Genomic DNA, 57402 nt, shown 5'->3' on the forward strand with positions numbered 1-57402 from the left:
AAGGGCGTGGTGAGGTTTTATGCGTGATTACGGAAAGGTGAATTCATCCTTCTGGACCAGCGAAAGCATACGCTCGCTTTCCGATGATGGCCGGATGCTCTCGTTATATCTGTTAACCAGTCCCCACGCCAATATGACCGGCTGTTTCCGTCTCCCCGACGGGTACGTTTGTGAGGATTTGCAATGGGATAAAAATAGGGTATCAGAAGGGTTTGAAGAATTATCCCGTAATGGTTTTGCCATACGGGATAAAGCTACCCGATGGGTGTTAATTCCCGGTTATCTGGAATGGAATGGTTTTGAAAACCCGAATGTAGCCATTGCAGCGTTGAAATTATTCCGTGATGTACCGGATAAAATAGCCATTAAGTCACTGTTAGCTGATGGTATGAGGCAGGCTATATCAAGGTTTGAACCGGGTAAATTAAACGGTTTCGAAAGGGTTCTTGAAGGGTTTCAAACTGTCGTTGGGACTCCAGAGCCAGAGCCAGAGCCAGAGCCAGAACCAGAACCAATCTCTCCTGGTTCATCGCCGAAAAAAAACGATGAACCAGGCGGGAGTTATCCGGCGGAGTTTGAACTGGTCTGGCAGGAATATCCGAAGCGGGCAGGCGCCAATCCGAAAAAATCTGCATTCAAAGCCTGGAATGCCCGACGACGGGAGGGCGTCCTCCCCGGCGACATGCTCGACGGTGTCCGGCGCTACGTGGCGTATCTCGGTAGTACGCACAAGGCTGGTTCTGAATTCGTGCAACAGGCAGCGACATTTTTCGGGCCGGACAGGCATTTTGAAAATCACTGGGATATTCCTGTGAGGGGAGACAGCGGTATGCCTGGTATCCCGGTTTCGCCGCCGGATAAAACCATTCCACCGGGTTTCAGGGGGTGACAGACCATGAAAAATATCGCAGATAGCGGAATTCTGGCCAGAATCAGGAAACTGGCGCCACAGTCTTCCGAACGCGCAGCACCGTTCCGGACGCCGGAGGAGTGGCGGGAATGGCAACTCGCCGAAGGGCGCAGGAGTTGCGAAGAAATTGATCGTCAGAATCGTCAGGCGAGGGCAGAAAAAATCTTCGGTCGGGCCGGGATTCAACGGCTGCATCGCGGATGCTCGTTCGCAAATTACCGGATACAGAACGACGGCCAGCGCCATGCACTCAGTCAGGCTAAATCCATTGCTGGTGAACTGGATACTGGCTGCACGAACTTCGTGTTCAGCGGGAATCCCGGTACCGGAAAAAATCATCTGGCCGCTGCCATTGGCAATCGTCTGATGAATGCCGGACGTAGTGTGATTGTTATCACCGTCGCCGATGTGATGAGTGCGCTTCATGCCAGCTACGATGACGGGAAATCCGGTGAGAAATTCCTGCGGGAATTGTGCGGGGTTGATCTGCTGATCCTCGATGAGGTTGGCGTGCAACGTGAGACCAGAAACGAACAGGTAACGCTGAACCAGATTATCGATCGCCGGACGGCATCCCTGCGCAGCGTCGGAATGCTGACAAACCTTAACCATGAAGCACTGTCGAAGCTGGCTGGTCAGCGTGTAATGGACAGAATGACCATGAATGGCGGGCGGTGGGTGAATTTTGACTGGGGGAGCTGGCGCCCGAACGTCAGCTATCTCAGGGCGGTGAAATAATTTTCCGGAGGGTTTTCATGAGCAGAAATTACACACCGGCGCAGAAAGCTGAAATACAGAAGCGCCTGACGGAACTGGTGCGAACACATGGTCGGATGACGTTTGGAGAGCTGCGGAAGATAACGGGGTTAACTATTTTTACAGCCCGTCACTACCTGGAAAAGGCGGAAAGTTGTGGGGATCTGTATCAGGCCGGGAGAAGCGGTATTTTTCCTTCGGAACAGGCTTTCCTGCTTTGGAAGCAGAAACGTGAAGATGCCAGGATTACCCGCTTTCTGAAAACACCGGAGGGTGTGGTGCGTTCCTACGACCGGACCAGAAACGTTATCTGTACGGAGTGCCGGAACAGCGTGACGATGCAAAGGGTACTGGCATTTTATCGGGGAAATTACCGGGAGGCGAAATCTGAATGAAAATCGAATACCAGGAAGGATGTGCTGAGTCCCGTCTGAAACTACGTGTGAATAATGAACAGACTAAATGGAATATGTCCTAAATTTGATTGAAAGCGTTGCATTAAAAATACTAGATCATTCAGGATGTTTAAGTATTAGTTAGGTGTGGATGATAGTGAGATGGTGTGGGGTATGTTTTCAAAAAAATAATAATTACTGTGTTCTTAACTTTAATAATATAAAAGGAAATAAAATATGCCATTAAGTTTTCCAAATGTATATTTAAATACCCATATGAGAATAGAGACATTACCCTCGGATATTCTCGACAGTATACGTAATGCAGCCAGACCTCCTGATGGCGCGACTGGGCCGACTGAAATACAGGTGCAACTACGTGATGCATTATACCTGGTACGTCATAGCCCCGACGAAGGAGCATTTGAGGTGGTTCCATGGCGTGAGCCGGGGCAGGTTTATAGTGATATTCGCAGGAGTTATCCAGAAAGGTTTAGCAATGCAGAAAGGTTGGCACGCCAATTAAATCGTACATGGAATATGCCTGCACCGCCTGCATCTTTAACTTTTTCTGAATCCCAGAACGCCAGATACCATTTTAATACTCAACCTGCCAACATAAGAGATTTATTACCTGTTAGGATTAATTTCTGTAGTTTTCAGGTTGAAGCAGGAAGTTTTGCATGTTCTGAAGAACATTTAACTTGTCCGATAACGCTGGATATTCCAACAAACGGTGTTTTTGTTAAAGTATCATCACAGTCAGATATTTGTTGCTTATTTGACAAAGAGGCATTCCTCAACCTGGTGTGTCAGGGATTAGAGCATCCTTTGAGTCGGGAGCCTATCTGTATGGGTATGATAGTTAGAAAAAGTGAATGTTTTTTTAATACCGAGCGTGATAAATTTACCTTAAAGTAGTGTCTGATTAAATATTATCAGATGAATATGAACTTTGTACGGACAGACGGAGGCCGCTGTCTTCACGGCTTACGAATTTGAGGGGTAAGAGACCCGGCGGGGAGAAATCCCCGCCGCCTCTGATGTGTCAGGTATCCTCAATGCACCCACATTCAACCCGCTCCGGCGGGTTTTTAATGTCCGGGAAATGAGCATGTCAAAAAATATCCATATTTATTAATAATGATAATTAGTAGTCTCCTATATATTCATGGTGAGAATGAAGGTGCTTTAAAAATGCTCAAGTTCGTTATCTATGGAGACACCGTGAAAAAATTAAATAAAACATTCACTTGTAAATATGCTGTTATTCGCCGTGATGACATGACAGTAATTGCTGAAATGGATTTTTTTCCTGACTGCAACAGGTCATTGATGTATCGGGATGGCCGCTATGTCCGGTTTCTGCCGTTGTTGCAAAATGACATCATGGGGAGCGATAGCCTGATTAATGAGCTGACTATCAGAGCCGGTTATCATGAATAATCATCCTTTGTTATACTCGTCTGTGGGCTGAACTCCCAATCTACTGCGCCACCGGAGAGAACGATGGCGCATTTACAACTGGTCAAGCAAACCTCATCAGGGCTTCTGCTCCCGGCGACGCCGGAGAGTGGGGATTTCCTGCGCTCAGTAAAAATCGGTGAGTGGATACACGCCGATTTTAAGCGTGTCCGCAACTACGCCTTTCATAAACGATTTTTTAAACTCCTTCAGCTTGGTTTCGACTACTGGACGCCAACGGGTGGCACGGTCACATCGCGGGAACAGAAACTTATCTCCGGGTTCGTTAATTTTCTTTGCGACTCCGCAGGCCAGGAATATACCCCGGCCCTTAACGAGGCGGCGGAACAGTACCTCCATAACGTAGCTACCCTGCGAACCGGGGACGTCGCCCTTCTTAAATCTTTTGATGCCTTCCGGGAATGGGTAACCGTTCAGGCCGGGTTTTATACCGGGCATTTTTATCCGGATGGCAGCCGCGGGCGCCGGGCGAAATCCATAGCGTTCGCCAGTATGGACGAAACCGAGTTTCAACAGGTCTATAAAGCTGTGCTGAACGTCCTGTGGAACTGGATTCTGTTTCGTAAATTTTCCTCTCTGGAAGAAGTTGAAAATGTGGCCGCGCATCTGCTGGAGTTCGCATGAAAATGACATGGTTTCAGCATCCGGTGTGTACCACCGAAGAGGCGGATGAGCTGGCGGCGGGATACCGGCGCCGTGCCGCGCTGGTTGAGCGTTACGGTGAGGCGGCGGTGCTGGCACTCGAGAACAATAACACCCCGCACCGCTGGACGGTCGAGGAGCTGAAGGAAGTCAGGCTCGCGGCTCTGGCGGATCTGCGTGCGCTAAAAAAGCTGGAGGCCGCATGAAACCAGAACTGATCGAGATACTCCGCATGCGCTGGTTGCGTCTCCGAATTTATCGATACCGGGGATCTTTTCCTGTGGCATACCGCATTCTTCGTAATTACGTCCGCATTGAAGCAAAACGGGAGCATCGAAATGAATCTTGAGTCCTTACCGAAATATTTTTCACCTAAATCCATGATGCCCGGCGCAGTACCATGCGGAATAACGTCTGATACGCTGACTATTACTGACGTAATGGCATCCCTCGGGCTACTTACTGCAAAAGCCGCAGTGGGTATTGAATTGTATCTTGCAAAAGCTGGGGTTTTATCTTCTGAAAATATCATCGCCTATATCAGGCTATTAGCAGAGCAGCGTGCAGAACGGCATGGGGCATTACGGAAAATGGAAGAGGGTAAGCGTTCAAAATTTCTCGACACTATGGCGCGTTATGTATTTCGCGATTATTCCCTCAGCGCGGCCAGCCTGGTGACGTGCAGTAGCTGTCATGGTGCTAAATTAATTGATGCTGAGGTTTTCACGAACAAGGTTACCTATCCGGATGGTAAGCCACCAAAATGGGTAAAAGATACGAAAGGTATTTCTCCGTCCGACTGGGAGGTGTGGAAATCAGTTCGTGAGCAGGTGCGCGTAGTGTGTAAGGCGTGTGATGGCAAAGGCCATGTGAAAAATGAATGTCGTTGCCGGGGACGCGGAGAAATTCTCGATAAGAAAAAATCTGAGTTGCAGGGCGTGCCGGTTTATAAAAAATGCCCAAGATGCAAGGGAAGAGGCTACCCACGTCTCAAAGATACCGAGATTTTTAAAGCACTAGGAGTAACGGAAATGGTATGGCGGTACAACTATAAACTGTTTTTCGATCGGCTGGTGGAGCATTGCCATATTGAGGAATCGTATGCAGAAAAGGTTCTGGGAAACGTGACTCGATGACCAAAATAATTTAGCTATTGCAAACTTAACGGAAAATGGCTAACCTGATTCCAACGATGGGTTATTATGCCTGTGACGTTACAAGAATTAAGAACCTCGCCTCGGCGGGGTTTTCTTTTATGGATTCCCGACGCCAATAAGACAAAGTGCGGGGAGTGATGCGGAGTCTACATGTTCCAGCCGACCGCAAAGCTCACACAGGCAGGACCACAATCTGATACCGCGATAGCTTTTGCTGATCGCGCCGGAGCGGTAACCGGCAACAATTTAAGCCTCGGTGATTGCCGGGGCTTTTCTGTTTGTGCCGTCCGGAATAATCCCTCTGAGTTTTGTCGTTGATCCACCGGGCGGCCTTCCTACTTCACACTGCGCCATCCGAGCTATCGGAGGTGAGGCTTATGAAAATGCACAACGATCCCCATTCAATGGACTCACAATCTATTTTTGCTGGCTCACAATTACTGCCAATGGAAAAAACTTCTCATTTGGCTCTGAGCGTCGGATTTCGCTCTCACTTAGCGTGAGTCCACGTCCGATTTCAGTTGCAGTTATTGTGAGCCAAAATTTGCGCTGATTGCGAGTCTGACTTTTTTCGATTGTGAGTCGTTACAGATAGCCGCCGGGCCAGACACCACAACGGTACCAGGTGGCGTTATGTGCTAGAAACCGAAATTCTTGAACATCTCATTACTACTCATATCGTTGGCTGGCGCACGATTCATCGACTCCATCTGCTTGATCAACCCTATGCTAGCACCAACAGGCCCCCCGACGCTGAAACCGACGCTGCTGGAGCGGGTTTTGCTGGTGCTACTGCTGTGGGTTTGACTACGGGTGTTACAGTTGCTTTGGTGTGTCCGTGTGAGACCATTTTCGCTGAGCTGGCTATCTTCACTTTGGGTGCAGTTTCCCTGTGACTGGCTGTGACTGTCTCCTGTGGTGTGGTTGCGGCTATCCGTGTGCCACTCGCTATAGCCTCCCGCCGGCGCAATGATTCCGACCGATGTACCGTGGGTGGCATAGGGAGGCATGACCATGCCACTACAGCCACCGAGCAGTAACGCGGTGCCGACGATAAAAATGAACTTACCCAGAGCGGTGTTTTTCATTAGTTCCTACCTATTTCTTCTCGTTGGTTATTTCTATGCCCTGCCTTGGCAGGGCTCGCTATTATTCATTCTTCAACTGTGAGATCAAGTTATTTTAATTAAATCGGTATTATTCTTAATTGTGTTCTTTATGAATAAATATCCTCCGGCTATGCCGGAGGATATTTATTATTTCCCCTCATAACTGAGAGGCCCCACACAACCAGAGGGGGATGAATGTCCGAATCGATTTCTGGTACTGGGTTAGCAGGTGGCATCCTGACAGGAGCCAGTGTTTATGGACTGCTGACCTGTATTAGCTCAGACCTGAACTGGTTACTGTGTTGTAGCATCGTGGGATTTTGCATTTTTTGATGAGTGTCAATTACTAAATTCGTAGGCGATTCTTGGTGGTGATGTGTGACCCATCTCTTTTAAAATGATATTGGTATACTCGACTACCGGGCCTCTTGGATTACTGTCTTCTTTGTCCTGAAGGTGAGTCAACGCGTGTACAACTTCATGAATAAATGAGCGTGTTGTATCAAATGGTTGTGGGCCATCATTACTTTCATAACACTCTGGTATTGAATCATCGTCTGTATCATCCAGGTTGAGGGCAATCACTTTTCTGCCTTCTGAACTCTCCAGGTCTTCATCAGTTACGGTAGTACCAAAGTTTTCTCCGGCTCCCAGCAACCAGCGTTGTTCTACATCATGCAATTCCTGGTCGTAGGCATAATTCATCAGTCTGCGGAATGTCCCGCTTTGAGTGTATGCATCTTCAAGTATGCGTGATAGCACCTCACGGCATTCATCATAGGTATCATCATCAATTTCGATATCAGGGTCCATTCCTCCTGGTCCAGAGATAAGGTATTCAGCAAGACACATTGGTTCCAGCCTGGCTTTATCATCGGTAGCAAGACCATCATGTTGGAGGCGTAATTGCGAAGGATTATCTTGGTGTTCTGGAAGGTCTGGAAATACCTTGCTGTCATGAGGATGGGATAATCCATATGTTGACATCATATTATTGATAAATATTGGTTTAATTCCTGCTGGCATGATGAGTTACACATCCTTTTTATTACATGGAATTAACATTCTATAAATAGCATGTTTTTGTCAAACAGAATTCACTCAGCACGCAATCAATTAAGCTAAAAGCTAAATTTGCAGTATTTGTGCCTCACCTCCATTAAAATTGTACTCTGCGTGATTTTACTTTCAGATTCTGCAACCACAGGCAATCCTGTTTTACAAGATATTAAACCCTGCAACCCAACCATTTCACTCACTCTAGTTACCATCCGAAATCATCGGAGGTGAGGCTTATGAAAATGAATGACAAGACTCCTGAATTCTGGGCTGCGGTTTTGACCGGACTCAAAAATGCGTGGCCCCAGATACTTGGGGCGTTAATGGCCGGACTCATTGCCTACGGCCGACTGATATACGACGGCGCCACCCGTAAAAATAAATGGCTTGAGGGCGTCCTGTGTGGCGCTCTTTCCTTATGTGTCACCAGTGCGCTTGATGTGGTAGGCCTGCCGGTTTCCATTTCGCCTTTCGTTGGCGGAATTATTGGCTTTGTCGGTGTGGACAAGCTGCGCGAAATCGCAATTAGCGCACTCAAAAAACGTGCAGGGGTTAATGATGAGAATCAGTGAAAAAGGCATTACCCTAATCAAAGAGTTTGAAGGTTGTAGCCTGACAGCTTATCCGGACTCGGGAACGGGGGGAGATCCCTGGACGATTGGTTATGGCTGGACCCACTCTGTTGACGGTAAGCCAGTTAAGCCCGGAATGATGATTGACGAGGCTACTGCCGAGCGCTTGCTTAAAACTGGTTTAGTCGGTTATGAAAATGATGTGTCCAAACTGGTTAAGGTCAAGTTGACACAAGGCCAGTTTGATGCGCTGGTGTCGTTCGCGTACAACCTCGGCGCCCGGACATTATCCTCATCAACTCTGCTGCGGAAGCTAAACGCTGGTGATTACGCCGGCGCCGCTGATGAGTTCCTGCGCTGGAATAAGGCTGGTGGCAAAGTACTGAACGGGCTTACCCGTCGGCGTGAGGCGGAGCGTGCTCTGTTCCTGTCATGATGTTCAACTGGAAAACGATGTTTGTTGGCCTGTTGCTCGTCTCGCTAATTGTTGCCGGTCGGCTGGCAAATCACTACCGCAATAACGCTATCACTTACAAGTACCAGCGTGATACTGCTACTCACAACCTGAAGCTGGCGAACGAGACAATTACCGATATGACGAAGCGCCAGCGTGACGTTGCCGCCCTCGATGCAAAATACACAAAGGAACTAGCTGATGCACAAAACAGGAATACTGATTTGCAGCGCCGCCTTGCTGCTGGTAGCCGGGTGCGTGTCGAAGGACGCTGTACAGTGCCAACCACAACCACAACCAAAACCGCCAGTACCCGCCGCGTGGGCAATGCTGCCACCGTCGAACTCTCTCCAGTTGCTGGACAAAACGTTCTCGATATCCGCGCCGGAATCATCAGCGATCAGGAAAAACTGAAGTATTTGCAGGAGTACATCCGGACGCAGTGCAAATAAAAAATTCCCGCAGGAGGGAAAAGGAGCTTACCTGCGGGGGAGTTTCAGAAATGCATAAACATGACAATGTCTCTGGGTCTGCGTACTACCACATCGCGTTTTTATCGTACTGATATAAGCCAGTTTTCGTACACCTCAAAAACGTAACCAGACGCTAAAAACTGGTACACCTCATGAAATAACCCAGTGGCTGAAAAGTTTGGTGTTGGAACGAATCCCCTGACCAGGCTGGCATTTATTTTATCTGAATATTGACGCTGTATTTTTTCGCTTTGTTTTTACGGGCTTCATTACGTGTCTGAAGTACTCTCAGTTCGTATTTTCCGGACGCCGGTAGCGTGTACTGGCCATTGCCATCCAGTTCAGATGAATATCTGGACAGGTCAACGGAATCGCTAATTCCTGGCCCGAACAGGTAGGTATCTGCGCCTTCATTCGAAATACTTACATGTACTTTCTGCCCCTTTCTGGCCTGGAAGTTATATGTATCGTAATCGTATCCCTTTATTACGCCGGAATAGCGGGCGCTATTTTGTCCTTTATCGAATTCGACATTCACGTTTTTACCAGTTGCAAAGCCAGCTGAGGTTAGCAGTGCAAAAAGAAAAACAGTTTTAGCGATACTCTTGAATTTCATATGTAAGACCCTCAGTCAGCGTTAAAATGATTAATTGTTATATTGTAACAATAACTGTTCGGTTTTTTCCAGGGTCCTTTCCGGGAACTCTGCCTGTTACGGGGCGGCAGCGTCGCAGGATTTCACTCCTTATGAAAATTTTCAGGGAAAAGCCAGATCCGTTCTTCTTATCGTTTATTTCCTGTTTTTAAAGGTTTTTTTAGAAAAAAGAAAGGATCTGCTGGATAACGTTTTTAGTTAAAAACGAAGGTCGCAGATCCTTTCCTGTTTCCGGGAGACTTTTCCATGAACGTGAATAAAAAAAAACTGGCTGAAATTTTTGGTTGTGACGTCAGAACTGTCACAGCCTGGCAAAGCCAGGGGCTGCCACTTGTTTCCGGAGGAGGAAAAGGTAACGAAGCAGTGTTCGACACCGCGGCAGCGATTTCATGGTACGCGGAGCGTGATGCGTCTATTGAAAATGAAAAGCTGCGTAAAGAGGTTGATGATTTACGTGCCGCTGCGGAATCAGATCTTAATCCCGGCACCATCGACTATGAGCGCTACCGCCTGACAAAAGCCCAGGCGGATGCGCAGGAACTTAAAAATGCTGAGCGCGAAGGGCTGGTTCTTGAGACCGAATTGTTCACCTACATCCTGCAACGGGTGGCTCAGGAAATAGCAGGGATACTGTCAAGGGTACCGCTGGTATTACAGCGCAAATATCCTGATCTGTGCCAGTCGCACATCGATGTGGTCAGAACGGAAATCGCCAGGGCGTCAGGCAGGGCCGCCACGATAGCGGATGTGGAGAAGTGGACCGATGATTTCCGGAGAGCGCAGGGCGAATAATGCCAACAGAGCCATAACTAACGGGCTGATAGCGCTTCATATTCCCGTACCGCTTACCACCGTGCAGTGGGCTGATGAGTATTACTATCTGCCAAAAGAGTCCTCCTACACCCCCGGCAAATGGGAAACGCTGCCGTTTCAGGTAGCGATAATGAACGCGATGGGGTATGAACTGATCCGCGTTGTAAACCTCATTAAGTCTGCCCGCGTGGGCTATACCAAAATGTTGCTGGGGGTGGAAGGCTATTTCATAGAGCACAAGTCGCGCAACAGCCTGCTGTTCCAGCCGACCGACTCATCCGCTGAGGATTTTATGAAATCCCACTTGGAGCCGACTATCAGGGATGTTCCTGTATTGCTGGAGCTGGCCCCCTGGTTCGGGCGTAAACATCGTGATAACACGCTTACCCTGAAACGCTTTTCTTCCGGTGTCGGGTTTTGGTGCCTCGGCGGTGCAGCAGCCAAAAACTACCGTGAAAAATCGGTGGATGTGGTTTGCTATGACGAATTGTCATCTTTTGAGCCGGATGTCGAGAAAGAAGGTTCGCCGACGCTGCTGGGGGATAAACGTATTGAAGGTTCTGTCTGGCCTAAATCCATTCGGGGCTCCACACCAAAAGTCAAAGGGTCATGCCAGATTGAAAAGGCGGCAAATGAATCGGCGCATTTTATGCGTTTTCATGTACCGTGTCCGCACTGTGGCGAAGAACAGTACCTTAAATTCGGTGATGGCAGTACGCCGTTCGGTCTGAAATGGGAGAAAAGCAAGCCGGAGACGGTGTATTACCTTTGTGAACATAATGGATGCGTGATCCGTCAATCGGAACTTGATCAGAAAGCAGGCCGCTGGATTTGCGATAACACAGGCATGTGGACACGCGATGGACTGGCTTATTTCAGCGCGTCCGGTGAGGAGGTTCCGCCGCCACGATCCATTACCTTTCATATCTGGACGGCTTACAGTCCCTTTACCACCTGGATACAGATTATTTATGACTGGCTGGATGCGCTGAAAGATCCAAATGGTGTGAAAACCTTTATAAACACCACTTTGGGCGAGCCTTATGAAGAGGCGGTGGCCGAAAAACTCAGCCATGAGCTTTTGCTGGAAAAAGTGATTCATTATGCGGCGCCGGTTCCGGAGCGGGTGGTGTATCTGACCGCTGGTATCGACTCCCAGCGTAACCGTTATGAAATGTATGTCTGGGGCTGGGCGCAGGGCGAAGAGGCTTTCCTTATTGATAAGCAAATTATCATGGGACGGCATGATGATGAAGATACCCTGCAGCGTGTGGATGCCGTCATTAATAAAAAATATCGTCATGCTGACGGGACGGATATTTCCATTTCCCGTATCTGCTGGGATATCGGCGGTATCGATGCAGAAATCGTCTATAAACGCTCAAAAAAACACGGCATTTTCCGCGTGCTGCCTGTCAAAGGGGCCTCCGTTTACGGAAAACCCGTTATTACCATGCCTAAAAAACGCAACCAGAGCGGGGTATTCCTGTGCGAAATCGGTACTGATACTGCCAAAGAAATGCTTTACGCCAGAATGGGGGCGGTTGCTGCGCCTGCCGACGAAGCCACGCCTTATGCGATCCGCTTTCCGGATAATCCGGATGTTTTTACGGAGGTGGAAGCGAAGCAACTGGTAGCCGAAGAGCTGGTGGAGAAACTGGTTAACGGAAAATTCCGGCTGTTATGGGATGCCAAAGGACGTCGTAACGAAGCGCTGGATTGTCTTGTCTATGCCAGTGCAGCGTTACGGGTGTCTGTGCAGCGCTGGCAACTGGATCTGGAGGCGCTGGCGACATCAAGGAAAAGCGAAGAGCAGGATACCCCGACACTTGAACAACTGGCCGCAATGCTGGCAGGAGGAGTTAATGGCAACAATCACTGAGCTACAGGAAGCCCGCGTCGCGCTGCATGACCTGATGACGGGAAAACGGGTGGCGACGGTTCAGAAAGACGGGCGACGGGTTGAATTTACCACGACATCGGTGGGGGAGCTGAAAAAATATGTCGCGGAACTTGAGGCGTCACTGTGCAATGGTCGCCGCCGGGCACCTGTGGGGGTGAGACTGTGAAGCGCACCCCGGTTCTGGTGGATGTTCACGGCACGCCGCTGCGGGAAAGTCTGGGATACACCGGCGGGGGGATCGGTTTCGGCGGACAGATGGCTGACTGGATGCCCCCGGCGGAAAGCGTGGATGCCGCGCTGCTGCCTTCGTTGCGCCTCGGCAATGCGCGGGCTGATGATCTGGTCCGTAATAATGGTATTGCAGCAAATGCGGTGGCGCTGCACAAGGATCATATTGTCGGACACCTGTTTCTTATCAGCTATCGTCCAAACTGGCGCTATCTTGGTATGCGTGAGAGCGCAGCGAAGAGTTTTGTGGATGAGGTTGAAGCTGCATGGACAGAATATTGCGATGGTATTTTTGGCGAAATGGATGCCGAGGGGAAGCGTACTTTTACAGAGTTCATCCGTGAAGGCGTGGGCGTTCACGCCTTTAATGGTGAAATTTTTCTCCAGCCTGTCTGGGACGCTGAAACCACGCAGGTTTTCCGTACCCGATTCAAGGCTGTCAGTCCGAAACGGGTGGACACACCGGGGTATGCCCGCGGAAACCGCCAGCTTCGCGCAGGAGTGGAAACGGACCGGAATGGAAAAGCCCTCGCCTATCATGTCTGTGATGATGACTGGCCGGTGGCTGGTGGGGAACGCTGGACCCGTATTCCTCGTTTTCTGCCGTCCGGACGACCCGCGATGTTACATATTTTCGAGCCGGTTGAGGACGGACAGACGCGCGGTGCCAATCAGTTTTACAGTGTGATGGAGCGGCTGAAGATGCTTGATACCCTGCAGGCAACGCAGCTTCAGTCCGCGATTGTCAAAGCCATGTACGCCGCCACGATCGAAAGCGAACTCGATTCCGAGAAAGCCTTTGAATACATCACGGCGGCAGATAACAAAGATACGCCCCTTGTTAACATGCTCGCAAATTATGCCCGCTATTACAGTACCAACAGTATCAAACTGGGAGGTGTAAAAATTCCCCACCTGTACCCGGGTGATGAGCTGAATCTGCAGACTGCGCAGGATTCCGATAATGGCTTTTCGGCGCTGGAGCAGGCGCTGCTCCGGTATATTGCCGCCGGGCTGGGGGTCTCTTATGAGCAGCTTTCGCGTGATTATTCTCAGGTCAGCTATTCCAGCGCCCGCGCATCTGCCAATGAGTCCTGGCGCTATTTCCTGGGGCGGCGCCGGTTCATTGCCGGACGGCTGGCGACACAAATGTTTTCCTGCTGGCTGGAGGAGGCGCTGATACGGGGAGTTATCCGGGCACCCCGGGCCAGGTTTTCCTTCTGGGAGGCCCGATCCAGCTGGAGCCGATCGGAGTGGATTGGTGCCGGACGTATGGCGATTGACGGACTCAAGGAGGTTCAGGAAGCCGTGATGCGTATTGAGGCCGGGCTGAGTACCTATGAAAAAGAACTCGCCATTATGGGCGAGGATTACCAGGAGATATTCCGCCAGCAGGTCAGGGAATCCGAAGAACGGCGGACAGCCGGACTTTCGCGTCCGGTATGGATCACCGATACCTATCAACAACAGATCGCGGCGAGCCGTCAGACGGAGGAGGAAAAGCGTGCAACGTAATCTCCCGCACATCATCAGCCAGGCAACCAGTGCTCCGTTGCTGCTTGAACCCGCCTATGCGCGGGTTTTCTTTTGCGCGCTGGGCAGGGAGTCAGGCATTAACAGCCTGCACATTCCCGGTAATAACGAAAGTCTGGATCAGTCGGATATGGCACTGGTCACAGGCGATTTTATGGCGACCGGAAAGCCGCAGGCACGTTTTTATCAGGTAGTGAACGGTATTGCGGTATTACCCGTGACCGGAACACTGGTTCATAAACTCGGCGGAATGCGTCCCTTTTCAGGGATGACCGGCTATGACGGTATCACTGCCCGGCTACAACAGGCGGTTTCAGATCCGGAGGTAAAAGGCATTCTGCTGGATATTGACAGCCCCGGCGGTCAGGCTGCCGGGGCGTTTGACTGTGCTGACATGATTTACCGGATGCGCGAACAGAAACCTGTCTGGGCACTGGCAAATGAAACAGCCTGTTCGGCGGCCATGTTGCTGGCGGCAGCCTGTTCGCACCGCCTTGTGACCCAGACGTCCAGAATGGGATCAATTGGTGTGGTGATGGCGCATACCAGTTACGCCGAAAAACTGAAACAGGAAGGGATCGATATCACCCTTATCTATTCTGGCGCACACAAGGCTGATCTGACGCCCAGCCAGAAATTACCGGAAAGCGTCCATGCCGACTACCAGCAGCGAATGGACGAGGCCAGAAAGATGTTTGCAGAAAAAGTGGCCCGGTACACGGGGTTGTCTGTCGATGCGGTAATGGCGACGGAGGCGGCAGTGTATGACGGGCAGGCCATTATCACTACCGGACTGGCAGATGGAATGGTGAATGCTGCTGACGCCATCGGCGTGATGGCAGAAGCTATCAACAGTAACAAGACAGGAGGCACTATGCCTGAATTAAGTGCAGCTGACGCTGTCACGCAGGAAAACCAGCGCGTAATGGGAATTCTGGTTTGCCCGGAGGCCAGGGGGCATGAGGCACTGGCACAGATGCTGGCCGGGCAGCCGGGAATGAGCGTTGCTCAGGCGAAGTCTATTCTGGCTGCCGCCGCGCCGGCGGATACGACCAGCACCGCTGACCGTATGCTTGCCCTGGAAGAAGCTGGTGGTCGGGAAACACTCGCACAGACACTGGCGGCCATGCCGGAGATGACGGTGGAACAGGCCAGAACCATTCTGGCAGCATCGCCGATCGCTGCGGCAACGTCACTTTATGATGCCGTGATGGCGCTTGATGAGGCGAAAGGCCGTGAAGAGTTGGCGGAAAAACTGGCTGTCATGCCTGGTATGACCACAGATCAGGCCCGTGACCTGCTGGCTGCCGCGCCGGACAAATCCGGTAATGCGGGGCTGAGCATGAACAACGCATTTGATGCTTTCATGCAGTCTCATTCCCCGGACCCCGTATCCGGCGGCAAAGGCCACAGTAATGATACCGAAACGACGTTGTTGATGAGTATTCCCGGTACTTCAGCCACCTGATAAGGAGACAGTATGTCATTTACCACCACTATTGAGAAACGTGCGGATAACCGCATTTTCGCCGGTAACGATCCGGCACATACCGCAACGGGAGTCAGCGGGATAACGGCGGCCACACCGATGCTGACGCCCCTGATGCTGGATGATACCACCGGGAAACTGGTGGCCTGGGACGGGCAGAAGGCCGGAACGGCGGTCGGGGTTCTGGCCCTTGAGCTGGACGGGTCGGAAAACCTGCTGACGTACTGGAAGAGCGGCACCTTTGCCACAGAATCACTGGCATGGCCGAAGAGTGTGGATGCCATTAAGCAGGCAAATGCATTCGCCGGAAGCGCCGTCAGTCACGCCGCTTTACCGTAATAAGAAGGCCGCGAAGCGGCCTTTATCGTATTTAACGTCCGGAGGACACCATTTATGGGATTGTTTACCACCCGCCAGTTGCTGGGTTATACCGAGCAGAAAGTTAAATTTAATCCACTCTTCCTGAGCCTGTTTTTTCGCCGTACTGTGACATTTCCTACCCAGGAAGTCATGCTGGACAAAATTACCGGAAAAACACCGATTGCCGCTTATGTATCTCCGGTGGTTGGAGGGAAGGTTCTGCGTAACCGCGGCGGGGAAACGCGCGTACTGCGTCCGGGGTATGTCAAACCGAAGCATGAAGTTAACTATGCGCAGGTTGTTGAGCGTCTGCCGGGTGAAGACCCGGCCAGGCTTAACGATCCGGCCTACCGTCGTCTGCGCATTCTGACCGATAACCTGAAGCAGGAAGAGAAGGCCATCGTCCAGGTGGAGGAGATGCAGGCCGTCAGTGCGGTGCTGAACGGGAAATACACCATGCAGGGCGAGCAGTTTGACACCGTGGAGGTGGATTTTGGTCGCTCCGCCGGGAATAACATTATTCAGGCCACAGGTAAAAAATGGTCAGAGCAGGACAGGGAAACCTTTGACCCGACTTATGATCTGGATATGTACTGCGACCAGGCATCCGGTCTGATCAATATTGCCGTGATGGACGGGAAAGTCTGGCGTCTGCTGAACGGTTTTAAGCTGTTCCGTGAAAAACTGGATACACGCCGCGGTTCAAATTCTCAGCTGGAAACGGCGGTGAAGGACCTTGGGGCTGTGGTGTCGTTCAAGGGGTATTACGGAGATTTGGCCATTGTGGTGGCTAAAACATCCTATGTTGCTGATAACGGGACCGAAAAGCGTTACCTGCCTGAAGGGACTCTGGTTCTGGGAAATACGGCGGCAGAAGGTATCCGCTGCTATGGTGCCATTCAGGATTCACAGGCGCTCGCGGAGGGTATTGTTGCCGCCACCCGTTATCCCAAACACTGGCTGACGGTGGGGGACCCGGCGAATGAATATACCATGACGCAGTCTGCGCCGCTGATGGTCCTGCCGGACCCGGATGAGTTTGTCATTGTCACTGTCGGTTAAGCATCCCAAAAGGCCTGATTCAGGCCTTTATTGTTACAAATTGCGGGAGGATCTTTTATGGCAACAAAAGAAGAGAATATACAGCGTCTGCGGGAGCTTGCGACGCGGCTTGGTCGTGATCCGGATGTGTCCGGGAGCGCCGCTGAACTCAGCCAGCGTGTCATGGAATGGGAAGAGGAAGCGGAGGCGGAGCATTTGCCTGCTGTGGAAAATGACAGTGATGAATCCATAGTGCCGCCCGGGATCGGGCAAAGATCCGAACGGGTACTTATCAGGGCGCTTCGTACACTACACATCTGCGCCATCGATCCGGACAGTAACCGGGAACTGGATATGGTTATGGCGGGAAACCCGGCGCGTATTTCGCAACACGATGTGGACGAGCTGATTGCTGCAGGACTTATTATTGAACTGTAAGGGTGGCGATATGTCGCAGTCCGAAAACCTGTTTGATACCGCGATTTCTCAGGCTGATGATGCCATCCTCCGGGTGATGGGAACGGTAGCAACAATAACCTCCGGCGTTCTGGCTGGGGCCACGCTTACGGGCGTATTTGACGATCCTGAAAGTGTGTCGTATGCCGCCGGAGGTGTCCGGATTGAGGGGGACAAGCCTACATTTTTTGTCAAAACATCCCTGACAGTCCATCTGAAGCGCCCGGACACACTAACCATTCTCGGTGACACCTTCTGGGTGGATCGCATCACTCCGGCTGGTGGAGACAGCAGTATTATTCTGCTGGGCAGGGGGGAGCCGCCGACGGATAACCGGCGCAGGACGGGAGGAATGTTTGACTGCTCCCCGCCCTGAAGGACGGGGATTCCCACTTCAACGAGCCGAACCTAAGCCGCTTTGAGCGATTCAGGATTTACAGGCTCTCCGTGGGCTAACACTGCCAGCCCGGCAGCTTTGATATTACGTGCCGCGTTAACGTCCCTGTCGTGGTCAGTTCCGCACTCAGGGCACTGCCATTTACGAACATCAAGAGGCATTTTTTTCATGGTGAAACCGCAACAGCTACAGCGTTTTGAGGACGGGAAAAACTGGTCAATGGCGACTACTGACCGCCCGGCCCATTCGCCTTTGTACTGGAGCTGGCGCACAAGTTCGCCCCAGCTCGCGTCTGCTATCGCTTTGGATAGCGACGGGTTGCGGAGCATGTTCTTCACTTTCAGGGATTCGACGCAAACAACTTGGTTATCGTTAATCAGTTTGCGGGATGCCTTGTGCAGGGCATCCAGTCGGCAATCAGCAATTTTCGCGTGGAGTCGGGCCACCTTTAAGCGGGCTTTGGCGCGGTTCTTTGAGCCTTTGGCCTTTTTGCTTAACCGGCGCTGGAGTAGTGCCAGGCGAGCCGCGTATTTAGCGGTATGGCGGGGATTGCCGGACCTGAATCCGGTATCGGTGACGAACAAATCTTTTAAACCAACATCAATGCCGACCATTGAAGAGGTGATCGGCAGTGATGCGGATTCAAATTCGCAAAGGCACGAAACAAAGTACCGCCCTGCGGCATCTTTGGAAATGGTGACGGTAGACGGCACGGACGGCAGCGGACGACTCCAGCGCACGTCTAAGGGGATTTTGTTCTTTGCCATGTACAGCTTGCCGTCGCGGTATTTAAACGCGCTCGCAGTGAACTCAGCCGCCTGCTTGTGCCGTTTGCTTTTGAAAGCCGGATATGCAGCCCGTCCGGCGAAGAAGTTAGCAAAGGCGGTTTGTTGGTGGCGCAAAGACTGCTGGAGGGGAACGCAGGAAACGTCGTTAAGCCAGGCAAATTCCGGCTCCTTTTTCAGCGCCGTAAGGCGAGCGTTGGCCTGTAGGTAACCGATCTTTTCCTTTCGCTCGTAGTACGCATCGGTACGCCAGCGGAGGATGGAGTTGTAGACGAAACGCACACAACCGAACGTCTGAGCTAAAAGCTCAGCCTGCTCAGTCGTGGGGTAAAACCGGTATTTATATGCGCGTTTCATAGCCTCACATATTAAAGAGGAAAATGTGATTATGCAAAAGACAGTTAGCCGGAAAACCGCCTCCTTTCCTCCCCGGCCAGAAGGCCGGGGTTTCCCGGAGGCATTCTGATGAAAGGGCTTGAAAATGCGATCCGGAATCTGAACAGCCTTGACCGACAGATGGTTCCCCGGGCCAGTATCTGGGCTGTGAATCGCGTGGCGCAGAAAGCTGTTTCAGTGGCAACCCGTAAGGTGGCGCGGGAGACTGTCGCCGGAGATAACCAGGTAAGAGGACTTCCGCTGAAGCTGGTTCGCCAGAGGGTGAGGTTATTTAAAGCCGGTACAGACGGTAAACGCTCTGCCCGGATACGGATTAACCGGGGAAACCTTCCCGCCATAAAGTTGGGCGCTGCACAGGTCAGGATGAGCAAACGGAGGGGCAAACTGCTGTATCGTGGAAGTGTGCTGAAAATCGGGCCATATCTGTTCCGGGATGCCTTTATTCAGCAACTGGCTAACGGACGCTGGCATGTTATGCGACGCGTTAACGGGAAAAACCGTTATCCAATTGATGTAGTGAAAATTCCTCTTTCCGGACCATTGACTCAGGCATTCGAAAGCGCCACACAAAGTTTGATTGACGAGGAAATACCGAAGCAATTGGGGTATGCCCTGAAACAACAACTGAGGCTTTATCTTTCACGATGAGCAAACACACATTAATCCGCCGGGCCGTTCTGGAAAAGCTGGAATCCGTGACTGGCGCACCTGTCACTCTTTTTGATGGACTTCCTGCTTTCGTAGAACAGGAAGATTTACCCGCAATAGCTGTCTGGCTGACAGACGCACAGTATACAGGCCTTATGACCGATGAGGATGACTGGCAGGCTACTCTCCATACGGCAGTTTTTCTGAGGGCTCAGGCTCCTGATACAGAGCTTGATATCTGGATGGAAGAAAAAATCTTTCCTGCGCTGGAAGAGGTTAGTGGTCTGGAGCGCCTTATCGATACCATGACCCCGCTGGGTTATGACTACCAGCGTGACAGCGAAATGGCAACGTGGGGGATGGCAGAAATTACTTACCGGATCACCTATACCAACTGAGGAGGATATGATGGGAACACCAAACCCACTGGTAAAAACGAAAGGCGCCGGAACCACATTCTGGCTGTATACCGGCAGCGGCGATGCGTTTAAAAATCCACTGGCTGATGATGACTGGCTGCGACTGGCAGGTATTAAGGATCTGCAGCCCGGAGAAATGAGTGCAGATGCGGAAGACGATGACTATCTTGATGATGAAAATGCCGACTGGAAAAGCACTACGCAGGGGCAGAAAAGCGTCGGTGACACCACGGCCACGCTGGCCTGGAAACCCGGTGAGACCGGACAGAAAAAACTGGTTGAGCTGTTTGACACCGGCGAAGTTCGCGCCTTCCGTATCAGGTATCCTAACGGGACGGTTGATGTGTTCCGCGGCTGGCTGAGTTCACTGGGTAAAACCGTGACGTCCAAAGAGGTGATGACACGCAGCGTAAAAATCACCGGCGTCGGGCGTCCTTCTCTTGCGGAGGAGGATACACCTGACGTAGTCAGCGTATCCGGCGTGACCGTTGCGCCGGCCAGTGCCACGGTGGCTGCCGGAGCCACCACCACGCTGACATTTACGGTAAAACCTGATAACGCGTCAGATAAAACGCTGCAGGTTGCGACCGCCGATCCGCTGATCGCCACCGTCACGCTGAAGGATAATGTGGCCACGGTTAAAGGCGTGAAGGCGGGCAGCGTGAATATTGTTGGCATCAGCAGTGACGGCAGTCTTGTCGCGGTGGCAGCAGTGACAGTGACGGCGTCATAACCCTCTCTTATCAGTCCGCCCCGGTTCCGGGGCTTCTATGGAAAATCATCATGTTTCTCAATACAGACACCTTTAACTACGGTGGGCATTCCATCGTGCTCAGTGAGCTTTCTGCCCTGCAACGTGTGGATTATCTGAAGTTTATTCAGCAGCGGACGGCAGACTATGACGCACAGCCTGAAACCCTGACGGAAGCAGAGCGTCAGACAGAATTTATGCAGATGGGGGTGGATATTAATGCATGGCTGGTATCCCGCTCCCTGTGTGAAAGCAAAAAAGAGGAGGAGGCCCGCGCCCTGTATGAGTCCGTCAGACTGGAATGGTCTTATGAGGCGCTGGGACGTGGCGCTGATATGGTTCTGTCCCTGAGTGGTATGCGTCTTCCGGCATCGCAGGAAGACGACAGCGGGAGTGAAAAGGACACGACCACGCCGGAAAAGTCCTGAACCGGGAGCTGGCGTTTGTGATGCGGCTCGCGCGTGAGTTCCGGCGACCAGACTGGCGGCAGATGCTGGCGGAAATGAGTGCGACAGAGCTGGGTGAGTGGGCGGAGCATTTCGGGAAGAACAGCTTCAGTGACATGTTGCTGGATGCGGAGTTTGCAACGCTGAAATCGCTGATTTCCGGACTGGTTACAGGCACGCATCACGATGCAGAAATGTTCAGCCTGATCACTGATCCTGAGTCGTTGCACGAAAAAACGGATGATGAACTGATGATCCTGGGCGAAGGTATTACCGGAGGTGTCCGCTATGGACCAGATAGCGAACCTGGTCATTGATTTAAGTATCGACAGCGCAGAGTTCCGAAACGAAGTTCCGCGCATTAAAAAATTGCTGAACGATGCGGCTGGTGACTCAGAACGTTCAGCGGCCCGGATGCAGCGTTTTCTGGATAAGCAGACGGAGGCGACGCGCCGGACGTCCGCCAGTCTGGAGCAAGTGACTGCCAGCAGTACCGCGTACAGTTCCGCTGTGGAGAAAAGCGCAGCGGCCAGTACGCGTCTGGCGGCGGATGTGGATCAGACGCGACAGCGGGTGGAGGCACTGGGAAGGAAACTGCGTGAGGAACAGGCGCAGTCAGCGGCTGTGGCGGCAGCACAGGACAGGACAAGTGCTGCTTTTTACCGCCAGATTGACAGTGTAAAACAGTTAAGCGGTGGTCTGCAGGAGCTGCAGCGTATCCAGGCGCAGGTACGACAGGCGAAAGGACGCGGAGATATCTCACAGGGCGATTATCTGGCGCTGGTGTCTGAAACCGCCAGGAAGACCCGTGAGCTTACCGATGCCGAAGCGCTGGCCACGCAGAAAAAAGCACAGTTTATACGCCGCCTGAAAGAGCAGACGACGGTACAGGGCCTCTCCCGTACCGAGCTGCTGCGGGTGAAGGCGGCTGAACTGGGTGTCAGTAGCGCCGCAGATATTTATATCCGTAAACTGGAGCGTACCGGAACTGCCACCCATACGCTAGGACTGAAAAGCGCTGCTGCCCGTCGTGAACTGGGCGTGCTGGCTGGTGAGCTGGCCCGTGGGAATTTCGGGGCACTGCGGGGAAGTGGTATTACGCTCGCTAACCGCGCCGGGTGGATCGAGCAACTGATGTCTCCGAAGGGCATGATGCTCGGCGGGCTGGCTGGCGGCGTGGCTGCTGCTGTTTACGGGCTGGGCAAGGCCTACTATGAAGGCGCTAAGGAAAGCGAGACGTTCAATAAACAGCTTATTCTGACCGGGAGTTATGCCGGAAAAACCACAGGCCAGCTTAATGCGATGGCGAAGTCGCTCGCCGGAAATGGCGTCACGCAGCACGACGCTGCAGGCGTGCTGGCACAGGTGGTCGGTAGCGGAGCGTTTACCGGGCAGGCAGTGGCAATGGTATCCCGTACCGCGACCAGAATGCAGGAAAACGTTGGACAATCAGTGGATGAAACCATCCGCCAGTTTAAACGCCTGCGGGATGATCCGGTGAATGCGGCGAAAGAACTGGACAGGACACTGCATTTTCTGACCTCCACCCAGCTTGAACAAATCAGGGTACTGGGCGAGCAGGGAAGAGTGGCTGATGCCGCGAAAATTGCCATGTCCGCGTATTCGGAAGAAATGAATAAGCGGATGGGAGACGTACACGACAATCTGGGCTGGATTGAAAGAGCATGGAATGCTGTCGGTGATGCGGCGAAGTGGGCATGGGATCGGATGCTGGATATCGGGCGGGAAGATACGCTCGATGAAAAGATCGCGACACTGCAGGAAAAAATCGCGCGCGGCAGAAAAACGCCCTGGACGGTGTCTTCCTCCCAGACTGAATACGATCAGCAGCAGCTGAACGAACTTAAGGAACAGAAACGCCAGAAGGACCTGCTGGATGCGAAGGCGCAGGCAGAGCGTAATTATCAGGAAACGCAGAAACGTCGGAACGAGCAGAATGCCGCGCTGAACCGGGATAATGAAACTGAATCCCTGCGGCACCAACGGGAGGTGGCGCGCATTACCGCCATGCAGTATGCCGATGCTGCTGTACGCAATGCCGCACTGGAGCGCGAAAATGAACGTCATAAAAAGGCGTTGTCACAACAGGCGAAAAAGCCAAAGACTTACCACAACGACGAGGCCAGGCGACTGCTTTTGCAGTACAGCCAGCAACAGGCGCAGACTGAAGGGCAGCTTGCCGCCGCGAAGCTTTCCACGACCGAAAAAATGACGGAAGCGCATAAGCAGCTTTTGTCATTTCAGCAGCGCATCGCTGATTTGTCCGGTAAAAAACTGACGGCGGATGAACAAAGCGTACTGGCACATAAGGATGAAATCGCGCTTGCGCTACAGAAGCTGGATATCTCACAACAGGATTTGCAACACCAGAATGCCCTTAATGAACTGAAGAAAAAGACGCTCACATTGACCAGCCAGCTCGCTGACGAAGAATCCCGCGTCAGGCAACAGCACGCAATGGCGCTGGCCACAATGGGTATGGGCGATCAGCAACGTGGCCGATACGAAGAGCGTCTGAAAATTCAGCAGCACTACCAGGAACAACTGGAGCAGCTTAAACGCGACAGCAAGGCAAAAGGGACATACGGTTCTGACGAATATCGTCAGGCGGAGCAGGCGCTGAAGGGCAGTCTCGATCGCCGGCTGGCTGAGTGGGCGGATTACAATGCGAAAGTTGACGCTGCGCAGGGAGACTGGACGCTGGGGGCGTCGTGGGCGCTGGATAACTTTCTGGCGCAGGGCGGCAATGTGGCAGGCATGACGGAGAACGTTTTCACAAACGCATTTAACGGCATGGCGGACAGTATCGCGAATTTTGCCGTGACCGGAAAGGGCAGTTTCCGGAGCCTGACGGTCTCCATCCTGGCTGACCTTGCAAAAATGGAGGCACGTATTGCGGCTTCTAAACTGTTGGGTTCAGTGCTGGCAATGTTCGGCTTTGGCACATCGGCAGGCGGCAGTACACCATCAGGGGCATACAGTTCTGCGGCGCTGTCGGTTATTCCGAATGCGGACGGCGGCGTGTACCGTTCGGCAGGACTCAGCCAGTACAGCGGCAGCATTGTTAATCGCCCGACATTTTTTGCTTTTGCCAAAGGTGCCGGGGTGATGGGCGAGGCAGGACCGGAGGCAATATTACCACTTCGTCGTGGTGCTGACGGTAAGCTGGGTGTCGTGGCAGCCGGTTCAGGAGGGATGGCGATGTTTGCGCCTGAGTACAACATTGAAATCCACAACGACGCCGGCAACGGACAGATTGGTCCGCAGGCATTACAGGCCGTATATAACATTGGAAAAAAAGCCGCCATTGATTTCTGGCAACAGCAGTCGCGTGACGGGGGTATTGCTGGAGGAGGGCGATAACAATGGAAACATTTAACTGGAAGATCCGCCCTGATATGACAGTGGAATCAGAACCAAAAGTCACCTCCATAAAACTGGGTGACGGGTATGAACAACGGCGTCCAGCCGGGCTGAACAACCATCTGGCGAAGTATAACGTAACGGTCCGGATTCGTAAGGGAGAACATCAGAATCTTGAGGCATTTTTATCCCGCCACGGTGGAGTGAAATCCTTTCTCTGGACACCGCCTTATACCTGGACACAAATTCGGGTGATTTGCCGCAAATGGTCGATTAGCGTTGGCTCTCTTTGGGTGACTGTGACCACGACTTTTGAACAGGTTGTTATCTGAGGAGGAGTGATGCAGGACATTTCGCAGGATACGCTGAACGAAGCCGCTAAACTGGCGCAGTCCGCCAGGATCACTTTGTGGGAAATCGATCTGACACAGTCTGGCGGTGATCGTTATTTTTTTTGTAACGAGGCGAATGAAAAGGGGGAGGCGGTTACCTGGCAGGGACAGAAATATGATGTTTATCCTGTAGAGGGTAGCGGATTTGAAATGAACGGCAAAGGCGCAGCTGCGCGCCCGTCACTGAAGGTATCCAATCTTTACGGTATGGTGACCGGAATGGTGGAGGATTTGCATAGCCTGGTTGGAGCGACGGTCATCCGCAGGATAGTGTATGCCCGGTTTCTCGATGCCGTTAATTTTCAAAGCGGCAACCAGGAGGCCGACCCGGAGCAGGAGTCTGTAAGCCGCTGGGTGATCGAGCAGTGCAGTGATCTGACGGCGGTAAGTGCGACATTTGTCCTGGCAACACCGACTGAAACAGACGGATGTGTCTTCCCCGGGAGGATTATGCTGGCCAATACCTGTACATGGATATACCGCTCTGACGAATGCGGCTATACGGGACCAGCTGTCGCGGATGAATTTGATAACCCTACCGCCGATCCGGCAAAAGATGCCTGCAGCCGCTGCGCCCGGGGATGCGCCCTGCGTAACAATACCGGAAACTTTGGCGGTTTCCTCTCCATTAATAAACTTTCACAGTAAATCTTCATGAAAGAACAGGATATTCTGGCGCACGCCCGACGGTGTGCGCCTGCGGAGTCGTGTGGCTTCGTGGTGAGAACACAGGCGGGAGAACGGTATCTCCCCTGTGTGAATATTTCTGCCGCGCCGGAGGATTATTTCCGTATGGCGCCGGAGGACTGGCTGAGGGCTGAAACGCAGGGGGATATTGTGGCGCTGGTTCACAGCCATCCTGGCGGCCAGCCGTATCTGAGCGATGTGGACCGCAGGCTGCAGGTTCAAAGCGACCTGCCGTGGTGGCTGGTATGCGCCGACCAGGTACATAAATTCCGCTGTGTGCCACACCTGACCGGACGACAGTTTAAACATGGGGTTTTTGACTGTTACACGCTGTTCCGTGATGCCTATCATCTGGCGGGGATTGATATGCCGGATTTTCACCGGGACGACGACTGGTGGCGGCATGGTGACAATCTCTATCTGGATAATCTGGAGACGACGGGATTTTACCGTGTCAGCGCAGCCAGTGCGCAGCCCGGCGACGTGCTGATTTGCTGCTTTGGCTCCTCCGTTCCGAACCACGCAGCGATTTACTGCGGCGACGGAGAGCTGCTGCACCATATTCCTGAACAACTGAGTAAACGTGAGAGGTATACCGACAAATGGCAACGACGCACGCACTCCATCTGGCGACACCGGGCATGGCGCGAATTTGCCTTTACGGGGATCTGCAACGATTTTGCCGCCGCGTCAGCCTGCAGGTAGCCAGTGGTGCTGAAGCTGTCCGGGCACTGGCGGTACAGTTGCCCGGTCTCCGGCAGAAACTGAACGACGGCTGGTATCAGGTACGCATAGCCGGAGACGATGTTACGGCTGATACCCTGACAACCAGCCTGCATGACCCGCTGCCGCCTGGCGCGGTGATTCATATTGTGCCGCGTCTGGCCGGGGCCAAATCTGGCGGGGTGTTTCAGGCGGTGCTTGGTGCGGCGCTGATTGCCGTTGCCTGGTGGAACCCGGCAGGCTGGCTGGGAGCGGCGGCGGTATCCGGCATGTATATGACCGGGGCGTCGATGATTCTGGGCGGTATGGCGCAGATGCTGGCACCAAAACCCAAAATGTCCGAAATGAGGCAGACCGATAACGGCAGGCAGAACACGTATTTCTCGTCGCTGGATAATATGGTTGCCAACGGTAACATGTTGCCGGTGCTGTACGGCGAGATGCAGGTGGGGTCACGCGTGATTTCCCAGGAAGTCAGTACCGCTGATGAAGGAGATGGTGGTCAGGTTGTGGTGATTGGCCGCTGACAACAGAACAGATTCAGACAGAACCGCCTCCGGGCGGTTTTGTCGTTTTACGGGGTAATAAATGGGAAAGGGCGGCGGAAAAGGGCATACGCCCCGCGAGGCACCGGATAACCTTAAATCCACGCAGCTGCTGAGCGTCATCGATGCCATCAGCGAGGGACCGATAGAAGGCCCGGTGAACGGTCTGCACAGTGTTCTGGTAAACCAGACGCCGGTGGTGGACCGCGACGGTAACACGAATATCCACGGCGTGAAGGTGGTATACCGCGTCGGTGAGCAGGAACAGACCCCGCTGGAGGGATTTGAATCGTCCGGCGCCGAGACGGTGCTTGGTGTACAGGTCAAATACGACAATCCGGTGACCAGAACCATCACGGCTGCAAATATTGACCGCCTGCGTTTTACGTTCGGCGTGCAGTCACTGGTGGAGGCCAACAGCAAGGGCGACCGCAATCCGACATCGGTCAGGCTGCAAATCCATCTTGAGCGCTATGGTCAGTGGGTGGTGGAAAAAGAGATTACGATTACCGGGAAAACAACCACACAGTATCTGGCCTCGGTGATAGTGGATAATCTCCCTCCCCGGCCATTTGGTATCCGGATGGTACGAGTGACGGCAGACAGTACCACTGACCAGTTACAGAACAACACGGTCTGGTCGTCGTATACCGAGATTATTGATGTCCGGCAGCGCTATCCCAACACCGCCGTAATTGGCCTGCAGGTGGAGTCTGAGCAGTTCGGCAGCCAGCAGGTGACGCGAAATTACCATTTTTTCGGGCGGATTATTCATGTGCCGTCGAATTACGATCCGGTAGCGCGAACCTACAGCGGCATCTGGGACGGCACGTTCAAGCCTGCATACAGCAATAATCCGGCGTGGTGTCTCTGGGATGTGCTGACACATCCCCGTTATGGCATGGGACAGCGAATCGGCGCGGCGGACGTGGACAGGTGGGCGCTGTATGCAATAGGCCAGTACTGCGACCAGATGGTCCCTGACGGATTCGGCGGGACAGAGCCGCGTATGACCTTTAATGCGTATCTGGCACAGCAGCGTAAGGCGTGGGATGTGCTGACCGACTTCTGCTCCGCCATGCGTTGTATGCCGGTGTGGAACGGGCAGATGATGACCTTCGTGCAGGACAGGCCCTCGGATACAGTCTGGACCTATACCCGCAGCAATGTGGTAATGCCGGATGAGGGCACACCGTTCCGTTACAGCTTCAGTGCGCGGAAGGACCGCCATAATGCGGTAGAGGTGAACTGGATCGACCCTGATAATGGCTGGCAGACATCCACGGAACTGGTGGAAGACACGGTCGCCATCAGTCACTACGGACGCAATCTGGTAAAAATGGATGCGTTTGGCTGTACCAGTCGCGGGCAGGCGCACCGCGCCGGGCTGTGGCTGATAAAAACGGAGCTGCTGGAAACCCAGACGGTTGATTTTAGTGTGGGTGCGGAGGGGCTGCGCCACGTTCCCGGTGATGTGATTGAGGTTTGCGACGAGGATTATGCCGGCATCAGCCTGGGCGGGCGGATTCTGTCCGTTGACCGCGCCCGCCGCATTCTGACCCTTGACAGGGAGATTACCCTGCCGTCGTCCGGCACCACGCTGATAAGCCTGATGGATGGCGAAGGCTTGCCGGTCAGCGTGGACGTGCAGTCTGTTACCGACGGTGTGCAGGTTCAGGTCAGCCGGATACCGGACGGCGTGGCGGAATACAGCGTCTGGGGGCTGAAACTGCCGTCGCTGCGCCAGCGTCTCTTCCGGTGTGTGGCTGTCCGGGAAAACGACGACGGAACGTATGCCATCACCGCCGTACAGCATGTGCCGGAAAAAGAGTCCATCGTGGACAACGGGGCATCATTCGATCCGCAACCCGGAACGATTCACGGCACCGTTCCCCCGGCGATACAGCATCTGACCACAGAAATTCTGGCGGAGGAGGGACAGTATCAGGTACTGGCGCGCTGGGACACACCGCGAGTCGTTAAGGGCGCCTCGTTTTCTTTGCGCCTGAACGTGGCGGCGGAAGATGGCAGTGACCGGCTGGTAAGCAGCGCAGGAACGCCGGATACGCAGTACCGGTTCCGGGGGCTGACGCCGGGGCGCTACACCCTGTCCGTCAGGGCGGTGAACAGCCAGGGACAACAGGGAGACCCGGCCAGCACACAGTTCAGCATCTCCGCGCCGGCGGCACCATCATTTATCGAACTCACCCCTGGCTATTTCCAGATTACAGCCACACCGCGTCAGGCGGTATACGACCCGACGGTGCAGTATGAGTTCTGGTTTTCAGACGCGCAGATTACGGATATCCATCAGGTGGAAAACGCCGCACGATATCTGGGAAAGGCGCTGTACTGGATAGCGGCCAGTGTGAATATCAGGCCCGGCAGGGATTACTATTTTTATATCCGGGCGGTAAATCAGGTCGGTAAATCCGCATTCGTGGAGGCGACCGGGCAGGCCAGCAACGATGCCGCAGGCTATCTGGATTTTTTCAAAGGGCAGATAACTGAAAGTCACCTGGGTAAGGAACTGCTGGAGAAGGTGGAACTGACGGAGGATAACGCCAGCAAACTGCAGCAGTTTTCGAAGGAGTGGCAGGATGCTAACGATAAATGGAACGCCATGTGGGGCATCAAAATAGAGCAGACCAAAGACGGCAAATATTATGTGGCCGGACTTGGACTGAGCATGGAAGACATGCCTGACGGGAAGATAAGCCAGTTCCTGGTGGCGGCGGATCGCATTGCTTATATTAACCCGGCAAACGGAAACGAGACGCCCGGATTCGTCATGCAGGGCGACCAGATAATCATGAATGAGGCGTTCCTGAAATATCTGAGCGCGCCGACCATTACCAGTGGCGGGAATCCTCCGGCATTTTCCCTGACGCCGGATGGAAAGCTGACTGCGAAAAATGCGGATATCAGCGGGCATATCAACGCTGTATCTGGCTCGTTTACGGGAGAAATCAATGCCACCTCCGGTAAGTTTTCTGGCGTGATAGAAGCGAGAGAGTTTGTCGGTGATATCTGCGGCTCAAAAGTCATGCAGGGCGTGAGCATCAGGGCGACGAACGACGAACGCAGCACCTCAACACGGTATACCGACAGCGCCACCTATCAGATAGGGAAAACCATCACGGTGATGGCTAACTGTGAGCGTAACGGTGGCTCCGGTGCCATCACCGTCACGATAAATATTAACGGACAGGTGAAAACGGCGGAGGTTATGCCGTATACCGCAGGGATTCCGGCCATGTATCAGACCGTTGTCTTTTCGGTCTACACCACTTCACCTGTCGTGGATATCAGCGTCTCTCTGAGGGTCCGTGGGCAGTACACCACTGAAGCTTCTGTCTGGCCGCTGGTGATGGTTTCCCGTTCTGGGAGCAACTTCACAAACTGACCGGATTTCCGGTCCCTTTCGTTTAACAAGGAACAGATATGACTATGTCGCGCGTAATTTCTCTGGCGGCAGGGCTTTCCCTGTCCGTTTTATTTTCCACTGCTGCCGTTGCCGATAACGGAAGAGGAAGCGGCAACAGCAATATTGAAAACCAGACCCGGATTTATACCGGCACCGACCGTGGGCAGAAACAGCACCGTGAGGCAAAGGGAAAAACAATCACGCGGAGCGTCCAGTGTTCTCTGCCGGCATATTTACGTGACCCGGATAATCAGTGCTGAGATGTGAATAAATCTGAAGCCTGCCTGCGGGCGGGTTTTTTTATGGAGGTAATATGCCAGTACTTATTTCCGGCGTACTGAAAGATGGTACGGGAACGCCGATACAGAACTGCACCATTCAGCTGAAAGCCAGCCGGACCAGTACGACGGTGGTCGTGAATACGGTGGCATCGGAAAATCCGGATGACGCCGGGCGCTACAGCATGGATGTGGAGCAGGGGCAGTACACTGTCACGCTCCTGGTGGAAGGATATCCCCCGTCACATGCCGGAGTTATTACGGTCTACGATGATTCAAAGCCGGGCACCCTGAATGATTTTCTGGGGGCCATGACGGAAGACGACGTCCGCCCGGAGGCGCTGCGGCGTTTTGAGGCGATGGTGGAAGAAGTTGCCCGCCAGGCATCGGAGGCATCGCGGAATGCCACTGTCGCAGGGCAGGCATCTGAACAGGCGCAGACATCAGCAGGTCAGGCGGCGGAAAGCGCCACGGCAGCAGTGAATGCAGCCGGAGCGGCAGAAGCATCAGCCACACAGGCAGCCTCATCCGCAGCGTCTGCGGAGAGCAGCGCAGGTACGGCGACCACAAAAGCTGGGGAGGCATCAGCTAGCGCGGCGTCGGCTGACACAGCCAGAACGGCGGCAGCCGCATCGGCAGCCGCAGCGAAAACATCTGAAGCGAATGCAGATGTCTCCCGTACTGCCGCCGGCGATTCAGCTGCTGCCGCAGCCGCCAGCGCGACGGCGGCGCAGACATCAGCAGCGCGCGCCGGAGCATCCGAAACCGCCGCGAAGACGTCAGAAACGCAGGCGGCTTCCAGTGCCGGTGATGCAGGTGCGTCAGTCACTGCGGCGGCAGCGTCGGAAAAGGCGGCAGCCGCATCGGCAGCCGCAGCGAAAACATCTGAGACAAACGCAGCAACGTCAGCAAGTACAGCAGCGGCCAGCGCAACAGCCGCCTCGTCATCAGCATCGGAGGCATCCACCCACGCCGCCGCATCTGATACCAGCGCATCACTGGCGGCGCAAAGCAGTACTGCTGCCGGAGCAGCAGCCACCAGAGCAGAAGATGCCGCAAAACGGGCAGAAGACATTGCGGACGTGATTTCCCTGGAAGATGCCAGCCTGACGAAAAAAGGTATCGTTAAGTTAAGCAGCGCCACGGACAGTGACAGCGAAGCGCTGGCAGCCACGCCAAAGGCGGTCAAAGCTGTCATGATTGAGGCACAGACCAAAGCGCCGCTGGACAGTCCGGCACTGACCGGTACGCCAACGGCACCAACGCCGGAAACCACAGCTGCAGGTATTGAAATTGCCACAGCAGCGTTTGTTGCGGCGAAAGTGGCACAGTTGGTTGGTTCTGCGCCGGAAGCGCTGGACACCCTGCAGGAACTGGCTGACGCGTTGGGAAACGATCCGAACTTTGCCACCACAGTACTGAATAAACTGGCGGGCAAGCAGCCGCTGGACGAAACCCTGACGGCGTTGTCAGGAAAAAGCGTTGACGGTCTTATCGAATACGTTGGTTTAAGAGAAACCATAAGTCGTGCCACTGGCGCCATGCAAAAAGACCAGAACTTGAATGATGTGCCAGATAAAGCGCTGGCCCGTCAGTCCCTCCAACTTGGCAACAGCGCTACACTCAACGTCGGCACTACGCTAGGCACTGTAGCCGCTGGTGACGACATCCGTATTTCCTCCGCCAAAAGAGCTATAGACGACACCCAGACCGGTCTTGCTGAACAGCCTGTTATGTGGATAAGCTCCGCCGATGATTTGAGTAACCTGCCATCTGGCGCACGCCGGTTTGCCAGCAATAAAGCTCCGGCAACAATATTGCCGGTAAACGATTATGTTTTCCTGGAAGTGATTGCCAAGCGCGATTGTGCAAACGGTTGTGTCGTTCAGATAACAGACTCAGCCGGTAATACCTGGACTGGCATACGCTATGACGCAACCAATGGTTCCAGTTTTACCTGGCGCCCCCTGATGTCGTGTCCGCCCGGCGTTCCCCTTCCGTGGCCGTCTGACACCATCCCTGCCGGTTACGCCCTGATGCAGGGGCAAACATTTGATAAATCTGCTTACCCGTTATTGGCTGTAGCGTATCCGTCCGGCATTATCCCTGACATGCGAGGCTGGACAATAAAGGGTAAGCCCATCAGTGGACGTGCTGTACTGTCGCAAGAAATGGACGGCAACAAATCGCACTCGCACACCGCGCGGGCGCAGGATACTGACTTAGGGACAAAATCTACCTCATCCTTTGATTACGGCACGAAATCGACCAATACCACGGGCAATCATACTCACCAGTTCGGCGGTTATATCAATTCATACTGGGGAGATTCCAATCACACCTCATTTCAGCCTGGAGGTGGTGCATGGACACAGGCCGCTGGCGACCATGCGCATACAGTTTATATCGGAGGACACGAGCACACCATGTATATCGGTCCACACGGTCACGTCGTTATTGTGGACGCAGACGGTAATGCGGAAACCACGGTTAAAAATATTGCATTTAACTACATAGTGAGGCTGGCATAATGACTTTTAAAATGAGCGAACAGGCGCAGACAATTAAAATTTTCAATCTGCGTTCAGATACTAACGAATTTATTGGTGCAGGTGATGCGTATATTCCGCCGCACACAGGACTACCGGCAAACTGTACTGATATCGCCCCTCCTGATATTCCCGCCAGTCATATTGCTATATTTGACGCTGAAACCCAGACATGGAGTTTGCATGAGGATCACCGCGGCGAGATGGTTTACGACACAACAACCGGCAATCAGGTTTATATCTCCGCTCCTGGTCCGTTGCCCGAAAATGTCACATCAGTTTCACCAGGTGGTGAATACCAGAAATGGGATAGTAAGGCTAAGGTCTGGGTAAAAGACGAAGCGGCTGAAAAAGCAGCGCAGCTTCGTCAGGCGGAAGAAACCAAAAACAGGCTCCTGCAAATAGCATCTGAAAAAATCGCGCCGTTACAGGATGCTGTTGATCTTGATATCGCAACAGATGATGAGAAAGCGCAGCTCGACGAATGGAAAAAATACAGGATACTGGTTAACCGGGTGGATACCACAAATCCTGACTGGCCGGAAGTGCCTGTAAACCAGTAATATGACGTTGTGAAAAAACAGGCTGGCATTAATAAAATACACCAGCCTGAAGTAATATTCAGTTCAGGAGGAACTGATGAAGCATAATAACCAGATATACCATCAGTACTGATATGGTTGTTACAGCCTTCTGTAAAAAATTAACAACCACAAATCTGACACCACTCTGGTGGTTTTTCTATATCTGGTGGCCAGTTGTCACACCAGGGGGGACGAATAAATGGGGCGGGTATTGGCGGCAGTCCACTGGAGGCGGATTTTGTATTATCTGGTGGGGGTTTTGTATCACTGGCGGCCATCGCCGATGCCGAAAAGGCTGTAGCCGACAACACCAGAAGCAATGGGAAAAATATACGATGTCTCATAATATCACCCGTGAATATTCAGACTATCCTTACTGTTGACTTCCTTCATTTCCAGCATAGTTCACGCTTCATCGTCATTGAATAAACAATTAAGTTTGTTGAGCGAAAATTTACTTAAAGAAAAAATAATAAGCATCGATATTTTTCTTTTTTGCAGGTTTTCAACGCATGCCCGAATAAACGTGCGCAGATGGTGAAAAATCTGGTTGGCCATAAAAAGGTTTAAAGATAAATGCAAGTGCTTATCTGTTGCGATATCAATTAAATTAATCTTGTTTTTTTATTCATACCCTTGCCAAACAGATATGTAGCAAGAAAATATGATACTAAGTAAAGTTGGCATGTAGTCTAGAGTTAGGGGTAGTATATATTCTTAACTCCAATAGGACTGCTCTATATATAAATATATTAATTGCATATTTTATTTTTAAAGTCAACGATTTCTATGAATCACACGTTAAATATCACACTCCATTTTTAGGCTTATATTTATCCCAACCAACTAATGAAAAAACATCTTCGTGTGAAATAGCCTCACCATTAAGAAAAAATTTAACATTTTGTTTTACCAGATCATCATGTCGATTCCGATATACCCATCTTAGCTCATGTGCTGTAATAGAATTACCATGCTTTCCTGTTTTATTTGCGATATCACTTATAGCATCAACTAAATTGTCAATGACAAAAATAACTGACCGTTCCCTTAATCGTGTTTGGAATTCAAGACCGGCTTTACTTGTTTTTATCCAGCACTCCTCATTGGATAAGTCTGAATATTTATCTTCGGTAATATTGTATTTTTTATGTTGAGATAAAAATTCTCTAAAAAAAGTCCCTCTCTGAACATCATTCAATCTTTCTGCTATCTTCTCATCTTTATTAAACACGGCTCTATTCTTCCTGTCCCAGACCGCATCTGTTAATGTATTTTGAATAATAATATCTTTTTTTGAAAAATAATATAACGAATTAACTAAAGTATTTACTCGATCTCTTGCCTTACATAAACCATAAACCACATCTCCAGGCTGAAAACTTAACGCATCTCCTGCAGGTTTGTTACTAAAGGTAATATCACTCCTGGTAAGAAATTCAGGATTAAGCTTAACATAACCATCGGTACTAATATCTATATGTGCAGGCAGATTGCAGGTTGGTATTTCCCATACAATAGGGGTCCTTGAGGATAAATTGATAGACTTTAAATTAACAGGAAGCTTAACTGGAAGTTTAATATTATCACAAAAGTTGATACTTAATTTTTTTAGCTTATCAGGCAAAATATCATCTATAACAGTACCGGGAACTGTTTGTATAAGTTCAATACTTAGTTCTTTTAACCCCTCAGGTAACATTTTCATTAATGGCAAGAAAGGGCAATTTTGTAAGTCTAATTTATCTAATTTATATGGTAACTCAGCACATAATATTTCAGGGAAATTTTGCAATGACAAAGAAGATAGATGCGGAGGAAGGGGAGGCAAAAATTTACCATAGCACGCAGTAAAACTCTTTAATCCATAAGGTAATGCGGGGAAAGTATAATTTTCTTCATATGCCTGCATATCTATAGATAGTGACTCTAAGCTATCTGGGAAATATGAAATTTTAATGGTCTGATTTCCAGATATAGTTAAACTTTTTAACCCATCAGGAAGATTTGGAATAGACTCCAGTGTATAGCATGAAGATAAATTCAACTCGGATAAATTATCAGGAAATACCGGAATAGAGGTAACATGATGAGCAGTAATTGATAAGCTCCCGGTATGATTTGCTTCTATTATTTTGTCGTAAATACTATTACGCTCCTCCTTCTCAATATCTGGGGATTCTATTCTCCATTTATTTAATAACTCAAGGTTTGATGTCGCCTCGTTACTTGTATATGCATATTGCAATATGGCTGGTTGGAATCCTATTTTCATGCGCTTTTTCAATCTATATGTCAATACCAAGCTATCATTATTACATTTATTTTCATTCAGGCAAGATTTAGAACCTAGCCTAATACCGATCGTTTAAGAAGCTGTTAGCCGATTCAGCAACATGGAGAATTTGAAGACAATCCGGTGGGATGGATTACCGCAGTCACGTTGTCTGCAAGAACGTGACTGCGGTAGGCCGGCTGCTGTTTAGTCAGGACTGACTGTAACCGTGTTTATAGGTTTATAGATCGTATAGACCTCTATTGTGATGTAACGTCGTATGTTGATCAGCAGATCGTATGCTGACGATTTCAGAAGTACATAATTAAGTACATTTTTATATGTCACTTTTTTTAATTCTATTTAATTCAGTTAGTTGAGTTTTTGTTTTCGTAATCGTTATTAAATAATAATCACAGGAACAATGGGCGCAGGCCGGGCGCCTGATTGGGGCGGGAGTACCGCGACAGCAGGTAGCGATTATTTATGATGTTGGCGTTTCGACGTTGTACAGAAAATTTCCGGCGAGTAACATGCCTTTGATGCCATTCATGGGAAAATAACACTCCTTTAATCAGCCATAAGAGTTAATTATATAAACTTAAATGGATTTGTTAATTGAATTTCATCAAGATTAACTCTATATAAAAGATTTATTGTCTTTGTTATGGCGTCTATATATTCTGCGCTATTCATTATAGCAGTGTATTTATCGTATGCTTCGAAGCAATGATTTTCATTGATATATTCACTGCTATTGTTTTTATAAATTTCATATGACTCTTCCTTTTTGAAAATGCGCGCATCCAGCCAAGGGTCAAGTATATATTCCGATATTCCTTTTGAATCAGTAAAAGTCAAAAAAACGACCACATGATTCCCTCCTGACGCGCTATTATACATAAGGGATGTGCTTATTCTGGCATCAAATACATTATTTTTCGAAAATCCTATTCCGGTTAGTCTTTGTGGTATATATTTTGCAATAATCGCACCTAAAATTAGCGACATATCAGCACAGTTCCCTGTGTTATATTTTATTGAATCAATGGAAGAATATATTAGACTCAGAGATATTGGGTTTTCTGGTCTTTCAGCCATAGCTCTGTCAAAAGAGTTTGCTTTTATAGTTTGCAGAAATTTCTTGTGATGTTCTCTTTGTAAATTAAGAGCGTCGTATTTTTCCTGCGTATCAATTTTAAGCCTGTCAATTTGCATAGCATCATAACTGTCCGATTTCTTTATTATTGTTCTGACAAAAACGGTACATTCTGAAGCAGCATTAATAATACAGGAGGATAAATCAACTGAAGTACTCTGTTGGTTGTTACAGGCGCTCACTCCAGTTGTGTCGAATTTTTCTGTAGCTACATGTCCAACATTTATAATCAATTACATTTCCCTGTATTCAAAATTAAGCGATATTCTTATGTCACGACAACCTAACAGGGACTGACTACAAAGATCTTTAAAGAAACGTTCATTATTGTATCTATTGATGAACTCCCTTCAGATTTAGAGGTTGTGCCCATGGTCGAAAAGCTCCTCTACGCTCATATACTTAACTTATCGGGAACATGGTAGGTTAGGATGTGAAAACACAGGGACAGTTACTGTCACTGCGAAGGCAGCAATAAGGAGGCCTATCCTGTACGAACTGTGGAAAACTATATCTTGTTCACGATCACCTGCATCGTTGACGATGCGCGATCCTGGAGGTTTGACGACTGCCCGGTATGATCGGTGCCGCAGCCACGTCGTATGCAGGAACGGCCTGCGGCAAACTGGCGATCGTTCGATAGTGCGAATATTGAATGGTTGCCAGTCGCGGCGGATTCTACTGGTTAAGAATGGCTAATCAATGTGTTTAATCTGAAACCAGGCATCTGTTCAACTTTTCGTGATCGCTTTTGTTGGCATCACTATTCAAGCAGTTTGCCTGCATCGGCTTCACCCTCACTTCGGCATCAGGGAAAATCTGGTGCACCTGCTTCGTCAGTTCGGCCAGAATGATCTCGCTGGCCCCTTCGAGTCCTTCAACATTACGCTTGTCATAAACCAGTTCTACGAACATACGTGTTTCGCTAATAACTGTTTGTATATACAGTATTTTTGCTTTGGCGGTTTTGTCTGTCAAGGCATGAACCACTTGTTTTTAAATTTTGGGGAACATACTGCGGGCGTGTTTGTTATCGATTTTCCCTGCAGGGCTGATGGGGTCTGGCGTTGACTAAAATTATGTGTGGGGCATGGATGGGGCAAAAGTGGTCTGTGAAGTTCGTTAAAGTTCGTTAATCAAGCTTCATCTCGATCTCGCTCATCCCTTGTTTAAAGCGCTCCTGGACGATCTTTATCGATTTTAAAAACTATGAGTACATATTATAAAAATGTAGCAAATAGGCCGTTTGTGCCTGAAAAGATGAACATTCTGCGTAGCGCGATTTGCGCAACAGGAATAGACTGGAGTCGACACTCTACACAAAGATGCGAAAGGTTTTTTATGACACAACAGCCACAAGCCAAATACCGCCATGACTATCGCGCGCCGGATTACCAGATTACTGATATTGACTTGACCTTTGACCTCGATGCCGAAAAAACCGTGGTCACCGCAATAAGCCAGGCTGTTCGTCATGGCGCGCCTGATGCGCCTCTTCGCCTTGATGGGGAAGATTTAACGCTGGTATCTATCCACGTCAACGATGCGCAGTGGACAGCATATAAGGAAGAAGAGGGCGCGCTTATCATCAGCGACCTGCCAGAGCGTTTTACGTTACGCATTGTCAACGAGATAAGTCCGGCGGCGAATACGGCGCTGGAAGGATTGTACCAGTCCGGCGATGCGCTCTGTACCCAGTGTGAAGCGGAGGGCTTCCGCCATATTACCTGGTATCTTGACCGCCCGGACGTACTGGCGCGATTTACCACCAAAATTATTGCGGATAAAAGCAAATATCCGTTCCTGCTTTCCAATGGCAACCGTGTTGCGCAGGGTGAACTGGAGAATGGCCGTCACTGGGTTCAGTGGCAAGATCCGTTCCCGAAACCGTGTTATCTGTTTGCGCTGGTGGCCGGTGATTTTGACGTGCTGCGCGATACCTTTACCACCCGCTCCGGGCGTGAAGTCGCATTAGAACTGTACGTTGACCGTGGCAATCTGGATCGCGCGCCGTGGGCAATGACTTCGCTGAAAAATTCCATGAAATGGGATGAAACGCGTTTTGGGCTCGAATATGACCTCGACATCTATATGATTGTCGCGGTGGATTTCTTTAATATGGGCGCGATGGAGAATAAAGGTCTCAATATCTTTAACTCCAAATACGTGCTGGCGCGAACCGATACCGCGACGGATAAAGATTATCTCGATATTGAGCGCGTGATAGGTCATGAGTATTTCCACAACTGGACCGGCAACCGCGTCACCTGCCGCGACTGGTTCCAGTTGAGCCTGAAAGAGGGGCTAACCGTGTTCCGCGATCAGGAGTTTAGCTCTGATTTGGGGTCACGCGCGGTGAACCGCATCAGTAACGTGCGTACCATGCGCGGTTTACAATTCGCGGAAGACGCCAGCCCGATGGCGCATCCTATCCGCCCGGATAAAGTAATCGAAATGAATAACTTCTACACCCTCACCGTTTATGAAAAGGGTGCGGAAGTCATTCGCATGATCCACACGTTGCTGGGTGAGGAAAATTTCCAGAAGGGGATGCAGCTTTATTTTGAGCGCCATGACGGCAGCGCCGCGACGTGTGATGACTTCGTACAGGCGATGGAAGATGCTTCTAATGTCGATTTGTCCCATTTCCGCCGCTGGTACAGTCAGTCCGGCACGCCGATTGTAACGGTAAAAGATGATTATAATCCGGAAACCGAGCAGTACACGTTGACCATCAGCCAGCGCACTCCGGCGACGGCGGATCAGGCGGAGAAGCAGCCGCTGCATATTCCATTCGCCATCGAACTGTACGATAACGAAGGCAACGTCATTCCGTTGCAAAAAGGCGGTCACCCGGTCAACGCCGTGCTGAACGTCACGCAGGCGGAGCAGACATTTACCTTCGATAATGTTTACTTCCAGCCTGTTCCGGCCTTGCTGTGCGAGTTTTCAGCGCCGGTGAAACTGGAATATAAATGGAGCGATCAGCAGTTGACGTTCCTGATGCGCCATGCGCGCAATGATTTCTCCCGTTGGGATGCGGCGCAAAGTCTGCTGGCCACATACATTAAACTGAATGTGGCGCGTCATCAGCAGGGGCAACCGCTATCGCTTCCGGTGCATGTCGCTGATGCGTTCCGCGCAGTACTGTTGGATGAGAAAATCGATCCGGCGTTGGCCGCAGAAATTTTAACGCTGCCTTCGGCCAATGAAATTGCGGAGCTGTTTGAGGTCATTGACCCGATCGCCATTGCGCAAGTTCGTGAAGCGCTAACGCGTACGCTGGCGGCAGAACTGGCGGATGAGTTCTTAGCTATCTATAACGCCAATCATCTGGATGAGTATCGTGTTGATCACGGCGATATCGGTAAGCGCACGCTGCGCAATGCTTGCCTGCGCTTCCTGGCGTTCGGCGAGACGGAGCTGGCTAATACGCTGGTCAGCAAACAGTATCGCGACGCCAATAATATGACCGATGCGCTGGCGGCCCTGTCTGCTGCGGTGGCGGCGCAGTTGCCGTGCCGCGATACGCTGATGCAGGAGTATGACGATAAGTGGCATCAGGACGGCCTGGTGATGGATAAATGGTTTATCCTGCAATCCACAAGCCCGGCGGAAAATGTACTGGAAACCGTACGCGGCCTGCTCAAACACCGTTCTTTCAGTATGAGCAACCCGAACCGCATCCGTTCATTAATTGGCGCGTTTGCTGGCAGCAACCCGGCGGCGTTCCATGCGCAAGACGGTAGCGGATACCAGTTCCTGGTCGAAATGCTGACCGATCTGAATAGCCGTAACCCGCAGGTAGCATCTCGCCTCATTGAACCGCTGATTCGTCTGAAACGTTATGATGATAAGCGTCAGGAGAAAATGCGCGCGGCGCTGGAGCAGTTAAAAGGGCTGGAGAATCTTTCCGGCGATCTGTACGAGAAGATAACTAAAGCGTTAGCCTGACAGTATCCGTTATAAAGAGGTAAGACATGCCCGGTAAGCGTTAGCGCTGCCGGGCATTTTTTTGCCGGACGATGACGCTCGCTGGCGAAACGTGAAGTGAGAATGAAGGAAAACGATTGCTATTTATTGCCGTAGGTCAATTCCCTTTTGCTTTGTTATCGCCCATAATACGCCCCCGGTTTGCACACCGGGAATCCAGGAGAGTTCATGTACTATCCCTTCGTTCGTAAAGCCCTTTTCCAGCTCGATCCAGAGCGCGCTCATGAATTTACATTTCAACAATTACGCCGCATTACAGGTACGCCGCTGGAAGCGCTGGTGCGCCAGAAAGTACCGACAAAGCCGGTTACCTGCATGGGACTTACCTTTAAAAATCCACTGGGGCTGGCTGCCGGTCTGGATAAAGACGGGGAGTGCATCGACGCGTTAGGCGCGATGGGGTTTGGCTCCCTGGAAATCGGCACCGTGACGCCGCGCCCACAGCCGGGTAACGATAAGCCGCGTCTTTTTCGTCTGGTGGATGCTGAAGGTCTGATCAATCGGATGGGCTTTAATAATCTGGGCGTCGATAACCTGGTCGAGAATGTTAAAAAAGCCCATTTTGATGGTATTCTGGGAATTAACATCGGTAAAAATAAAGATACGCCTGTCGAAAATGGCAAAGATGACTACCTGATTTGTATGGAAAAAGTCTATGCTTATGCGGGTTATATCGCCATTAATATTTCTTCGCCGAATACGCCAGGGCTACGTACGCTCCAGTATGGCGATGCGCTGGACGATCTGTTAACTGCCATTAAAAATAAGCAAAACGATCTTCAGGCGATCCACCATAAATATGTGCCGGTGGCAGTAAAGATCGCGCCGGATCTTTGTGAAGAGGAATTGATCCAGGTTGCCGATAGCCTGCTTCGTCATAATATTGATGGGGTGATTGCGACAAATACCACCCTCGATCGTTCTCTGGTACAAGGAATGAAAAATTGCCAGCAAACGGGGGGATTAAGTGGCCGGCCATTACAATTAAAAAGCACAGAAATTATTCGCCGTTTATCCCAGGAGTTAAAAGGACAATTGCCTATTATCGGCGTCGGCGGCATTGACTCAGTTATCGCCGCGCGCGAGAAGATAGAGGCAGGAGCTACGCTGGTACAAATTTATTCCGGCTTTATTTTTAAAGGTCCGCCATTGATTAAAGAAATCGTAACGCACATCTAAACTTTACCCTTTATCAGACAACCAGGGCTTTATTTCCGGCGCTGGTTGTTTTATATTTCTCCACTGTTGCTTATTTAGACATTTTAGGCTTTTATTATTGGGGTAATAAACGAAGCGGCAAAAGGACAATGCTGTTACGAGTTGCTTAAAAGCGGGAGAGAGGTAATGCGAATTAAACCTGACGATAACTGGCGCTGGTATTATGATGAAGAGCACGATCGTATGATGCTCGATCTCGCCAATGGTATGCTTTTTCGCTCGCGCTTCTCTCGTAAAATGCTTACGCCGGACGCGTTTTGCCCGACCGGTTTTTGTGTGGATGACGCTGCGCTCTATTTTTCCTTTGAAGAAAAATGCCGGGATTTCGAATTAACCAAAGAGCAACGCGCGGAGTTGGTATTGAATGCGCTGGTGGCGATTCGCTATCTCAAACCGCAGATGCCAAAAAGCTGGCATTTTGTAGCGCATGGCGAAATGTGGACCCCGGGAACGGGCGATGCCGCAAGCGTCTGGTTAAGCGATACGGCGGAACAGGTTAATTTGCTGGTCGTTGAGCCGGGAGAAAATGCCGCGTTGTGTCTGCTGGCCCAGCCGGGCGTGGTGATAGCAGGCCGAACCATGCAGCTTGGCGATGCGATTAAAATTATGAACGACAGGCTGAAACCGCAGGTTCACTGTCACAGTTTCAGCCTTGAACAAGCGGTTTAATTCTCCAGTCGTAACGCGGTCTTAGGCACGCAGCTACAGCTCAGAATCGTACCATCGTCACCCATAGCCGATTTTTTCAGCGGACTTACTTCGCCTTCCAGCAAACGTATCCGGCAGCAACCACAGATACCAGCCCGGCAAGAATACGGAATACGAATTCCCTGATTCTCCAACTGTTCCAGTAGCACCTGTTGATTATTCCCGCAGAAGGTTTGCCCCTGCCAGTCGATGGTTACACTCCCGTCCGGATGTTTCTCTGGCGTAACGCTGTCGTCGAGCGTTGTGGCGCCATAAGCTTTTGCCGGCGCTGTCGCCAGTATCTCCACCTCATCGCCGACGCGAATGACGCCGCTATTGCGGGCAATCAAATTCTGACCGAAATCCACATCGCCATTGTCCTGGGCGGTACGAAAAGCTTGCAGTGTCGCCAGCGGTTCGCCGGAAGGATGTTTTTGCCCCTTTTCAGGGCTGACGGTCGTAAAAATACAGCGGCTACAGGGCTTCACGACGTCAAAAATCACATCGCCAATGCGAAGCACTTTCCAGCTATCTTCCTCCCAGGCCGTTACGCCGGAAACCACTAAGTTTGGGCGAAATTGTTCCATTTGTACGCCTGCCGGACAGCGCTGTTGCAGATCGCGCAGCGAGGCTTCGTTGGTCAATAAATACGGGTAGCCATCGGCAAATCCCAGCGGCACCGCGTTATGCCGTTTAACCCGGCGCGTCAACTGCGGCCCAACCCAGCGCAACTGGACATCGCGGGAGAAAAAGCCGCTCAACCATTGATTAATCGCCGTCGGGGCGACGCGAGCGGTAAAATGGTTTCCCCAGACCTCGGTCGGCGCATCCTGCGGGGTGAAATCCGTAAAGCGAACCAGCGCGCTACTGCCGTCTGGCGCGGTCAAATGGAGGCCGTCGTGTAAGGGAGAAGGGGTAAAACGTACCATTTGTGGAAACTGGCGGGCGGTAATAAATGTGCCGTCAGGCTCGGTCACCATGAAGATGCGATCAAAAGCCAGGCCGCTGATATCTGCCAGCGCATGAGTCAGGCCAATGCCGCGCATGGATTTGACCGGATGAATAAAGAGCCGTGATAACGTCGCCACCGTACAGTCCCTCAAATGAAAATAAGCCTTCAACTTTATGACATGGGCGTGAGATTAGCTATAATGCGCAACAATTTTCTTAGCGTAAAAGTGACAATATGAATTCTCTGTTTGCCAGTACGGCCCGCGGGCTGGAAGAGCTGTTAAAAACTGAACTGGAAAAACTGGGCGCCGTAGGGTGTCAGGTTGTTCAGGGTGGGGTCCATTTTCAGGGCGACACGCGGCTTATTTACCAGAGCCTGATGTGGAGCCGCCTGGCCTCGCGTATTATCCTGCCGATGGGTGAGTGCAAGGTCTACAGCGATCTCGATCTTTACCTCGGCGTTCAGGCGATAAACTGGACAGAGATTTTTAATCCTGGCGCGACGTTTGCGGTGCATTTCAGCGGCCTGAACGACACCATCCGTAATAGTCAGTATGGCGCGATGAAAGTTAAAGACGCGATTGTCGATGCGTTTACGCGGAAAAATCTTCCGCGTCCAAATGTGGACCGTGAATCGCCGGACCTCCGTATTAACGTCTGGCTGAATAAAGAAACTGCCAGCATTGCGCTGGATCTCAGTGGTGATGGCCTGCACCTGCGCGGTTATCGCGATCGCACCGGGCTGGCGCCAATTAAAGAGACGCTGGCGGCAGCGATTGTTATGCGTTCCGGCTGGCAGCCAGGTACGCCGCTGCTCGACCCTATGTGTGGTTCGGGGACACTGTTGATTGAGGCCGCGATGTGGGCGACCGATCGCGCGCCGGGACTGCACCGTGGTCACTGGGGATTTAGCGGCTGGGCGCAGCATGACGAGACTATCTGGCAGGAAGTGAAAGCTGAAGCGCAGACCCGGGCGCGTAAGGGGCTGGCGGAGTATTCCTCTCATTTCTACGGTTCCGACAGCGATGCGCGCGTCATTGAGCGGGCGCGCAGCAACGCCCGTCGCGCCGGTATCGGCGAGCTTATCACCTTTGAAGTGAAAGATGTGGCGCAACTGAGTAATCCATTGCCGAAAGGCCCGTATGGTACGGTGATCAGTAACCCGCCTTACGGCGAACGTCTGGACAGCGAACCGGCGCTGATTGCGTTGCACAGCCTGCTGGGCCGTACCATGAAAAATCAGTTTGGCGGCTGGAACCTGTCGCTGTTCAGCGCTTCGCCCGATTTGCTGGGCAGCCTGCAATTACGTGCCGACAAACAGTTTAAAGCCAAGAATGGCCCGCTGGACTGCGTGCAGAAAAACTATCATATTGCGGAAACCACGGCGGACAGTAAGCCGGCGACGGTGGCGGAAGATTACGCTAATCGCCTGCGTAAAAATCTTAAAAAGCTGGAGAAATGGGCGCGCCAGGAAGGGATTGAATGCTATCGCTTGTATGATGCCGACCTGCCGGAATATAACGTGGCGGTAGACCGTTACGGCGACTGGGCGGTGATTCAGGAATATGCGCCGCCGAAAACGGTGGATGCGCAAAAAGCGCGGCAGCGTCTGTTCGATATTATTGCGGCAACCTTGTCAGTGCTCGGTATTCCGCCGAATAAACTGGTGTTAAAAACCCGTGAACGGCAAAAAGGAAAAAACCAGTATCAGAAAATGAGCGAGAAGGGCGAGTTCCTTGAGGTCAGCGAATATAATGCGCGCTTATGGGTAAATCTGACGGATTATCTCGACACCGGTCTGTTCCTCGATCACCGTATTGCCCGCAGAATGCTGGGAGAAATGAGCAAAGGCAAAGATTTCCTGAATCTCTTTTCTTATACCGGCAGCGCCAGCGTACATGCGGGTCTGGGCGGCGCGCGCAGCACCACAACGGTGGATATGTCCCGCACCTATCTGGAGTGGGCCGAACGTAATTTGCGTCTGAACGGACTGAGCGGCCGCGCGCATCGCCTGATTCAGGCCGACTGCCTGGGCTGGCTGCGCGAGGCGAATGAACAGTTCGATTTGATCTTTATCGATCCGCCGACGTTCTCTAACTCAAAACGTATGGAAGAGTCGTTTGATGTTCAGCGCGATCATGTCGCGTTAATGAAAGATTTAAAACGCCTGCTGCGTAAAGGCGGCACCATCATGTTCTCAAATAATAAGCGCGGATTCCGTATGGATCTGGAAGGGCTGGCGGAACTGGGGCTTACCGCACAAGAAATTACGCAAAAAACGCTCTCCCCGGATTTTGCCCGTAACCGTCAGATTCATAACTGCTGGCTGATCCGCGCCGCCTGAAAGGAAAAGTAAATGTCATTAATCAGTATGCATGGCGCATGGCTGTCGTTCAGCGACGCGCCGCTTCTCGATAACGCAGAGTTGCATATCGAAGATAACGAACGCGTCTGTCTGGTGGGGCGTAACGGCGCCGGGAAATCCACCTTGATGAAGATCCTCAACCGCGAACAGGGTCTGGACGATGGGCGTATTATTTATGAGCAGGATCTGATCGTCGCGCGTCTGCAACAGGACCCGCCCCGTAATATTGCGGGCAGCGTCTATGACTTTGTCGCCGAAGGTATCGAAGAACAAGCGGAATACCTCAAGCGCTATCATGAGATTTCCCGTCTGGTGATGACCGATCCCAGCGAGAAAAACCTCAATGAAATGGCGCGCGTACAGGAACAGCTCGATCATCATAATCTGTGGCAGCTGGAAAACCGTATTAATGAAGTGCTGGCGCAGCTTGGACTCGATCCTAACGCCGCGCTGTCGTCGCTCTCCGGCGGCTGGCTGCGTAAAGCTGCGCTGGGTCGGGCGCTGGTCAGCAATCCGCGCGTATTGTTACTGGATGAACCGACTAACCATCTGGATATCGAAACTATCGACTGGCTGGAAGGGTTTCTGAAAACCTTTAACGGAACGATTATTTTTATCTCTCACGATCGTTCGTTTATTCGCAATATGGCAACCCGCATTGTCGATCTCGATCGTGGCAAACTGGTCACCTATCCGGGAAATTACGATCAATACCTGCTGGAGAAAGAAGAAGCGCTGCGCGTAGAAGAATTACAAAACGCGGAATTTGATCGCAAACTGGCGCAGGAAGAAGTCTGGATTCGCCAGGGTATTAAGGCGCGCCGCACCCGTAATGAAGGGCGCGTGCGGGCGTTAAAAGCGATGCGTCGTGAACGCAGCGAGCGCCGGGAAGTGATGGGCACGGCGAAGATGCAGGTCGAAGAGGCGACGCGCTCCGGTAAAATCGTTTTTGAGATGGAAAACGTCGATTACCAGGTAGAAGGAAAACAACTGGTAAAAGATTTCTCCGCTCAGGTACAGCGCGGTGACAAGATTGCGTTAATTGGCCCGAACGGCTGCGGTAAAACCACGCTACTGAAACTGATGCTGGGACAGCTTCAGGCTGACAGTGGGCGCATCCACGTAGGAACGAAGCTGGAAGTCGCCTACTTCGATCAGCATCGCGCCGAACTGGACCCGGAAAAAACCGTGATGGATAACCTTGCGGAAGGCAAGCAAGAGGTGATGGTAAACGGTAAGCCGCGCCATGTACTGGGCTATTTGCAGGACTTCCTGTTTCACCCCAAACGGGCGATGACGCCCGTCCGCGCGCTTTCCGGCGGCGAACGTAACCGTCTGCTGCTGGCGCGACTGTTCCTCAAGCCGAGCAATCTTTTAATTCTCGATGAACCAACGAACGATCTTGACGTCGAAACGCTGGAACTATTAGAAGAATTAATTGATGGCTATCAGGGCACGGTACTACTGGTCAGCCACGATCGGCAATTTGTCGATAATACCGTGACGGAATGCTGGATTTTCGAGGGCGGCGGCAAAATCGGACGTTATATCGGCGGCTACCATGATGCGCGTGCGCAGCAAGAGCAGCATCTGGCGACGAAACAGCCGATGGCGAAAAAAAATGAGGAAGTTATTGCCCCTAAAGCAGAAATTGTAAAACGTGGCAGTAGCAAACTAAGCTATAAACTGCAGCGCGAGCTGGAGCAGTTACCCGGTCAGCTTGAAGACCTGGAAGCGAAGCTGGAAGCGCTACAGGCGCAGGTTGCGGATGCGGCCTTTTTTAGCCAACCCCATGAGCAAACGCAAAAAGTTCTGGCCGATTTAAGTCAGGCGGAGCAAGAACTTGAGCAAGCCTTCGAACGTTGGGAGTATCTTGAAGGCCTGAAAAACGGGGCATAACGAAAGGAGCGCCTATGTGTGAACATCACCATGCTGCGAAGCACATATTGTGCCCGCAATGTGACATGCTGGTGGCTTTACCCCGCCTCTCGCATGGGCAAAAAGCAGCATGTCCACGATGCGGCGCAACGTTAACGACCGAGTGGGACGCGCCCCGGCAGCGTCCTACCGCCTATGCGTTAGCGGCACTATTTATGTTGCTGCTTTCTAACCTTTTTCCCTTCGTGAATATGAATGTCGCGGGCGTCACCAGCGAAGTCACGCTTCTGGAAATCCCCGGCGTCATGTTTTCTGAAGATTACGCCAGCCTCGGCACGTTCTTTTTATTATTTGTCCAACTGGTGCCGGCATTTTGCCTGGTGACTATTCTATTACTTGTCAACCGCGCCAGTCTGCCGTTGTCGGTAAAAAAAACGCTGGCAAGGATCTTTTTCCTCCTCAAATCGTGGGGAATGGCGGAAATATTTCTCGCCGGGGTGTTGGTCAGTTTTGTTAAGCTGATGGCCTACGGCGATATCGGCATCGGCAGCAGCTTTATTCCCTGGTGCTTATTTTGTCTCGTTCAACTGCGGGCGTTCCAGTGTGTCGATCGCCGCTGGCTGTGGGATGATATCGCCCCGCAGCTTGCACTGGCGCAGCCGTTAACGCCGGGGATTACCGGTATCCGGCAGTCTTTGCGTTCTTGCGCCTGCTGTACGGCGATCCTGCCTGCGGAGAGTCTCGTCTGTCCGCGTTGCCATACGAAAGGCTATGTCCGGCGTAAAAACAGTTTGCAGTGGACGCTGGCGTTATTATTTACCTCGATCATGCTTTATCTGCCCGCCAATATTTTGCCGATTATGATTACCGACTTACTGGGCTCGAAAATGCCGTCGACCATTCTGGCTGGCGTGATTTTGCTGTGGAGCGAGGGGTCTTATCCGGTGGCGGCGGTTATCTTTCTCGCCAGTATTATGGTGCCGACGCTAAAAATGATCGCTATTGCCTGGCTTTGTTGGGATGCGAAAGGCCACGGTAAGCGCGACAGTGAACGGATGCATTTTATTTATGAAGTAGTGGAGTTTGTGGGGCGCTGGTCAATGATTGATGTCTTTGTCATTGCCGTACTCTCTGCGCTGGTGCGTATGGGAGGGTTAATGAATATTTATCCTGCGATGGGTGCGTTGATGTTTGCTTTAGTCGTCATAATGACAATGTTTTCTGCGATGACCTTTGATCCGCGTCTGTCGTGGGATCGTGAATACGAACCAGGCCATGAGGAGTCCTGATAGCATGGAACCTAAAAAAGGGGAAGCCAAAGTACAAAAGGTGAAAAATTGGTCGCCTGTCTGGATATTCCCGATTGTTACTGCGCTTATCGGAGCCTGGATTCTGTTTTATCACTACAGCCACCAGGGACCGGAAGTTACCTTAATTACCACCAATGCGGAAGGCATTGAAGGCGGAAAAACGACGATCAAAAGTCGCAGCGTGGATGTCGGCGTGGTTGAAAGCGCGACGCTGACTGACGATCTGACCCATGTACAAATCAAAGCGCGGCTTCATTCCGGTATGGAGAAGTTGCTGCATAAAGACTCGGTATTTTGGGTCGTAAAACCGCAGGTGGGGCGTGAAGGCATCAGCGGGCTTGGGACGCTGCTATCAGGCGCGTATATTGAACTACAACCAGGAAGTAAGGGCAGTCAGCCGGAAAGCTATCAGCTTCTTGACTCACCGCCGTTGGCGCCGCCCGATGCCAAAGGTATTCGTGTGATTCTGGACAGCAAAAAGGCCGGTCAGCTCAGTCCTGGCGATCCCGTTCTGTTCCGGGGCTATCGGGTAGGGTCCGTTGAAACCAGCTCTTTCGATCCGCAAAAACGGACAATGAGTTATCAGTTGTTCATTAAGGCGCCAAACGATCGGTTGGTCACCAGTAATGTCCGATTCTGGAAAGATAGCGGTATCGCTGTGGATCTGACATCGGCGGGAATGCGCGTGGAAATGGGATCGTTGACGACGTTGTTTGGCGGCGGCGTGAGTTTTGATGTGCCGGAAGGACTTGAGCAGGGGCAACCCGTCGCCGAAAAAACGGCGTTTAATCTCTACGACGATCAAAAAAGTATTCAGGATTCGCTGTACACCGATCATATCGATTACCTGATGTTCTTTAAAGATTCGGTGCGCGGATTACAACCTGGCGCGCCGCTGGAGTTTCGCGGTATTCGTCTGGGGACGGTAAGCAAAGTGCCTTTCTTTGCGTCTAATATGCGTCAGGTGTTTAACGACGATTACCGTATTCCTGTGCTGGTGCGCATTGAACCGGAGCGTCTGAAAGCGCAATTGGGAGAAAATGCGGATGTTGGCGCGCATTTGACGGAACTGCTTAAGCGCGGTTTACGCGCTTCGCTTAAAACCGGTAACCTGGTGACCGGGGCGCTGTATGTCGATCTGGACTTTTATCCTAAGGAGCCGCCGATTACCGGGCTACGCGAATTTGATGGTTATGAAATTATTCCCACCGTCAGCAGCGGCCTGGCGCAAATTCAACAGCGACTGGTGGAAACGTTGGATAAGATCAACAACCTGCCGCTGAATCCGATGATTGAACAAGCGACCAATACGCTGTCTGAAAGCCAGCGTACTATGCGTCGGCTGCAAACCACGCTGGATAATATGAACAAGATTACCTCCAGTCAGTCGATGCAGCAGCTTCCGGCGGATATGCAAACGACGTTACGCGAACTTAACCGCAGTATGCAAGGCTTCCAGCCTGGATCGGCGGCGTATAACAAAATGGTGGCGGATATGCAGCGTCTCGATCAGGTGCTTCGTGAGTTACAACCGGTGTTGAAAACTCTGAACGAGAAGAGCAACGCGCTGGTATTTGAAGCGAAGGATAAAAAAGATCCTGAGCCTAAGAGGGCGAAACAATGAAAAAATGGCTAGTCGTGATAATGGCGTTCTGGCTGGCGTCATGTAGCTCCGGCGGAGAGAATAAAAGCTATTATCAGCTCCCGATAGCGCAAAGCGGTGTGCAAAGCACCGCAAGCCAGGGCAACCGTCTCTTATGGGTAGAGCAGGTTTCCGTACCTGACTATCTGGCAGGTAACGGCGTGGTGTATCAAACCAGTGATGTTCAGTATGTGATTGCCAATAACAATCTGTGGGCCAGCCCGCTGGACCAGCAATTACGTAACACGCTGGTGGCGAATCTTAGCGCCCGGCTTCCTGGCTGGGTCGTCGCTTCCCAGCCGTTGGGAACCACCCAGGATACGTTAAACGTTACCGTAACCGGATTCCATGGACGCTACGATGGTAAGGTTATCGTCAGCGGGGAGTGGTTATTAAACCACAATGGACAGCTGATTAAGCGGCCTTTCCATATCGAAGCCAGTCAGCAGAAAGATGGCTATGATGAGATGGTCAAAGTACTGGCAAGCGCATGGAGTCAGGAAGCAGCCGCTATCGCAGATGAGATAAAGCGCCTTCCCTGAGATAAAAGTAATGTAAATTTAACCGCTTCAGGTCGTGCGCCTGAGGCGGTTTTTTTATTTTTGACGCCGGAAAAATAGTTGTTATGGCTCACATTTTTTGTACAAATGATTTACCGTATAGCTCACAAATATGACATTGGTGTGAATTTTGCGCATTGACGGGCGATCCATTTAGAGGTATTCGTGTAGTGTGATTGCACATTTTGTAATCACTGTTTTCTTTTCCACCAGATACAAATATGAGGGAAACGAGGCATGAAGAGACAAAAACGAGATCGCCTGGAACGGGCACATCAACGTGGATATCAGGCCGGCATCGCCGGACGATCAAAAGAAATGTGTCCCTATCAGACGCTGAATCAACGGTCATACTGGTTGGGAGGTTGGCGACAAGCCATGGAGGACAGGGCGGTAATGGCCTGATTCTGTCTCTTTAGAAAAAGAAACCTCCGCAGTGCGGAGGTTTCGCCTTTATGGGCTTTGCAAGCATGATACCGATAGCGCGGAATATCAATTCAACACTTAGAACGCGGAAGTATCCTGGAACAAACCGACTTTCAAATCGTGTGCGGTATAGATCAGACGACCATCCACCAGAACCTCACCGTCCGCCAGACCCATGATCAGGCGACGGTTTACGATACGTTTGAAATGAATGCGATAGGTGACTTTCCTGGCTGTCGGCAGAACCTGGCCGGTAAATTTCACTTCGCCCACGCCCAGAGCGCGGCCTTTGCCTTCGCCGCCCAACCAGCCCAGGTAGAATCCCACCAATTGCCACATAGCATCCAGACCCAGACAACCGGGCATCACCGGATCGCCGATAAAGTGGCATCCGAAGAACCATAGATCCGGATTGATATCCAGCTCGGCTTCGACATAGCCTTTGTCGAAATTGCCGCCCGTTTCGGTCATCTTAACGACGCGGTCCATCATCAGCATGTTCGGCGCAGGGAGTTGCGGCCCTTTAGCGCCAAACAGTTCACCACGACCAGAGGCAAGAAGGTCTTCTTTTGTATAGGATTCGCGTTTATCTACCATGTTTTATGTAAACCTTATTTTATTGAAGCACGCAGGATAGCTAACACGTGTACGCTGAACAAGTCCGATCAGTTCGGAATAAAAGCGTTCAGCCAACGTAATGGCCACGGGAAACGATGACGGCCTTCCTGTTGCGTCGCCTGCGCGATACGCTCCTGGATAGTCTGCATCAACGTCGTTTGACCTTCGCCATCCCACACCAGATTTAACAGTAACGGTAAGGCGTCGGTCACGTCGTCTACCGCCCAGATAGTGAACTTCTCTTCTTTAACCGCTTGCAGCAGTTCAGATTTAAGACTGAGATGGCGGACATTGGCGGCAGGGATAATCACGCCCTGTTTACCGTTTAATTCCCGCTGCTCGCAGATGGCGAAGAAACCTTCAATTTTTTCGTTTAGCCCACCCACCGGTTGCGCGCGACCAAACTGATCGACCGAGCCGGTAATCGCAATGTTTTGATTCACTGGCACATTGGCCAGCGCGCTGATGAGCGCACATAATTCCGCCATTGAGGCGCTATCGCCATCCACTTCGCTGTAGGACTGCTCAAAGGTTAACGAGGCAGAGAAGGGAATTTGTTGCTCCAGCTGCAACTCCGACATCAGGAAGGCCTGCATAATCATCATTCCCTTAGCGTGGATATTTCCGCCAAGTTCGGCCTTGCGCTCAATATCGTTAAATTCGCCATCGCCGATATGCACAACACAGCTAATTCGCGACGGTTCGCCAAAGGCGCGAGGATGCCCGGGAAACTCAATGACGGAAAGCGCATTGATTTGTCCAACGCGTTCGCCTTCGGTTTCAATCAGGATCTGCTCTTGCAGAATCTCATCCTGCATCCGCTCCGCCAGAAAGCCTTCTCGCCATTCGCGTCGGGCAAGCATCAGACTGAGCGCTTCTGCGCCGCAGGTATCGCCTTCGCATAAAGGCGATGCCTCCTTAAACTGGCGGGCTATCCACAGTGGGCAAAGAGGCAACGTATCCTGTTCGCCGGTATAGCGCACAGCCTCGCGTATCAGGACGGGCCAGGCGTCCGGTGCCGGAGGGGGCAAATTATCGCGTAAAGCGATACGCGTCACCCATTGACACCACAGGGTCATAGCTTCTGCGTCCGCTATCTGTAAATTGTCTTCAAATTCACTGTAGATAGCCTGTTCCGCGAGCTCCGGTTCCATCTCCTGAAAATCAGCCAGTGATTCACGTTCGCCAACCAGAATCACCTTCAGTTTGAGCGGCATGGATGGCACGGAGACCGGTAATGGACGCGACTCGTCAAAGGCCACCCAGTCAAAACGCTCGCGGCTAACGATGGCTTTCAGACGCATCCACAGTAACGGCTGCGCCAGAAGGGTTCGTAAGGAAATAATCAGCACGCCGCCGTTCGCCTGATGAACCAGTCCCGGCTGCAGGATAATGTCGCCGTTATACTGCCGCAGGCAACCAAAGAGCTGTTCGGCTTCGACCCAGTCCGCGCTGACGACTTGTGTGACGGTGGCAAAGTTGTCTTGCGCATTCTGCGCGGCGCGGTAATGAACAGTATGCCCGGAAACGTCATAATGTCCGCCGGTTAATTGTCCGGCATCGGTTTGCAGAGCGCGGACGGCATCTGAAAGTAAAGTGAGATACTCTTGCTCTTCAGGCGCTTTAGTCAGCATAAAAGAGGATGATGCCCACGGCTGTATAAGTTGCTCAAGCGCAAATTGCAGTCGTGGCTGAGTATCACTGAGTAAGGTGTCGTTTTCGTCAGTCGCGTGTGGCTGTGCAAATATCTCCTGATAGCTTTCGCTATCCGGAACCAGATCACGCCATGCAAGTTTCGTAATGGTCAAAGTTGAGGTTTTTTAGTCTGTTGTAAAAGGGGGGATTATAGCCTAACCCGTCACGCTGCACACGCGGAAAGCGAATGCAAAGTAATATGAAGACGTGTAACCATTCACAGGTTCGAGATTCTTTTCTTCAGATGGCTAAAAAACTGATATTCTGATAACAGTTACACGGTAACATTGGGATCACAATGAAATATCAACAACTTGAAAATCTTGAAAGCGGTTGGAAATGGAAATATCTGGTGAAAAAGCACCGCGAAGGGGAGCTGATCACCCGCTACGTGGAAGCCAGTGCTGCCCAGGAAGCCGTCAATTTGTTGTTGGCCCTCGAAAATGAACCGGTGCGGGTAAATGTCTGGATAGACAGGCATATGAATCCTGCCTTGCTTAATCGGATGAAACAAACCATTCGGGCAAGACGCAAACGACACTTCAATGCGGAACATCAGCATACGCGCAAAAAATCTATCGATTTAGAGTTTATGGTCTGGCAGCGTCTGGCGGGCCTTGCGCAGCGACGCGGTAAAACATTATCCGAAACGATAGTGCAACTGATAGAAGACGCGGAGCATAAAGAGAAATATGCCACGCAAATGACCACGTTAAAGCAGGATTTACAGGCGTTATTAGGCAAGAAGTAACGCTGAAAGGCGTTGTCACCCAGACCAGAGCAAAAAACCCCGCGACGCGGGGTTTTTTATCAGACGGAAACTTAAGCCTGCGGCTGAGTTACCACGTCTTTAACGCCTTTAACTTCGATCTCTACGCGACGATCCGGAGCCAGGCAATCGATCAGGGCAGCGCGAGGTTTCACGTTGTCACAGGTGTTGCCGGTAACCGGGTTAGATTCGCCCATACCACGTGCGGAGATTTTGTCAGACGGAATACCTTTGGAGATCAGGTAATCAACAACAGACTGAGCACGTTTCTCGGACAGACCCTGGTTGTAAGCGTCAGAACCGATACGGTCAGTGAAGCCCAGAACGACAACGGAACCGTCTTTCGGATCCAGGTTGCTCAGCTGGCTGTACAGCTGATCCAGAGCCTGCTGGCCTTCCGGCTTCAGGGTAGATTTGTTGAAGTTGAACAGTACGTCAGACTTCAGAGTGAAGTGCTTGGTCTGTACTTCCGGAGCCGGTGCCGGTGCCGGAGCTACTACCGGAGCAGCTTCTTGCTGGCCGAAACGGTAGGAAACACCTACGCTCAGCAGGCCGTTGTCCGGACGGGTGCCGATGGTGTTGGCATCACCGATGTTGTTAGTCCACTGGTATTCCAGACGGGTTGCGATTTCAGGGGTGATAGCATACTCGATACCGCCCGCGAATACCGGGGAAACGCCGGTGTCGTGGTCTTTAGTAGACGGGCCGCCAGGGACGTTAGACTTGGTGTCTGCACGCCATACCATACCACCCAGACGGGTATAAACGTCCAGATCGTCAGTGATTGGATAACCCAGTTTAGCGGTCAACTGAACGCCCTGAGCTTTATAAGCGCCATTGATGTTGTCGCCTTTGTACGGCATACGGCCTAACCAGTCGTAGCCCATTTCAAAGCCAACGTACGGGTTAACCTGGTAACCACCAAAAGCACCTGCGCCCAGTTGGTTTTCATGAGTTGGGCCATCATTGTTAATGAAGCCGGTGTCATGGTACTGAGACCAGCCCAGTTTAGCACCAGCGTACCAGGTGTTATCTTTCGGAGCGGCCTGCGCTACGGTAGCGAAACCAGCCAGTGCCACTGCAATCGCGATAGCTGTCTTTTTCATTTTTTGCGCCTCGTTATCATCCAAAATACGCCATGAATATCTCCAACGAGATAACACGGTTAAATCCTTCACCGGGGGATCTGCTCAATAGTTACTCTACCGATATCTACGGCTTATGCTGAGCACCCCTGGCGATGTAAAGTCTACAACGTAGTTGGAAACTTACAAGTGTGAACTCCGTCAGACATGTGAAAAAAACATGACGGATATACACATCATTTAACAGTTTCAGATGATAAATCGTACAGCAAAAATTGCGGAAACCGCTTCTGGCAAGCGTTCTCGCAAAAAAAACGTTAGCACTCAAAGGAGATACGTTCGCGTAAAAAAAAGTCCAGGATAAATCCTAATTTTACTTAATGATACAAATTAGAGTGAATTTTTAGCCCGGAATGCTGTCTCCTGGGTAAAGCGTGCGCACGTACAGGGCGCATGATAAACCCTACCGCATTACCTACCTTCGCTGCTTCAACCAGGCTGGCATGTTCTTCTTCTGTCAGTTCTTCAGTCATCCAACCAATTACCACGCTGTAATTTCCTGTACGCAAAGCGCGGATCATCGACTCCAGCGTATGACGAGGCGCAAGCTGGCTAATTTGCATCACTTTCGTTAATGGCAAACCTGAAGACTGTACCCATTCACGGCTGAGCTTTTGCTGCGGCGTGAGCCAGAGTTGCCAGCGTGATTGTTGGCCTAATTGACGGAGTAAAGGCAAAAGCAGGAGTTGCGCCATCATGGGCTGGTCTTCGTGGTAGACAACTTCACTGACCAGTCCTGCCGCGGCATTTTCCGTAGCGGTGCGCGCAGCGTTGTGGGTAGTGGTAGGAAATGACGAAGAACGATTTGCA

General features: G+C 51.4%; 57 protein-coding genes and 3 pseudogenes (1 of these 60 only partly in view). 48 read left to right on the top strand and 12 right to left on the bottom strand.

The annotated features are described in order from the left end of the window. Positions 1-19 precede the first annotated feature (19 nt). The 10 genes and pseudogenes from ACLJRS_RS01075 (at position 20) to ACLJRS_RS01120 (ending at position 5848) form a co-directional block, all read left to right on the top strand. Entirely contained in the window at positions 20-889 is an 870-nt protein-coding gene (locus tag ACLJRS_RS01075) for a hypothetical protein (protein ID WP_046376811.1), read from the top strand. A gap of 6 nt (positions 890-895) precedes the next feature. After that, a complete protein-coding gene (locus tag ACLJRS_RS01080) occupies positions 896-1648 on the top strand; it encodes an ATP-binding protein (RefSeq protein ID WP_000788952.1) in 753 nt (250 codons plus the stop codon). A 17-nt stretch (positions 1649-1665) separates the two neighbouring features. Beyond that, entirely contained in the window at positions 1666-2061 is a 396-nt protein-coding gene (locus ACLJRS_RS01085; RefSeq protein ID WP_000089413.1) for a DUF977 family protein, read from the top strand. 237 nt (positions 2062-2298) lie between these two features. Beyond that, a complete protein-coding gene (locus tag ACLJRS_RS01090; protein ID WP_001131212.1) occupies positions 2299-2982 on the top strand; it encodes a T3SS effector NleG family protein in 684 nt (227 codons plus the stop codon). 276 nt (positions 2983-3258) lie between these two features. Beyond that, positions 3259-3507, top strand: coding sequence for a hypothetical protein (locus ACLJRS_RS01095; RefSeq protein WP_000911591.1), 249 nt, complete (start codon positions 3259-3261; stop codon positions 3505-3507). A 63-nt stretch (positions 3508-3570) separates the two neighbouring features. Continuing rightward, the gene (locus ACLJRS_RS01100) at positions 3571-4170 is read left to right on the top strand and encodes a DUF1367 family protein (protein ID WP_000940758.1); all 600 of its coding nucleotides are present in this window, start codon (positions 3571-3573) and stop codon (positions 4168-4170) included. Positions 4171-4241: 71 nt separating this feature from the next. Beyond that, positions 4242-4394 (top strand): annotated as a pseudogene (locus tag ACLJRS_RS01105) (recombination protein NinG); the annotation flags it as partial. Then, positions 4391-4537 carry a YlcG family protein gene (locus ACLJRS_RS01110; protein WP_001617856.1) on the top strand — a complete coding sequence of 49 codons (147 nt, stop codon included), beginning with the start codon at positions 4391-4393 and terminating at the stop codon, positions 4535-4537. The pseudogene ACLJRS_RS01105 and the gene ACLJRS_RS01110, both read left to right, overlap by 4 nt. Next, positions 4527-5324, top strand: coding sequence for an antitermination protein (locus tag ACLJRS_RS01115; protein ID WP_001047630.1), 798 nt, complete (start codon positions 4527-4529; stop codon positions 5322-5324). The genes ACLJRS_RS01110 and ACLJRS_RS01115 overlap by 11 nt, the downstream gene beginning before the upstream one ends. Before the next feature lie 398 nt (positions 5325-5722). Further along, a complete protein-coding gene (locus ACLJRS_RS01120) occupies positions 5723-5848 on the top strand; it encodes a hypothetical protein (RefSeq protein ID WP_001534733.1) in 126 nt (41 codons plus the stop codon). A gap of 135 nt (positions 5849-5983) precedes the next feature. On the opposite strand, the gene ACLJRS_RS01125 is transcribed toward ACLJRS_RS01120, so the two are convergent. Both ACLJRS_RS01125 and gtgA read right to left on the bottom strand, forming a co-directional pair. Next, on the bottom strand, positions 5984-6433 hold the full coding sequence (locus ACLJRS_RS01125; protein ID WP_000798706.1) for a lipoprotein: 450 nt from the start codon (positions 6431-6433) through the stop codon (positions 5984-5986). 360 nt (positions 6434-6793) lie between these two features. After that, the gene (gtgA, locus tag ACLJRS_RS01130) at positions 6794-7480 is read right to left on the bottom strand and encodes a type III secretion system effector protease GtgA (RefSeq protein ID WP_001110788.1); all 687 of its coding nucleotides are present in this window, start codon (positions 7478-7480) and stop codon (positions 6794-6796) included. Positions 7481-7755: 275 nt separating this feature from the next. Between gtgA and ACLJRS_RS01135 the strand changes: the two genes are divergently transcribed. From ACLJRS_RS01135 to ACLJRS_RS01145, 3 genes are read left to right on the top strand one after another with little or no spacing between them, the layout of a single operon-like run. Continuing rightward, positions 7756-8085 (top strand): phage holin, lambda family, encoded by a 330-nt coding sequence (locus ACLJRS_RS01135; protein WP_001574216.1) that lies wholly within the window; start codon positions 7756-7758, stop codon positions 8083-8085. Next, a complete protein-coding gene (locus ACLJRS_RS01140) occupies positions 8069-8521 on the top strand; it encodes a lysozyme (protein ID WP_000984587.1) in 453 nt (150 codons plus the stop codon). Before ACLJRS_RS01135 ends, ACLJRS_RS01140 begins: the two co-directional genes overlap by 17 nt. A gap of 17 nt (positions 8522-8538) precedes the next feature. After that, positions 8539-8991 carry a lysis protein gene (locus ACLJRS_RS01145; protein WP_001533543.1) on the top strand — a complete coding sequence of 151 codons (453 nt, stop codon included), beginning with the start codon at positions 8539-8541 and terminating at the stop codon, positions 8989-8991. Between the two features lie 235 nt (positions 8992-9226). Here the strand turns inward: ACLJRS_RS01145 and pliG are convergent, their stop codons facing one another. After that, the gene (gene pliG / locus ACLJRS_RS01150) at positions 9227-9628 is read right to left on the bottom strand and encodes a g-type lysoyme inhibitor PliG (protein ID WP_000669693.1); all 402 of its coding nucleotides are present in this window, start codon (positions 9626-9628) and stop codon (positions 9227-9229) included. Positions 9629-9913: 285 nt separating this feature from the next. On the opposite strand from pliG, the gene ACLJRS_RS01155 reads away from it, so the two are divergent. From ACLJRS_RS01155 to ACLJRS_RS01195, 9 genes are read left to right on the top strand one after another with little or no spacing between them, the layout of a single operon-like run. Further along, on the top strand, positions 9914-10459 hold the full coding sequence (locus ACLJRS_RS01155) for a terminase small subunit (RefSeq protein WP_001102153.1): 546 nt from the start codon (positions 9914-9916) through the stop codon (positions 10457-10459). Next, positions 10431-12362: a phage terminase large subunit family protein gene (locus ACLJRS_RS01160; protein WP_000623086.1), complete on the top strand. Its 1932-nt coding sequence runs from the start codon at positions 10431-10433 to the stop codon at positions 12360-12362. Before ACLJRS_RS01155 ends, ACLJRS_RS01160 begins: the two co-directional genes overlap by 29 nt. Further along, a complete protein-coding gene (locus ACLJRS_RS01165) occupies positions 12346-12549 on the top strand; it encodes a phage head-tail joining protein (RefSeq protein ID WP_000201416.1) in 204 nt (67 codons plus the stop codon). Before ACLJRS_RS01160 ends, ACLJRS_RS01165 begins: the two co-directional genes overlap by 17 nt. After that, on the top strand, positions 12546-14126 hold the full coding sequence (locus ACLJRS_RS01170; RefSeq protein WP_000831820.1) for a phage portal protein: 1581 nt from the start codon (positions 12546-12548) through the stop codon (positions 14124-14126). Before ACLJRS_RS01165 ends, ACLJRS_RS01170 begins: the two co-directional genes overlap by 4 nt. Next, a complete protein-coding gene (locus ACLJRS_RS01175; RefSeq protein WP_001189495.1) occupies positions 14116-15612 on the top strand; it encodes a S49 family peptidase in 1497 nt (498 codons plus the stop codon). The genes ACLJRS_RS01170 and ACLJRS_RS01175 overlap by 11 nt, the downstream gene beginning before the upstream one ends. Before the next feature lie 12 nt (positions 15613-15624). Continuing rightward, a complete protein-coding gene (locus tag ACLJRS_RS01180) occupies positions 15625-15972 on the top strand; it encodes a head decoration protein (protein ID WP_000011260.1) in 348 nt (115 codons plus the stop codon). A gap of 54 nt (positions 15973-16026) precedes the next feature. Next, positions 16027-17055 carry a major capsid protein gene (locus ACLJRS_RS01185; protein ID WP_000522566.1) on the top strand — a complete coding sequence of 343 codons (1029 nt, stop codon included), beginning with the start codon at positions 16027-16029 and terminating at the stop codon, positions 17053-17055. A 57-nt stretch (positions 17056-17112) separates the two neighbouring features. Beyond that, positions 17113-17472, top strand: coding sequence for a DNA-packaging protein FI (locus ACLJRS_RS01190; RefSeq protein ID WP_000201486.1), 360 nt, complete (start codon positions 17113-17115; stop codon positions 17470-17472). A 10-nt stretch (positions 17473-17482) separates the two neighbouring features. Further along, positions 17483-17866 (top strand): head-tail joining protein, encoded by a 384-nt coding sequence (locus ACLJRS_RS01195; protein ID WP_000083292.1) that lies wholly within the window; start codon positions 17483-17485, stop codon positions 17864-17866. Positions 17867-17898: 32 nt separating this feature from the next. Here the strand turns inward: ACLJRS_RS01195 and ACLJRS_RS01200 are convergent, their stop codons facing one another. Further along, positions 17899-19029, bottom strand: a complete 1131-nt coding sequence (locus ACLJRS_RS01200; RefSeq protein WP_000817265.1) for an RNA-guided endonuclease InsQ/TnpB family protein — start codon at positions 19027-19029, stop codon at positions 17899-17901. Positions 19030-19137: 108 nt separating this feature from the next. Here ACLJRS_RS01200 and ACLJRS_RS01205 point away from each other — a divergent pair, with 108 nt between their 5' ends. From ACLJRS_RS01205 to ACLJRS_RS01275, 15 genes and pseudogenes are all read left to right on the top strand, one after another. Next, a complete protein-coding gene (locus tag ACLJRS_RS01205) occupies positions 19138-19716 on the top strand; it encodes a phage tail protein (RefSeq protein ID WP_000677089.1) in 579 nt (192 codons plus the stop codon). Continuing rightward, entirely contained in the window at positions 19713-20114 is a 402-nt protein-coding gene (locus ACLJRS_RS01210) for a phage minor tail U family protein (protein ID WP_000033885.1), read from the top strand. Before ACLJRS_RS01205 ends, ACLJRS_RS01210 begins: the two co-directional genes overlap by 4 nt. A 7-nt stretch (positions 20115-20121) precedes the next feature. After that, positions 20122-20868 carry a phage tail tube protein gene (locus ACLJRS_RS01215; RefSeq protein WP_000971954.1) on the top strand — a complete coding sequence of 249 codons (747 nt, stop codon included), beginning with the start codon at positions 20122-20124 and terminating at the stop codon, positions 20866-20868. 50 nt (positions 20869-20918) lie between these two features. After that, the gene (gene gpG, locus ACLJRS_RS01220; RefSeq protein ID WP_000479607.1) at positions 20919-21314 is read left to right on the top strand and encodes a phage tail assembly chaperone G; all 396 of its coding nucleotides are present in this window, start codon (positions 20919-20921) and stop codon (positions 21312-21314) included. Further along, positions 21311-21649 carry a phage tail assembly protein T gene (locus ACLJRS_RS01225; protein ID WP_010989052.1) on the top strand — a complete coding sequence of 113 codons (339 nt, stop codon included), beginning with the start codon at positions 21311-21313 and terminating at the stop codon, positions 21647-21649. Before gpG ends, ACLJRS_RS01225 begins: the two co-directional genes overlap by 4 nt. Beyond that, positions 21621-24716: a phage tail tape measure protein gene (locus tag ACLJRS_RS01230; RefSeq protein ID WP_410957739.1), complete on the top strand. Its 3096-nt coding sequence runs from the start codon at positions 21621-21623 to the stop codon at positions 24714-24716. The genes ACLJRS_RS01225 and ACLJRS_RS01230 overlap by 29 nt, the downstream gene beginning before the upstream one ends. 2 nt (positions 24717-24718) lie before the next feature. After that, entirely contained in the window at positions 24719-25048 is a 330-nt protein-coding gene (locus ACLJRS_RS01235) for a phage tail protein (RefSeq protein WP_000447370.1), read from the top strand. A 9-nt stretch (positions 25049-25057) separates the two neighbouring features. Beyond that, positions 25058-25756, top strand: coding sequence for a phage minor tail protein L (locus tag ACLJRS_RS01240; RefSeq protein ID WP_001152686.1), 699 nt, complete (start codon positions 25058-25060; stop codon positions 25754-25756). A 6-nt stretch (positions 25757-25762) separates the two neighbouring features. Further along, the gene (locus ACLJRS_RS01245; RefSeq protein WP_000662738.1) at positions 25763-26500 is read left to right on the top strand and encodes a C40 family peptidase; all 738 of its coding nucleotides are present in this window, start codon (positions 25763-25765) and stop codon (positions 26498-26500) included. Next, complete coding sequence (locus tag ACLJRS_RS01250; protein ID WP_001750110.1) at positions 26398-27045, top strand: tail assembly protein; 648 nt, start codon at positions 26398-26400, stop codon at positions 27043-27045. The genes ACLJRS_RS01245 and ACLJRS_RS01250 overlap by 103 nt, the downstream gene beginning before the upstream one ends. 61 nt (positions 27046-27106) lie before the next feature. Beyond that, positions 27107-30469 carry a host specificity protein J gene (locus ACLJRS_RS01255; RefSeq protein ID WP_000514902.1) on the top strand — a complete coding sequence of 1121 codons (3363 nt, stop codon included), beginning with the start codon at positions 27107-27109 and terminating at the stop codon, positions 30467-30469. Positions 30470-30507: 38 nt separating this feature from the next. Then, positions 30508-30750: a hypothetical protein gene (locus ACLJRS_RS01260; protein ID WP_000178849.1), complete on the top strand. Its 243-nt coding sequence runs from the start codon at positions 30508-30510 to the stop codon at positions 30748-30750. A gap of 53 nt (positions 30751-30803) precedes the next feature. Further along, a complete protein-coding gene (locus ACLJRS_RS01265; protein WP_023193196.1) occupies positions 30804-33299 on the top strand; it encodes a phage tail protein in 2496 nt (831 codons plus the stop codon). Beyond that, positions 33299-33880 (top strand): tail fiber assembly protein, encoded by a 582-nt coding sequence (locus ACLJRS_RS01270; protein WP_000143168.1) that lies wholly within the window; start codon positions 33299-33301, stop codon positions 33878-33880. The genes ACLJRS_RS01265 and ACLJRS_RS01270 overlap by 1 nt, the downstream gene beginning before the upstream one ends. Before the next feature lie 400 nt (positions 33881-34280). Then, a pseudogene (locus ACLJRS_RS01275) lies at positions 34281-34439 on the top strand (hypothetical protein); the annotation flags it as partial. 270 nt (positions 34440-34709) lie between these two features. On the opposite strand, the gene gogB reads toward ACLJRS_RS01275, so the two are convergent. Next, complete coding sequence (gene gogB, locus ACLJRS_RS01280; protein ID WP_010835411.1) at positions 34710-36200, bottom strand: type III secretion effector GogB; 1491 nt, start codon at positions 36198-36200, stop codon at positions 34710-34712. A gap of 395 nt (positions 36201-36595) precedes the next feature. Between gogB and ACLJRS_RS01285 the strand changes: the two are divergent. Next, a pseudogene (locus ACLJRS_RS01285) lies at positions 36596-36739 on the top strand (helix-turn-helix domain-containing protein); the annotation flags it as partial. Positions 36740-36767: 28 nt separating this feature from the next. On the opposite strand, the gene ACLJRS_RS01290 reads toward ACLJRS_RS01285, so the two are convergent. Together ACLJRS_RS01290 and ACLJRS_RS01295 are read right to left on the bottom strand one after the other, a co-directional pair. Further along, positions 36768-37568, bottom strand: a complete 801-nt coding sequence (locus ACLJRS_RS01290; RefSeq protein WP_001536069.1) for a hypothetical protein — start codon at positions 37566-37568, stop codon at positions 36768-36770. 475 nt (positions 37569-38043) lie between these two features. Then, positions 38044-38250, bottom strand: a complete 207-nt coding sequence (locus tag ACLJRS_RS01295) for a DinI-like family protein (RefSeq protein WP_000497440.1) — start codon at positions 38248-38250, stop codon at positions 38044-38046. Between the two features lie 426 nt (positions 38251-38676). Here ACLJRS_RS01295 and pepN point away from each other — a divergent pair, with 426 nt between their 5' ends. From pepN to zapC, 3 genes are all read left to right on the top strand, one after another. After that, entirely contained in the window at positions 38677-41289 is a 2613-nt protein-coding gene (pepN, locus tag ACLJRS_RS01300) for an aminopeptidase N (RefSeq protein ID WP_000193788.1), read from the top strand. Positions 41290-41496: 207 nt separating this feature from the next. Continuing rightward, positions 41497-42507, top strand: coding sequence for a quinone-dependent dihydroorotate dehydrogenase (gene pyrD, locus ACLJRS_RS01305; protein ID WP_076935082.1), 1011 nt, complete (start codon positions 41497-41499; stop codon positions 42505-42507). 165 nt (positions 42508-42672) lie between these two features. Beyond that, positions 42673-43215, top strand: coding sequence for a cell division protein ZapC (zapC, locus tag ACLJRS_RS01310; protein ID WP_001220671.1), 543 nt, complete (start codon positions 42673-42675; stop codon positions 43213-43215). Here the strand turns inward: zapC and ACLJRS_RS01315 are convergent. Beyond that, on the bottom strand, positions 43212-44321 hold the full coding sequence (locus ACLJRS_RS01315) for a YcbX family protein (protein WP_000224082.1): 1110 nt from the start codon (positions 44319-44321) through the stop codon (positions 43212-43214). The two genes, zapC and ACLJRS_RS01315, sit on opposite strands and share 4 nt — an antisense overlap. 98 nt (positions 44322-44419) lie before the next feature. On the opposite strand from ACLJRS_RS01315, the gene rlmKL reads away from it, so the two are divergent. The 6 genes from rlmKL (at position 44420) to rmf (ending at position 52344) form a co-directional block, all read left to right on the top strand. After that, the gene (gene rlmKL, locus ACLJRS_RS01320) at positions 44420-46528 is read left to right on the top strand and encodes a bifunctional 23S rRNA (guanine(2069)-N(7))-methyltransferase RlmK/23S rRNA (guanine(2445)-N(2))-methyltransferase RlmL (RefSeq protein ID WP_001086485.1); all 2109 of its coding nucleotides are present in this window, start codon (positions 44420-44422) and stop codon (positions 46526-46528) included. 12 nt (positions 46529-46540) lie between these two features. Then, complete coding sequence (locus tag ACLJRS_RS01325) at positions 46541-48448, top strand: ABC transporter ATP-binding protein (RefSeq protein WP_000053044.1); 1908 nt, start codon at positions 46541-46543, stop codon at positions 48446-48448. Positions 48449-48462: 14 nt separating this feature from the next. Beyond that, a complete protein-coding gene (pqiA, locus tag ACLJRS_RS01330) occupies positions 48463-49716 on the top strand; it encodes a membrane integrity-associated transporter subunit PqiA (RefSeq protein ID WP_000333149.1) in 1254 nt (417 codons plus the stop codon). Between the two features lie 4 nt (positions 49717-49720). Continuing rightward, the gene (pqiB, locus tag ACLJRS_RS01335) at positions 49721-51361 is read left to right on the top strand and encodes an intermembrane transport protein PqiB (protein WP_000433416.1); all 1641 of its coding nucleotides are present in this window, start codon (positions 49721-49723) and stop codon (positions 51359-51361) included. Beyond that, positions 51358-51921: a membrane integrity-associated transporter subunit PqiC gene (gene pqiC / locus ACLJRS_RS01340; protein ID WP_000759136.1), complete on the top strand. Its 564-nt coding sequence runs from the start codon at positions 51358-51360 to the stop codon at positions 51919-51921. The genes pqiB and pqiC overlap by 4 nt, the downstream gene beginning before the upstream one ends. Before the next feature lie 255 nt (positions 51922-52176). Continuing rightward, on the top strand, positions 52177-52344 hold the full coding sequence (gene rmf / locus ACLJRS_RS01345; protein WP_001537784.1) for a ribosome modulation factor: 168 nt from the start codon (positions 52177-52179) through the stop codon (positions 52342-52344). Positions 52345-52443: 99 nt separating this feature from the next. Here rmf and fabA read toward each other — a convergent pair whose 3' ends face one another. Then, positions 52444-52962, bottom strand: coding sequence for a bifunctional 3-hydroxydecanoyl-ACP dehydratase/trans-2-decenoyl-ACP isomerase (gene fabA / locus ACLJRS_RS01350; RefSeq protein ID WP_000227928.1), 519 nt, complete (start codon positions 52960-52962; stop codon positions 52444-52446). Positions 52963-53030: 68 nt separating this feature from the next. Further along, a complete protein-coding gene (locus tag ACLJRS_RS01355; RefSeq protein ID WP_000156448.1) occupies positions 53031-54791 on the bottom strand; it encodes a Lon protease family protein in 1761 nt (586 codons plus the stop codon). 185 nt (positions 54792-54976) lie between these two features. Here ACLJRS_RS01355 and matP point away from each other — a divergent pair, with 185 nt between their 5' ends. Continuing rightward, positions 54977-55429: a macrodomain Ter protein MatP gene (gene matP / locus ACLJRS_RS01360; protein ID WP_000877172.1), complete on the top strand. Its 453-nt coding sequence runs from the start codon at positions 54977-54979 to the stop codon at positions 55427-55429. A gap of 71 nt (positions 55430-55500) precedes the next feature. Here the strand turns inward: matP and ompA are convergent, their stop codons facing one another. Beyond that, positions 55501-56553 carry a porin OmpA gene (gene ompA, locus ACLJRS_RS01365; RefSeq protein ID WP_001670727.1) on the bottom strand — a complete coding sequence of 351 codons (1053 nt, stop codon included), beginning with the start codon at positions 56551-56553 and terminating at the stop codon, positions 55501-55503. 356 nt (positions 56554-56909) lie between these two features. Continuing rightward, positions 56910-57402, bottom strand: the 3' portion of a protein-coding gene (gene sulA / locus ACLJRS_RS01370; protein WP_000288732.1) for an SOS-induced cell division inhibitor SulA. It continues 17 nt past the right edge of the window; the window shows 493 of its 510 coding nt (coding positions 18-510); the start codon falls outside the window, past its right edge; it ends in the stop codon at positions 56910-56912.

The sequence above is a fragment of the Salmonella sp. SAL00670 genome, from assembly GCF_046552235.1.
Taxonomy (GTDB): domain Bacteria; phylum Pseudomonadota; class Gammaproteobacteria; order Enterobacterales; family Enterobacteriaceae; genus Salmonella; species Salmonella enterica.

Bases quoted from the DNA above. Each gene is read 5' to 3' on its own strand.
- ACLJRS_RS01075 (WP_046376811.1), top strand. From the start codon at position 20: ATGCGTGATTACGGAAAGGTGAATTCATCCTTCTGGACCAGCGAAAGC.
- ACLJRS_RS01080 (WP_000788952.1), top strand. From the start codon at position 896: ATGAAAAATATCGCAGATAGCGGAATTCTGGCCAGAATCAGGAAACTG.
- ACLJRS_RS01085 (WP_000089413.1), top strand. From the start codon at position 1,666: ATGAGCAGAAATTACACACCGGCGCAGAAAGCTGAAATACAGAAGCGC.
- ACLJRS_RS01090 (WP_001131212.1), top strand. From the start codon at position 2,299: ATGCCATTAAGTTTTCCAAATGTATATTTAAATACCCATATGAGAATA.
- ACLJRS_RS01095 (WP_000911591.1), top strand. From the start codon at position 3,259: ATGCTCAAGTTCGTTATCTATGGAGACACCGTGAAAAAATTAAATAAA.
- ACLJRS_RS01100 (WP_000940758.1), top strand. From the start codon at position 3,571: ATGGCGCATTTACAACTGGTCAAGCAAACCTCATCAGGGCTTCTGCTC.
- ACLJRS_RS01110 (WP_001617856.1), top strand. From the start codon at position 4,391: ATGAAACCAGAACTGATCGAGATACTCCGCATGCGCTGGTTGCGTCTC.
- ACLJRS_RS01115 (WP_001047630.1), top strand. From the start codon at position 4,527: ATGAATCTTGAGTCCTTACCGAAATATTTTTCACCTAAATCCATGATG.
- ACLJRS_RS01120 (WP_001534733.1), top strand. From the start codon at position 5,723: ATGAAAATGCACAACGATCCCCATTCAATGGACTCACAATCTATTTTT.
- ACLJRS_RS01125 (WP_000798706.1), bottom strand. From the start codon at position 6,433: ATGAAAAACACCGCTCTGGGTAAGTTCATTTTTATCGTCGGCACCGCG.
- gtgA (WP_001110788.1), bottom strand. From the start codon at position 7,480: ATGCCAGCAGGAATTAAACCAATATTTATCAATAATATGATGTCAACA.
- ACLJRS_RS01135 (WP_001574216.1), top strand. From the start codon at position 7,756: ATGAATGACAAGACTCCTGAATTCTGGGCTGCGGTTTTGACCGGACTC.
- ACLJRS_RS01140 (WP_000984587.1), top strand. From the start codon at position 8,069: ATGATGAGAATCAGTGAAAAAGGCATTACCCTAATCAAAGAGTTTGAA.
- ACLJRS_RS01145 (WP_001533543.1), top strand. From the start codon at position 8,539: ATGTTTGTTGGCCTGTTGCTCGTCTCGCTAATTGTTGCCGGTCGGCTG.
- pliG (WP_000669693.1), bottom strand. From the start codon at position 9,628: ATGAAATTCAAGAGTATCGCTAAAACTGTTTTTCTTTTTGCACTGCTA.
- ACLJRS_RS01155 (WP_001102153.1), top strand. From the start codon at position 9,914: ATGAACGTGAATAAAAAAAAACTGGCTGAAATTTTTGGTTGTGACGTC.
- ACLJRS_RS01160 (WP_000623086.1), top strand. From the start codon at position 10,431: ATGATTTCCGGAGAGCGCAGGGCGAATAATGCCAACAGAGCCATAACT.
- ACLJRS_RS01165 (WP_000201416.1), top strand. From the start codon at position 12,346: ATGGCAACAATCACTGAGCTACAGGAAGCCCGCGTCGCGCTGCATGAC.
- ACLJRS_RS01180 (WP_000011260.1), top strand. From the start codon at position 15,625: ATGTCATTTACCACCACTATTGAGAAACGTGCGGATAACCGCATTTTC.
- ACLJRS_RS01185 (WP_000522566.1), top strand. From the start codon at position 16,027: ATGGGATTGTTTACCACCCGCCAGTTGCTGGGTTATACCGAGCAGAAA.
- ACLJRS_RS01190 (WP_000201486.1), top strand. From the start codon at position 17,113: ATGGCAACAAAAGAAGAGAATATACAGCGTCTGCGGGAGCTTGCGACG.
- ACLJRS_RS01195 (WP_000083292.1), top strand. From the start codon at position 17,483: ATGTCGCAGTCCGAAAACCTGTTTGATACCGCGATTTCTCAGGCTGAT.
- ACLJRS_RS01200 (WP_000817265.1), bottom strand. From the start codon at position 19,029: ATGAAACGCGCATATAAATACCGGTTTTACCCCACGACTGAGCAGGCT.
- ACLJRS_RS01205 (WP_000677089.1), top strand. From the start codon at position 19,138: ATGAAAGGGCTTGAAAATGCGATCCGGAATCTGAACAGCCTTGACCGA.
- ACLJRS_RS01210 (WP_000033885.1), top strand. From the start codon at position 19,713: ATGAGCAAACACACATTAATCCGCCGGGCCGTTCTGGAAAAGCTGGAA.
- ACLJRS_RS01215 (WP_000971954.1), top strand. From the start codon at position 20,122: ATGATGGGAACACCAAACCCACTGGTAAAAACGAAAGGCGCCGGAACC.
- gpG (WP_000479607.1), top strand. From the start codon at position 20,919: ATGTTTCTCAATACAGACACCTTTAACTACGGTGGGCATTCCATCGTG.
- ACLJRS_RS01230 (WP_410957739.1), top strand. From the start codon at position 21,621: ATGGACCAGATAGCGAACCTGGTCATTGATTTAAGTATCGACAGCGCA.
- ACLJRS_RS01235 (WP_000447370.1), top strand. From the start codon at position 24,719: ATGGAAACATTTAACTGGAAGATCCGCCCTGATATGACAGTGGAATCA.
- ACLJRS_RS01240 (WP_001152686.1), top strand. From the start codon at position 25,058: ATGCAGGACATTTCGCAGGATACGCTGAACGAAGCCGCTAAACTGGCG.
- ACLJRS_RS01245 (WP_000662738.1), top strand. From the start codon at position 25,763: ATGAAAGAACAGGATATTCTGGCGCACGCCCGACGGTGTGCGCCTGCG.
- ACLJRS_RS01250 (WP_001750110.1), top strand. From the start codon at position 26,398: ATGGCAACGACGCACGCACTCCATCTGGCGACACCGGGCATGGCGCGA.
- ACLJRS_RS01255 (WP_000514902.1), top strand. From the start codon at position 27,107: ATGGGAAAGGGCGGCGGAAAAGGGCATACGCCCCGCGAGGCACCGGAT.
- ACLJRS_RS01260 (WP_000178849.1), top strand. From the start codon at position 30,508: ATGACTATGTCGCGCGTAATTTCTCTGGCGGCAGGGCTTTCCCTGTCC.
- ACLJRS_RS01265 (WP_023193196.1), top strand. From the start codon at position 30,804: ATGCCAGTACTTATTTCCGGCGTACTGAAAGATGGTACGGGAACGCCG.
- ACLJRS_RS01270 (WP_000143168.1), top strand. From the start codon at position 33,299: ATGACTTTTAAAATGAGCGAACAGGCGCAGACAATTAAAATTTTCAAT.
- ACLJRS_RS01295 (WP_000497440.1), bottom strand. From the start codon at position 38,250: ATGTTCGTAGAACTGGTTTATGACAAGCGTAATGTTGAAGGACTCGAA.
- pepN (WP_000193788.1), top strand. From the start codon at position 38,677: ATGACACAACAGCCACAAGCCAAATACCGCCATGACTATCGCGCGCCG.
- pyrD (WP_076935082.1), top strand. From the start codon at position 41,497: ATGTACTATCCCTTCGTTCGTAAAGCCCTTTTCCAGCTCGATCCAGAG.
- zapC (WP_001220671.1), top strand. From the start codon at position 42,673: ATGCGAATTAAACCTGACGATAACTGGCGCTGGTATTATGATGAAGAG.
- rlmKL (WP_001086485.1), top strand. From the start codon at position 44,420: ATGAATTCTCTGTTTGCCAGTACGGCCCGCGGGCTGGAAGAGCTGTTA.
- ACLJRS_RS01325 (WP_000053044.1), top strand. From the start codon at position 46,541: ATGTCATTAATCAGTATGCATGGCGCATGGCTGTCGTTCAGCGACGCG.
- pqiA (WP_000333149.1), top strand. From the start codon at position 48,463: ATGTGTGAACATCACCATGCTGCGAAGCACATATTGTGCCCGCAATGT.
- pqiB (WP_000433416.1), top strand. From the start codon at position 49,721: ATGGAACCTAAAAAAGGGGAAGCCAAAGTACAAAAGGTGAAAAATTGG.
- pqiC (WP_000759136.1), top strand. From the start codon at position 51,358: ATGAAAAAATGGCTAGTCGTGATAATGGCGTTCTGGCTGGCGTCATGT.
- rmf (WP_001537784.1), top strand. From the start codon at position 52,177: ATGAAGAGACAAAAACGAGATCGCCTGGAACGGGCACATCAACGTGGA.
- fabA (WP_000227928.1), bottom strand. From the start codon at position 52,962: ATGGTAGATAAACGCGAATCCTATACAAAAGAAGACCTTCTTGCCTCT.
- matP (WP_000877172.1), top strand. From the start codon at position 54,977: ATGAAATATCAACAACTTGAAAATCTTGAAAGCGGTTGGAAATGGAAA.
- ompA (WP_001670727.1), bottom strand. From the start codon at position 56,553: ATGAAAAAGACAGCTATCGCGATTGCAGTGGCACTGGCTGGTTTCGCT.